We start from the raw sequence: 56,863 nt of genomic DNA on the forward strand, positions 1-56,863 counted from the left end.
GTGATGATCGCCGGGTTTATTGGCCTGACCACCGCCCACGTTATCGGGCTCAACGCCAGTACCTTCGGGCAGATGCAGTCCAGCTTAACGGCTGATGACGTCTCGAAAACGGCCGCCGTTTCATTGCCACAGCTCATCACATCGTTAATTCCAACCAACCTGTTCCTTGACCTGACCGGTGCAAGAAGCGTTTCGGTGATCGGGATTGTCATATTCACCCTGCTGGCAGGCGTTGCTCTACTGAAAGTGAAAAAAGAGGCACCAGAAGAAGGTGAAAAATTAAGCAGCGGGATTAACGCCATTCAATTCTGGGTAATGAAGATGGTGCGTATCGTTATTGCGCTCACGCCTTATGGCGTGCTGGCATTAATGGCAAAAGTGTTCTCCACCTATCAACTTGCGCAATTTACCAGCCTGCTCGGTTTTATTGTTGCCTGCTACCTGGCGGTGGCAATGATGTTTATTGTGCACGCTATTTTGCTGGTGCTGAGCGGTCATAATCCGCTGCGTTATTATAAAACCGTCTGGCCAGTGTTGACCTTTGCCTTTGTTTCCCGCAGCAGCGCGGCGGCCATTCCGCTGGCAATTACCGCGCAGGAGAAATTCGGCGTGCCGAGTACCATCGCCAATATCGCTGCTTCATTTGGTTCCAGCATGGGACAAAACGGCTGCGCGGGGATTTATCCGGCGATTATGGTTGCCATGATTGCGCCAACCCTGGGTATCGATCCGTTCTCCGTACATTTCTTATTGACCTTGCTACCTGCCATCGCGCTGGGTTCTATCGGCGTGGCAGGCGTTGGCGGCGGCGGAACGTTTGCCGCGCTGATTGTCCTCTCTACTCTTAATTTCCCGGTCGCGTTGGTCGGTATCTTTATTGCGATTGAACCGATTGTCGATATGGCACGTACGGCGCTGAACGTGAATGGTTCGATGATGTCTGGGGTTATTGCTACCCGAGTGTTGAATAAAAAAGAAACGGAGCAAGAAAAACCGATTTCCGTTAACTGATAAAACGCGCCTCAGTGCCCTGAACGCTGAGGCGCGTCAAACCGCTATTGATAAGCGACCGTTAATTTCATTTCTGCTGTTTTATCCGCGCGCATAAAATAGTGCGTCGTCAGTAGCAACCCAACCATGAACGGTATTTCATACAGTTCTTCCATCATATCGGCATAATGCAAATCGCGTACAAACAGCGGCGCCAGCAAGCGGTGATGTTCTACGGTATCCGATATTAAGAACGTGACCACCGTGACCGCCAGCAGCCAAAACGGTATCGATTGTTCCTTAACCCGTCGCTTAATTTCGCGGCGTAAGTGGCGTGAAAACAGCGACAGTAGCAGCGCGCCAATCAATATGACCGAGATAATTCTAAAAACGATATGCGGAGTCTGCGGAAAATAGACACGACCCCAACTGGTGCTTCGTCCCAGTAAAACCACCCACCACAGCGTGGCCCACAGCCAGAACTGCTTTTCGCCTTCGGGGCGCGAGAGCGGTCTGATATACCAGACGGTAAATACCGCACCAAACAATAGCCAGAGCGCCTGACCATTTTCAATCCAGGCCACCACTACACCGCCCAACAGCGGAACGTGCCAGTCCGCAGCAAAAGGAAATAGCACCGATAAACCAGCAAGCAATACGACGGAAACCGTCAAACGAGTATCAAATTTCATAACTAGTATTCATGAAAATAATGTAGAACTGATACTAATCAGAAATTTTTTCCCCTCGTTAGCATTGAATGCGATCTTCTTAAGGTTATCTTAATGTTCGCATAAAACGCGAAAAAAAGGCGGTTGAAAACAACCGCCCCATGCGCTCAACACGACACCTAGCGTAACAGCACTTTACCTATCAGGTACGTGGTGGCCTGCCCACCGATGTGAACGCGATCCCCCGCGAACTGACAACGTAACTCCCCGCCACGTTCAACTCCCTGATGCGCCAGCATGTGCGTTTTGCTGAGTTTTTCCGCCCAGTAGGGGATCAACATGCTATGCGCTGAACCTGTCACCGGATCTTCCGCAACGGCTTCGCCAGGACAGAAGAAACGGCTGACGAAATCGTAGGTTCCCTCACCTTTGGCGGTAACGCTGACCATTTTTCCCAGCGGGATCATGGCATGAATATCCGGACGCAGCGCCTCTACCTGCTGCTGATTTTCCAGCACAATCAGATAATCACGCGCTACGCGCGCTTCTTTGTAATCTGTTATCCCCAATGCTTCCAGTAATAACGCTGGGGGAACAACGGGTTCTGTTTTCCAGGCGGGAAAATCAAGCGTTAGCCATTCACCGTTGCGTGTCACCGTGAGTGGCCCGACAAATCGAGTATCGAAATGAATCGTCGCCTCGGGATAATCAAGATATTCAAAGATAACGTGCGCGGCGGCAAGGGTTGCATGCCCACAGAGATTTATCTCACCCTGAGTCGTAAACCAACGCAGCTCAAAACCATTATCATTGGTGACAAAATAGGCGGTTTCAGACTGGTTATGCTGCTTAGCCATGTTTAATAGCGTCTCATCCGGCAGCCATTCGGTAAGCGGGCAAACCGCAGCAGCATTGCCATCAAACGTAGCGGTAGCAAAGGCATCTACCATATAAAAATCAATTTGTTGCATAGCATTCACCTCAAATTTAGCGCGGGCATTTGTATCTTATCCAAACGAGGAACGACACAATTTCTTTTTTTTATGCACTCACCACCCTATCAGATCTCATTGTCGTCGCTCCAGACTTTCTCGCCTTTCAGTAAGTTATCTGATTTGATAGCACCAGGACTCTCCAACGTTAAAGGCTAACGCAGATGATTTTAAGCCACGCTTTCCAGGTGCCCTTTAGGGATGAAAATGTACGTCGGGCATTTGAGAAATGCTTATCAGGCAAAGCAAATTAGCGCAGCAATTTAGCCATCAGCTCAGGGAACATCGGCACATCAACGTGCAGCGAAAACGTCGAATTGATCGCCTTACGAGCAATTAAACCATCAATAAACGCAAACAGAATGATGGTCATTTCCTGCGGGTTAATGTCCGGTCGGAACTCGCCTGTGGCCATACCCTGCTCAATGATCGTCGCAAGACTTTGCCGCATGATGGTGTCGCTGGCGATAAAGGCTTCCTGTAGTTCAGCGTTGCGGGAGGATTCCGCCATAATTTCAACCCAGAGACGATGCGTCACTGGATAACCCACATCGCTGATACAGGACGCGACCTGTTGACAGAGACGGTCAAAATAGGTCCCCGGTGCGGCTTCTTTATGGGCAGACAGCGCGGAGTTTTGCTCCTCAAGAACGATAGCCCTTATCAGCTCATCCTTGCCTTTAAAGTAGGTGTACATTGCGCCCTGGCTGATACCTGCTCGGGTAGAAATCTCGCGCACGCTGGTCGCACTGAAGCCTTTTTCGGCAAAACAGGCTGCCGCGGCAGTAATCAGCTTATGGTACGTTTCGGTGTCCTTTGACATACATGACCTTTTGAATCACTCAATGGCCCAGACTTTACCGTCCTTTAAAGGTTGGAGCCAGCGTTAAGCACACCACGCTGGCTCTTGATCCTCCCCATTATTTCAGCAACGGTAAGCCGTTGAGCATGTTTTTAAGGTTCAGCATATCCCAGGGCATATGTTCGGCGAGCGTAAGCCCAACAGCCTCTGCTTTAGACGTCGCCAGATTAACGAGCATGAGTACTTCCTCAATGCTTAGCTTACCTTCAGCCACATCACCAAAGTCATGCGCACCGCGCCCCGGTTGAGCAAACAGAACGGAGCGGAAAAATGCGGGATCCAGAACGTCCAGATCGATATGAATCGCCAAATATTCGATTTTCTCTCGGTCTATCCATTCCAGCACCTCCTGTGCCCCATTTCTCACCGCTTCCGGGCTAGCGGTTGCGATATGATGTTGAGCCAGGTATTCGCTTTCGTAAGCCAGTGGATCATGAATACCAGCAATCATCACTTTTTCAGGAGAAAGCGTATTGGTGACGTGAGCCACTAAATCATTATCGCCCGTCCCCAATAGCGCTCCCAGCACATGCGCATGGGCATTAGGGTACTGCGCCGCCGTCTGGACGTCGGGATGAGAATCAATCCATAGCACGCCCAACTTATTGCCATATTGATTCAACAAATGCGCAAAAGGCGCGAGCGACACCAGACAATCGCCGCCCAATACCACAATGGCCTCAGGATTATGTTTTTCAATAAGCCCGGCAGCGTCATTCAGTTGACGGAGTATCTGCGCTTTCCCTCTGATACCATCAACTTCAGCCAGTGGAATACCATCAGGCAAAGCAACGGGCACTTCTTCAACCGGCCCGGTGGGTCTGGGGGCCAGGAAAGAGAGCAGAAGCGAGCCAAGATGGTAAGGCGGGTTGTTCCCTCCCTGCCATTGTGGGAATAACAGTCGAAGCGTTTTTCTGGACATTGTTTACCTACCGTTGGTATCGAGGATGGCGTCTGGTGACATTAACGCCACATAATGAATGAACGTTCATTCATTATGTGGCGAGTACAGAACAGATGCAAGCCAGAGAGCCTCCAGGATGAGACAGAAATGAGTTTGCGATTGTGTCCATGAGCATGCAGAAATGCGTTATACAGTGTACTCTGCCTGGATAACGCGCTTGTTGGCGATCGAATAGCATTTCTGAACCAGCGCATCGGCGGATATAACAGTGTCCTCCAGAGAAAGACGTATACTAGTTAACACATTGAACGTTCGGTGATTTTTCATGAAAAAACTGTTTGTGCAGTTTTACCTTTTACTGTTTGTCTGCTTTCTGGTCATGACCATGCTGGTTGGGCTGGTCTATAAGTTCACCGCCGAACGTGCTGGCCGCCAATCGCTCGACGATTTGATGAAAAGCTCTCTGTATCTGATGCGCAGCGAACTGCGAGAAATCCCGCCGCGCAACTGGAGCAAAACGCTAAACGAACTGGATCTCAATCTCTCGTTCGATTTGCGCATTGAGCCGCTCAGCAAGTTTCAGTTGGCTGAAAGCTCCATGCAGCATCTGCGGGCGGGCGATATTGTGGCGCTCGACGATCAGTACACCTTTATTCAGCGCATTCCGCGCAGCCACTACGTGCTGGCCGTCGGGCCGGTACCCTATCTGTACTTTATGCATGAAATGCGGCTGCTTGATATCGCTCTCATGGCGTTTATTGCTATTTCACTCGCCTTTCCTGTCCTTATCTGGATGCGTCCCCACTGGCAGGACATGCTACGACTAGAAAGTGCCGCCCAGCGCTTCGGTGAAGGTCATTTAGGCGAACGCATTCACTTTGACAGCATGTCCAGCTTCGAACGTCTTGGGGTCGCCTTTAACCAGATGGCTGATAACATCAATGCGCTCATTGCCAGCAAAAAGCAGCTGATTGACGGTATCGCCCACGAGCTACGTACACCGCTGGTGCGTCTGCGCTATCGCCTGGAGATGAGCGAAAACCTGACCGAGGCCGAATCGCTGGCGCTCAACCGCGATATCGGGCAGCTTGAAGCGCTGATCGAAGAGCTGCTGACCTACGCCCGCCTTGACCGCCCACAGACCGAACTCTCTCTGACATCGCCAGACCTGCCGCAGTGGATCACCGCGCACGTTGAAGATGTTCAGGCCGTCAACCCGCAGCGTGAAGTCACCGTTAATCAGATAACACCAGGGGATTACGGCGCGCTGGATATGCGCCTGATGGAGCGCGTGCTGGATAATTTGATTAATAACGCCATGCGCTACAGCCAGTCACAGATTCAGGTCAACCTGACGCGCAATGGCAGCCTGGCGTGTCTTCAGGTCGATGATGACGGCCCTGGCATTGCTGAAGGTGAGCGCGAGCGCGTATTTGAGCCGTTTGTTCGTCTCGACCCTAGCCGTGACCGGGCCACCGGCGGCTGTGGTTTAGGGCTGGCCATCGTTCACTCAATCGCCGTAGCTATGGGCGGACAGGCGCACTGCGACGTCAGCCCGTTGGGCGGCGCCCGATTCAGCCTGACGTGGCCTATCTACCACCACATTTCCCTGCCCGCGGCTAGCTGACCGCGGTTTGCACGGTGCCTGATTCTGGCTTATAGTTAGCGGCATGAATAGTATGTTGTAACTAATTAAGATGCGGAGAGCGAACCATGGCCAGCTACGACCTCGTGGAGCGGTTAACTGACACCTTTCGTCAGATAGAACGCCATCTGCTGGAGCTGCGCGATGAACTCTCCGACTGCCGCCTGCTCACCGCGCGAATATTTGAACTACCGGAAGTGAAAAAAACGGCCGAGCACGCCCCGCTCTCCCAGATTCAGGTCGTTCAGCATCTGGGGCAAACCGCCTTTGAAATGGCGCTGAAGCATTTTAACCATCTGTTTATTCAGCAGCAGTCTGAGAATCTCAGCAGCAAGGCGGCGGTGCGTCTTCCCGGCGCTATCTGTCTGCAGGCAACGACCGAACAGCATGAAGCGCTCATTGCTCGCGTACAGCACATCAATACGTTAAAGACGACGCTGGAACAGATAATCACCGTCGATTCCGGCCTGCCGCCAGTGGCGCGCTTTGAATGGGTGCACCGCTATATTCCCGGTTTGATTACCCTCAACGCCTACCGTTCACTCACCCTGCTCTCCGACCCAAGCACCATTCGTTTTGGCTGGGCGAACAAACATATCATCAAGAACTTAACTCGCGATGAGGTGCTGGCGCAGTTAGAAAAAAGCCTGAAATCTCCGCGCGCGGTACCGCCTTGGACGCGGGAACAATGGCAATCAAGGCTGGAGCGAGAATATCAGGATATTGCCGCGCTGCCGCAGCAGGCGAAGTTGAAAATTAAGCGTCCGGTGAAGGTGCAGCCGATTGCCCGCGTGTGGTACGCGGGTGAGCAAAAACAGGTGCAGTACGCCTGCCCCGGCCCGCTGATTGCGGTGATTTCCGGGCGTAACGGCGTCAGCGTGCCGGATCTTGGCGAACTGCTGAACTACGATGCCGATAACGTACAGCACCGGCACAAACCGGAAGCGCAGCCGCTTAAACTCATGATTGAGCGGCTGCACCTGTGGCTAGCGCCGGATTAAGCGCCGCTGACCTGACTGCCGACCATCTCTTCTGGCCGCACCCAGCGGTCAAACTCTTCGGCGCTGAGATAGCCTAAGGCCAGCGCCGCGTTCTTCAACGTCAGCCCCTCTTTATGCGCTTTCTTGGCAATCTCCGCCGCTTTGTCGTAGCCGATGTGGGTGTTCAGCGCCGTCACCAGCATTAGCGACTCATTAAGCAACTGATCGATACGTTCACGATTAGGCTCAATTCCCACCGCGCAGTGTTCGTTAAAGCTCTCCATGCCGTCAGCCAGCAGGCGCACGGACTGCAGCACGTTGTGGATAATCATCGGGCGATAAACGTTAAGCTCGAAGTTGCCGGACGCGCCGCCCATATTGACCGCCACATCGTTACCCATCACCTGGCAGCACAGCATCGTCATCGCTTCACACTGGGTCGGGTTTACTTTACCCGGCATGATGGAAGAACCCGGTTCGTTTTCCGGAATGGATAGCTCGCCGATGCCGCAGCGCGGGCCGGAAGCCAGCCAGCGCACGTCGTTGGCAATTTTCATCAGCGATGCCGCCAAGCTTTTCAGCGCGCCGTGCGTATGCACCAGCGCATCGCAGGTGGCTAATGCTTCAAATTTATTCGGCGCAGTGATAAATGGCTGCCCGGTCAACGATGCCAGTTCTTTGGCCACGCGAACCGCATATTCCGGGTGGGTATTTAACCCTGTTCCTACCGCGGTGCCGCCTAAGGCTAACTCGCTCAGGTGCGGCAGGCTGTGCTCAAGGTGGCGACGATTGTGCTCCAGCATCGCCACCCAGCCGGAAAACTCCTGGCCCAGCGTCAGCGGCGTGGCGTCCTGTAGGTGGGTGCGGCCAATTTTGACGATGTCACGGAAGCTTTCCGATTTCTGGCGCAGCGTCTCCTGCAATACCGCGAGCTGCGGCAGCAGATGCTCGCGCAACGCAATCATTGCCGCCACGTGCATCGCCGTGGGGAAGACGTCGTTCGAGCTTTGGCTTTTGTTCACGTCATCATTCGGGTGGATCTTACGCGACATGCCGCGCTCGCCGCCGAGCAGTTCGCTGGCGCGGTTAGCCAGCACCTCATTCATGTTCATATTGCTTTGGGTGCCGGAGCCGGTCTGCCAGATAGCCAGCGGAAACTCATCAGGATGCTGATCTTTCAGGACTTCATCGGCGGCCGCCATAATGGCATCGGCCTTTTCAGCCGCTAACAGACCTAAATCCAGGTTAACCTTAGCTGCCGCGCGCTTGGTCAGCGCCAGGGCATAAATCAGCGAAAGCGGCATTTTCTCGGTGGAGATACGAAAATGCTCCAGTGAGCGCTGGGTTTGCGCGCCCCACAGTTTGTCAGCGGGAACCTCAATCGGCCCCATAGAATCGCTTTCGCGGCGTGACGTTGTCATTACCTTCTCCTTGAATTCAAAGTGATTGTGAAGTGACATTGCTCTTGCGAAAAAGATAAGTATGGACGGAGAAACAAAAACCGCCCCGAAGGGCGGCAAAAGAGATTACTTCACGCAGCGGGCGCACTGCGACGCCTGAATCTGCTGGAAGAAGTCGTTGCCTTTGTCATCCACCAGGATAAACGCCGGGAAGTCTTCCACTTCAATTTTCCAGATGGCTTCCATACCCAGCTCCGGGTATTCCACGCATTCCAGACTCTTAATGCTGCTTTGCGCCAGTACCGCCGCCGGGCCTCCGATGCTGCCGAGGTAGAAGCCGCCGTGCTTGTGGCAGGCGTCGGTCACCTGCTGGCTACGGTTGCCTTTCGCCAGCATGATCATGCTACCGCCTTCCGACTGCAGCTGGTCGACGTAGGAGTCCATACGCCCCGCGGTGGTTGGGCCAAGGGAACCAGAGGCATAGCCTTCCGGCGTTTTCGCCGGGCCTGCGTAGTAGATCGGGTGATCTTTAATGTACTGCGGCAGCCCCTCGCCTTTGTCCATGCGCTCTTTCAGCTTGGCGTGCGCAATATCGCGACCCACGATGATAGTACCGCTCAACGACAGGCGCGTGGAGACCGGGTACTGGGACAGCTGCTTAAGGATGTCGCTCATCGGACGGTTCAGGTCAACCTTCACCGCTTCGCCTTCGCCCGCTTTACGCAGCGACTCCGGAATGTATTTGCCTGGGTTGTTTTCCAGTTTCTCAATCCAGATGCCGTGGCGGTTGATTTTGGCTTTGATGTTACGGTCAGCGGAGCAGGAAACGCCCATCCCGACCGGGCAGGACGCGCCGTGACGCGGCAGACGCACCACGCGGATATCGTGAGCGAAGTATTTGCCGCCGAACTGCGCGCCTAGCCCTAAATTCTGCGCTTCGACCAGCAGCTCTTTTTCAAGCTCAACGTCGCGGAATGCCTGGCCGTGCTCGTTACCTTCGGTTGGCAGACCGTCGTAGTACTTGGTCGACGCCAGCTTAACGGTTTTCAGCGTGGCTTCTGCCGAGGTACCGCCAATCACAAAGGCGATATGGTACGGTGGGCAAGCCGCGGTGCCAAGGGTACGCATCTTCTCAACCAGGTAATTTTTCAACTTAGCTGGGGTAATCAGCGCTTTGGTTTCCTGATAGAGGTAGGTTTTGTTCGCTGAGCCACCGCCTTTGGCGATGCACAGGAACTTATATTCGTCGCCATCGACGCTGTAGAGGTCAATCTGCGCAGGCAGGTTGGTGCCGGTGTTGACCTCTTTGTACATATCCAGCGGGGCGTTCTGCGAGTAGCGCAGGTTATCTTCGATAAACGTGTCGTAGACGCCGCGAGCCAGGGCCGCTTCATCGCCACCGCCGGTCCAGACGCGCTGGCCTTTTTTACCCATGATGATCGCGGTGCCGGTGTCCTGACAAGTTGGCAGGATACCTTTCGCCGCGATATCTGAGTTACGCAGGAACTGCAGCGCCACGTACTTGTCGTTTTCGCTGGCTTCCGGGTCGTTCAGAATATCGGCTACCTGCTGCTGGTGGGCGGGGCGAAGCATGAAGGAAGCATCGTGGAAGGCGTGTTTAGCAAGAAGCGTCAACGCTTGCGGGGCAACTTTGAGGACTTCCTGCCCTTCAAATTCTGCGACGGAAACGTAGTCTTTGCTTAACAGGTAATACTCGGTCTCATCCTTCTCTAACGGAAAAGGATCCTGATAATAGAAAGGTTTATTCGACATTGTACTCTCACTTACTGCTTTGATGATGTTATGAAGGGCAGTCTTTCCATTTGCCCAGGTTAAAAGCGAGTTACCCTATCGTACACAATTTTTTAACAAAAACTGAGACAAGTACGACTTTTTATTTCTACGGCATACGGCAGCGCATTTTTTTGCTTTAATACGACCCAAAGAATCCACATTGAAACAGGGCTTGATAATGCAAAAACTCATCAACTCAGTGCAAAACTATGCCTGGGGTAGCAAAACTGCGTTAACGGAACTCTACGGAATGGCCAATCCTGACGGTCTGCCAATGGCTGAACTCTGGATGGGCGCGCACCCGAAGAGCAGCTCAAAGATTACCGACAGCCACGGTGCCGTGCAGTCGCTACGCGACGTTATCGATGCCGATAAGACCGCGCTGCTGGGCGCTAACGTTGCCGCCCGTTTTGGCGAATTACCTTACCTGTTCAAGGTGCTTTGCGCCGCACAACCGCTCTCTATTCAGGTCCATCCGAGCAAAAAAGCAGCGGAAGTGGGTTTTGCAAAAGAAAACGCCGCCGGGATCCCGCTGGATGCTGCAGAGCGTAACTACAAAGATCCAAACCACAAGCCGGAGCTGGTGTTTGCGCTCACGCCGTTCCTGGCAATGAACGCTTTCCGCGAATTTGCGGAAATCGCTACGCTATTGCAGCCGGTTGTGGCTGCCAATCCGCTTATCGGTGAGTTTATCGCCCAGCCAAACGGCGAACGCCTGAGCGCGCTGTTCGCGGGCCTGCTGAATATGCAGGGTGATGAAAAAGCGCAGGCGCTGAAGGTGCTGCGCACAGCGCTGGAAACCCAGCAGGGTCTCGCCTGGGATGCCATTCGCCTGATTGCCGAATTCTATCCAGATGACAGCGGCCTCTTCTCTCCGCTGCTGCTCAACATCGTTCAACTCAACCCGGGTGATGCGATGTTCCTGTACGCCGAAACCCCGCACGCTTATCTGCGCGGTACCGGCCTTGAAGTGATGGCAAACTCCGATAACGTACTGCGTGCGGGTCTGACGCCGAAGTATATTGATATTCCGGAGCTGGTCGCTAACGTCAAATTCATCGCAAAACCGGCTAATGAGCTGCTGACCCAGCCTGAGCTGCGCGGCGATGAAATGGACTTCCCGATCCCGGTTGAAGATTTTGCTTTCTCCCTGCACGCTCTGGGCAACAACGCTGCAACGTTGACTCAGGACGGTGCCGCCATTCTGTTCTGCGTTGACGGCGAGTCTGTACTCAGTAAAAACGACCAGCGCCTGGTGCTGAAGCCCGGTGAGTCCGCGTTCGTCGCGGCGAATGAATCACCGATTCAAGTCAGCGGTAACGGTCGTTTAGCGCGTGTATATAATAAGTTAAAGTAAATACTGAAGTTTCAGGACAGGCTTGCTACTCTTTTGCATAGCCTTATGACTCAACCAGGCGGCTTTCCCGCCTGGTTTCATTTTTATGGATAAAATACTATGAAAAAAACGCTGGTTGCCGCAGGTATTATTGTCGCTTTAGGGGTGGTCTGGACAGGTGGAGCCTGGTACACGGGCAAACAACTGGAATCGCATATTGCGGATATGGTCTCTCAGGCGAACGCCCAGCTTAGGCTGAGCGCACCGGAAGCCGGTCTTGAGATTAGTTATCAGGACTACCAGCGTGGTGTTTTCAGCAGTCAACTGAAAATGGTGGTGAAGCCGCTGGCCGGCGCTGAAAATTCATGGTTAAAAGCAGGTCAGAGCGTGATTCTGGATGAGTCCGTTAGTCACGGTCCTATCCCACTGGCGTCGCTTAAATCCTTCAACCTTGCCCCGGCGATGGCAAGCGTGAACACCGTACTGGTTAACAATGAAGTGACTAAGCCGCTGTTCGACCTCGCCAAAGGGCAATCCCCGTTCGATATCAACACCCGCATCAGCTACAACGGCGACACAGAGTCCGCCATTGCGCTCAAACCGCTGGATTATGAAAAAGATGCCGAGAAGGTCACCTTTAGCGGCGGCGATTTCGTACTCTCTGCGGATAGCCAGGGCAGCCTGGTGTCGCTGACCGGTGAAGCCAAAAGCGGCCAGGTCAATGCGGTTAACGAATACAATCAGAAAGTTCAGTTCATCTTCAACGGCCTGAAAACCGACGGCTCCAGCAAGCTGACTTCATTTGATGAACGCATCGGCGATCAGACTCTCTCCCTGGAGCGCCTCGCGGTCTCTGTTGAAGGTAAAGATCTGGCCGAGTTAACCGGTATGCGTATTGCCGGGAAGTCTGCCCTGACGCCTGACGGAAAAAAAATTAACAGCCAGCTCGATTACACGCTGAATAACCTCAAGCTGCAGAATCAGGATTTCGGCAGCGGGCAGTTGACGCTGAAGGTTGACGGTATTGACGGCGTGGCAATGCATCAGTTCAGCCAGCAGTATCAGGCACAGACCCAGGCGCTGATGGCGCAGCCGGATCTGGCGCAAAACCCTGAGCTGTATCAGCAAAAAGCAGTCGACGCGCTGTTCAGCACTCTGCCACTTCTGCTGAAAGGCGAACCAGTTGTGACACTGTCACCGCTGAGCTGGAAAAATGCTAAAGGCGAAAGCTCTCTGAACCTCTCTCTGGCACTGAAAGACCCGGCACAGGCCACTGGTGAAGCCACCACGCTGGCGCAGCAGGTCGACCGCGGCGTGAAATCGCTGGATGCTAAACTGTCTATTCCAATGGATATGGCAACCGAGCTGATGAGTCAGGTCGCACGTCTGGAAGGCTATCAGCAGGAAGATGCCACTAAATTAGCTACGCAGCAGGTTCAGGGTCTGGCGGCGATGGGGCAGATGTTCCGTCTCACCACCACTCAGGACAACGCGATCAGCAGCAGCCTGCAGTACGCTGATGGGCAGGTGACGCTGAACGGGCAGAAAATGCCGCTGGAAGATTTTGTCGGGATGTTCGGTATGGCGGGCCTGGCCCAGCCGGAAGAACCCGCAACCATTCCTGCACCATAATCAAAAAAAGCGCCTTTTCAGGCGCTTTTTTATTACCGTAATCGGTGGTTTCATGCCCGACAGCGCTACGCTTATCAGGCATGACGTATAACGTAGCCCGGCCAAGCATCGCGACGCCGGGAACGTGCTCAGTACCCTATTTCCTCGCCACCAGCCGCGGCGGCATAATCAGGTTTCTGGCCGCCCCTTGCCCGGTATCAATGCGCTGTAAAATCCGCTCGGCAACGCTTTGCCCCATCTCGCGCGCAGGCGTGGTAACCCAGGTCAGCGGCACATCGTCCAGCGCCTTTTCCGGCACATCGGCAAAAGCCGCCAACGCCACGCGCTGTTCAAAATAGCTCTCAACGCTGTCTTCACCGCTCTGCTTACCAGCCCGCATCAGGCCAAACCACGCCCCCATGGCAATCACGCTGTTGTAGCACAGCACGGCGCTAATCGTCGGGTTGTGCCTCAGCAAGCCGGTAATCGCTTCCGACGCCTGCTTCTGGCTAGACTCACACTCCAGCACCCATTCACTATGGAACGGCAAACCATACTTGATGAGCGTAGAACAGTAGCCGCCGACTCGTTCCGCGCGGGTCAAGGATGAGCTTTGTCCACCGAGCCAGGCAATGCGCTGATGGCCCCGACGAATCAGATGTTCGGTCACCAGTTGCGCCGCCTGCATATTGTCCGGGCGAATAATATCAACTTCATCGAGGTAGCTCGCGCGAGAAGCGAACACCAATGGCGTTTCGGATTCTGCCGCCTTGGCCCGCAGTTCAGCGGCCTGGTCGACCGAACCGGCGATCACCACGCCATCAACGCCCTGCGACACCAACGCATCGAAACGTTGCAGCATCTGCTCGCCCCGCTTTCCGCCCTGGGTCAGAAACACCATTTTACCCTGAGACTCGAGAGCGGCGGTCATTCCCGCCGTTAGCTCGGCATAAAACGGCGACGAGAGATCGCCGACAATCAGGCCAATCACTCCCGTCTGCCCGCCGCGCAATGAGACGGCCTGACGGTTACGCACAAACCCCAGTTGGTCGATAGCCTGGTAAACGCGCTCACCCGTCGCGGAAGAGATTCGCCCCTTACCGCTGAGAACCAGCGAGACGGTACTCACGGACACGCCGGCCGCCAGTGCAACATCGTTAATGGTGACTTTTTTTGCAATCGCCATGGTTCCAGCGGGGCTCCTTTTGCTCAAGAGATAAAACGTTTTATCAATACATGTACTTTATAAACCTTATTATCACTTGCTTTTGTGATTTGTTTCTCACTAAAAAATGGTAAAACGTTTTATCTTCCTGTCCCAAGATTGTTACAAACCCTTTTTTCAGGATTAAGGAGTCGTTTCATGACGGCGAATACCACACCAAAAGTCACCCTCTGGGAATTTTTCCAGCAGCTTGGCAAAACCTTTATGCTGCCGGTTGCCCTGCTTTCCTTCTGCGGGATCATGCTCGGAATCGGCAGTTCGCTAAGCAGCCATGATGTCACCACGTTGCTGCCGTGGCTTGATACGCCGTTCCTGCAAGCCGTCTTTATCTGGATGAGCAAAGTCGGCTCCTTCGCGTTTAGCTTCCTGCCGGTGATGTTCTGTATCGCCATTCCACTGGGGCTGGCTCGCGATAATAAAGGCGTTGCGGCTTTTGCCGGTTTCGTGGGCTACGCGGTAATGAACCTGGCCGTTAACTTCTGGCTGACCGCCAAAGGTATCCTGCCAACCACCGACGCGGCGATTCTGAAAGCCAATAATATTCAGAATATTATCGGTATTCAGTCCATCGATACCGGTATCCTCGGCGCGGTTATCTGCGGGATTATCGTCTGGATGCTGCACGAGCGTTTCCACACTATCCGCCTGCCAGATGCGCTGGCTTTCTTCGGCGGCACCCGTTTTGTACCGATTATCACCACCGTCGTGCTGGGCCTGGTTGGTCTGGTGATCCCGCTGGTATGGCCGGTATTTGCTCTGGGGATTAAAGCGCTGGGTCAGGTTATTAACGGCGCTGGTGATTTCGGCCCGATGATCTTCGGTACCGGTGAACGTCTGCTCCTGCCATTTGGTCTACAGCATATTCTGGTGGCGCTGATTCGCTTTACCGAAGCGGGCGGCACCATGGACGTCTGCGGCCACGACGTCAGCGGCGCGCTGACCATCTTCCAGGCGCAGCTGAGCTGTCCAACCACCCACGGCTTTTCCGAAAGCGCAACTCGCTTCCTGTCTCAGGGCAAAATGCCGGCCTTCCTCGGCGGCCTGCCGGGTGCAGCATTGGCGATGTACCACTGTGCTCGCCCAGAAAACCGTCATAAAATTAAAGGCCTGCTGATTTCTGGCGTGATCGCCTGCGTCGTGGGCGGTACCACGGAACCACTGGAATTCCTGTTCCTGTTCGTTGCACCGGTGCTGTACGCTATCCATGCGCTGTTGACTGGCCTGGGCTTCACCATGATGGCGGTACTGGGCGTCACCATCGGTAACACCGACGGTAATATTATCGATTTCGTGGTGTTCGGTATCCTGCACGGTCTGTCGACCAAATGGTATCTGGTGCCAGTTGTCGCTGCGGTTTGGTTTGCGGTTTACTACGCCATTTTCCGCTTCGCTATCGTGCGCTTTAACATCAAAACGCCGGGCCGTGATGTAGATACCACGCCTACAGCAGAACAGACCACCAGCGGCGTGACCGGGAAGTCCGGCTACAATGTGCCGGTTATCCTGCAGGCCCTGGGTGGCGCAGAGAACATTTCCTCTCTTGATAACTGCATTACTCGTTTGCGTCTGTCCGTTAATGACATGGATAAAGTAGATGTCGATACGCTGAAAGCCAACCGCGCCATTGGGGTGGTAAAGCTGAACCAGCATAATCTCCAGGTGGTTATTGGCCCGCAGGTTCAGTCGGTAAAAGACGAATTGTCGGTACTGATGAACTCCGTGCAAGCGTAAAGCCCTTTGCCCCTGTGCATAACAGGGGCAAAATAGCCCAATCTTCCCTTCGTTAGGATCTCCACATGTTTGATTTTTCAACGGTGATTGACCGACACGGCACCTGGTGCACCCAATGGGACTATGTTGCCGACCGCTTTGGCGACGCCGACCTGCTGCCATTTACTATCTCTGATATGGACTTCGCTACCGCGCCCTGCATCCTGGACGCGTTGAGCAAACGGCTTTCCCACGGCGTGTTTGGCTATAGCCGCTGGAAAAACGATGAGTTTCTTCCTGCCATCGCCCACTGGTACGCCCACCGTTTTCACGCGGTGATTGATACCAACACGCTGGTTTACGGCCCATCGGTTATCTATATGGTGGCCGAGATGATTCGCCAATGGTCCGCTCCCGGAGACGGGATCGTGGTGCATACGCCTGCCTATGACGCGTTCTTTAAAACTATCGAAGGTAATCAACGCCGCGTGGTTGGCGTTCCGATGGATAAACAAGACGGTCAGTGGTTCTGCAATATGGACAAACTGGAAGCGGCACTTGCCGAACCGCAGAACACCGTGCTGCTACTGTGTAGCCCACAAAACCCGACCGGCAAAGTCTGGACCCGTGATGAACTCGAAACCATGGCGGCACTATGTGAAAAACATAACGTGCGCGTCATTAGCGATGAAATTCACATGGATATGACCTGGCAGGGCCACGCGCATATTCCGTGGAGCGAAGTAGCTCGCGGCGAGTGGGCGCTGTTCACCTCAGGGTCAAAGAGCTTCAATATTCCGGCATTCACCGGCGCATACGGCATGATTGTTGGGGACACGGCACGCGAAGCCTATCTTACGGCGCTAAAAAACCGTGATGGCCTCTCTTCACCTTCTGTACCCGCGCTGGTCGCTCATATTGCTGCCTACGAGCACGGGGAAACCTGGCTGGATGCACTGCGCGATTATTTGCAGGAAAATATGCGTTATATCGAGCAGACGCTGAATACCGCCTTCCCGGAATTAAAGTGGGCGATGCCACAAGCAACCTATCTGGCGTGGATTGATTTACGCCCGCTGAATATTGACGATCGTGAACTACAGGACGTGTTAATTAAACAGCAGAAGGTCGCCATTATGCCGGGTTATACCTACGGCGAAGAAGGCAACGGCTTTATTCGTCTGAATGCGGGATGCCCGCGCGTGAAGCTGGAACAAGGCGTCGAACGGCTGATTGCAGCTATTCGTACCCTGCGCTAACCGCCGTTGCGCAATGTTTCCAGGCATTGCGCAAGCTTTATCGACTAGTCATCAATTGTTAATATCAGATCAGGTCATTCACATTTCTTAGACATAGCACGATTACTCACTCTAAGATTATTCCCAACCTCTATTCTCCGCGCCGTTATTATCCCACCCCGAAAATTATTAATATTTAGCGAGTTTTAAAATGATTAACCGTCAAGCCACTGTATTAACGCTGACTGCGATTAGCATTTTATTTTCATCTGCTGCATTTGCAGATGATTCACAGTTGACGACATCTGCGGATATGCACGTCAAATTAACCGTCGAGAAATCTTGCCAGATAAGTGTTGCTGATATGGATTTCGGTTCACACGCCAGCGACTCCGGTGAAATTGACGTTTCTGCAGACGCCTCTGTGACCTGCACCAACGGCACCAGCTATAGCCTCACCAGCGAGAGCGGTCGCACTTATGCAATGAAAAACAAAGACGCTTCGGAAACGGTGGCCTACAACCTGTACGGTGACTCCGACAGAACAAGCGACCTCTCTACGACCGCGATTTCTGGCAGCGGTAACGGCTCCGCTCAGCTGATCCCAATTTACGGCAAAGTGGCTTCTGATGCGCTGGCGCAAGCGCCCGCAGGCGACTACGCCGATACCGTAACCCTCACTGTCACTTACTAATTTAACTCCGGGCTTAGCATATGAAACGCAAACTGGCTGGCATTATTCTTTCTACTTTAGGAGCGCTATTAGCCCTGCCTTCATATGCGGCCACCCTGCAGGTGTATCCGGTGAACGTCGGTTTTTGTGCCGGGGAAACCGCCCAGGCTATCTACGTGAAAAACGTCGGTAGCGCGGCTATCGGCGCACAAATTCGCGTTTACGCCTGGCACCAGCAAAACAACAAAGACTCCCTCAGCGACACCGAAGATTTGCTGGTTAGCCCGCCGATGACCAGCATTCCCGCGGCTCGCCAGCAGCTTATCCGCGTGATCCTCCCGGTGCCGCCAAGCGGCGATACCGAGCGGGCTTATCGCCTGGTAGTTGATGAACTGCCCGGCAGTAACAACATGGCAGAAAAAGATGGCGTGCGCTTTCTTCTACGCTACTCCATCCCGGTTTTTGTGAACTGCAAAGACCAGCAGCCGGATCTCAACCGCGTGACGTTCTCCTTCGACCGTCTCGCGCATCCGGTGATGCTTAAAGTCCGTAACAATGGCACACAGCACCTCAAGTTAAGCGACATCACGCTTCACGCCGGTGCACAAAGCGTGTCGATGAGTAAAGGGTTGCTCGGCTACGTACTGCCTCAAAGTGAAAAGGAATGGCCTTTACCGAAAGGAATGACTAATGCGTCATCTTTATCACTAAATCTGAACGATAATGAGAAACAACAGACCATCAATATTACTCCGTAATACCCTACCGCTCTGGTTTTTGGTCTGCACTCACGCATACGCTGCAGCAAATGCGACGCTTTACCTGACCGCAACGGTGAACGGGCGGGTGATTAAAGGCTTCGTGAAAGCCAAAAATAGGGATAATAAGCTCTATATTTCCGCCAACGATGCCAAAAAACTCGACATCGAAACGGCCTCTCTGCCTGAAAAACAGGGCTATCTCGATCTCAGCCCTCAGGATGGCCTGGACGTCACCTTTGATAATCTGAGTCAGAGCATCAACATTGTGGCCAGCAAAGAGTGGCTGGGTCGTGACAGCCGCCTGGTCAACCGCAATGGTTCGCACCTGGTTCATAACTCTCAGCTTTCGCCTGAAGTCCGTGGTCTGGCGTTGAACTACAACATCTTTACCAGTCACGAAAGCGGTGAGCAGGATACTTCACTCTTCAGCGAGTTTCGGACCTTTGGCCTGGGCTCCGGTTTTTTTAGCTCATCGTTTAACAGCAAAGACACTACCAACACAACCGACGCCGAACGCGGCACGCGTCGGTTAATGAGCAGTTGGGTGTATCAAAACGTCGACAAACTGTTCTCAATGACGCTGGGCGACAGTTTTACCACCAGCCAAAGCTGGAACAACAGCGTACGTTTTGGCGGCATCAATATTGCCCATAACTACGCCACACAGCCTAACTTCAGCACCTCATCGCAGGATATTCTGACCGATAGCGTCACCCTGCCATCAACCGTGGATTTGTACGTCCGCGGGGTGAAAGCGTCGTCGCAGCGCGTTGACCCCGGGCAATTTACCCTCAATACCGCGCCGATTTTCACTGGCAACGAAGGCGCGCAGGTGGTGATTACCGACATCAACGGCCAGCAGCGCGTGGTGAATCTCGATCTCTATGGCGCCACGCAATTACTCTCTGCAGGGCTAAATACCTGGGGCGTGAGCGCGGGCTGGGTACGAAAAGATTACACCTACCAATCAAATAGCTATGACAGCCAATTTGTCGGCGTCGGCGACTGGCGCTATGGATTCAGTAATAAATCGACGGTTGGGCTACATGCCGAGCAAAGCGCGCAGCTGCACAATGAAGGGATGGGCTGGGATTACCTGCTGTCACCGACGCTCGGCGTATTTCATCTTAACGCCTCAAACAGCCAGTATGATGATAATAGCGGCTCGCAGTGGGGTTCCGGCTGGCAGTGGAATAACCGCCGCTATAACGTCGCGCTCAACCATTCCCAGGCCAGCAACGGTTATCGGGACGTGTCATCCATTGCGGACAATACCCTGACGACCCGTGAAGATTCCGCGTTTGCCAGCGTGACTTTTGATGCTGCCGGCACTTTCGGGGTGAGCTGGGTGAACCAAACTTATCAGGATTCCTCATCGCAGTATGCAGGCGTGTCGTGGTCTAAAAGCTACGCCCATGGCATTACGCTTGCCACCAGCCTGACCCGTGAACTGGGCGACGAACGCAATACGACGGTTTTCCTGAACGTCAGCATGCCGCTGAACCAGCATAAAGATTACCTCTCGCTGCAAGACAGCCATGATAACGACGGCAACGCCATGCAGGCGAGCCTGGCACACTCGCTCGATGCGAATAAGCCGGGATGGGGCTGGAACATGTCGGCCCAAAATGGGGATAACGCCGCCGTCCACGCTACCGTCCAGCATCGTAATCACTGGAGCGATATGGCATTGGGCTTTAACCGCCAGGACAACGCCAACGATTATTATGGCTCTCTGTCTGGCGCGCTTGGTCTGTTTATGGGTCATCTGTATGCCACCCGCGTGTTGGGTAGCGCCTTTGCCATTGTTGATACCTCTAACGTACCCGATGTACCGGTTTATCTGGAACACCGTCCTGTCGGTCATACCGATAACAATGGGATGTTGTTCCTCAATAACCTCAATCCGTATCAGGAAAACCGTCTGGATATCGATGTGCTCCAGTTGGACGAAGAATACCGCGCACCTTATACCAGCGAGGTACTGATCCCGAAAACCGCCAGCGGCGCGCTGGCTAAATTCACCATTTATAAAACCCATGCGCTACTGATGACGGTGAAAACCGCTGACGGTAAAAACGTGCCTTTCTCGGCGCAGGTCAGCGTGAGTACGACGCAAGGTGAAGCGCCATCACACGGCACGCAACAAACCATCGCTGGCTACGATGGCAAAATATACCTTGAAGACCCACCGGCTAGCGGCAAAGTTAGCGTTCAATGGGCATCTTCATCCTGTCAGGTGACGCTGCCGCAGCAGCGTAGTCATTCCCATTCCGTAGAGGTCATCAACGCGCTATGTCAGTCACTCGCTCATTAGGGTTCATCAGCCTGCTTCTGGCGCTAATGGTGGTATTGTGCCCTGCCGCAAAAGCGGCAGACTGCTGGAACGGCAGCCCTCCCGGGCTCAATTTTGGCACCGTTACGCCAGGCGCAAGCAGTACCACCAGCACAAAGCTGTCGTTCACCTGCAATAACTACGATGGCAAGGCCGAGTATGTTCGCGCCTGCCTGAAGCTCATGGCAGATGATCCTATCCCCATGAGCCAGAATGAGCCTTCGACCACACCGCTCTATTTTTCGCTCTACTCCATTTACGATCTGCACCATCCCCTGAGTCAAAATGGTGACGTTTACGCGCAAATTGATATGGAACTGGGGAGTAGCCAAAGTAACGTCGAGCATGATATTCCGCTCATCGGCAAGATAAACGCTGGGCAGACAAATATCAGCGCCGGAACATATTACGACTACGCCACCAGCGTACAGATTCGCTACGCCTCAGCATCATCAATACAGTCGTTGCCCTCATGCAGCGGGCTCTTCGGGACGCTGGTTACTGACCAAATCAGCGCCACGGCGACGGTGAAAAATGGCTGTGAGATTGTCAGCACCGATGACATGGAATTTGGTAGCAAAACCCCCGCCGCGACGAATTTGTTGCAGGCAAGTTCAACCGCCAACATCAGCATTCAATGCCCAACGGGTACGTCGTATTCCGTCGGAATAGGCCATGGTCTGCACCCTGACGGCAATACGCGTTCGCTGTGCCATAACGACGAATGCGTCAGCTACGGCCTCTATCAGGACGCCGCACATTCCATTGCATGGTCACAAGACAACCAGGAGAAACAATACTCCAGCAGCGGACAGCCGCAGGAGCTGGTGGTCTACGGGAATATCCCCGCGCAGAAATGGCCCTCTCCCGGCGTTTATACCGATACGGTAGTGATTACGCTTACCTACTAGCAGCCAACAGCGCGTTTAACATCTGGCGTAGCTGTCCTGCGACCCGATCAACGGGATAGCCCATCTGCGCGTGCATGATAGCGCCGTCCAGCGCCATGACAACGGCGGCAAGCGCTGAATCATCCAGTGACCACCGTGACGCCAGCTCGGCGGCCACGGCGGCTTTATGGTCTCGAGTCAGTTGCTCAACCTCCGGCAGAACCTCACTCATCTCCGCCGTCGCATTCAAAAACGCACAGCCGCGAAATTCAGGATCGGTCCACCAGAGACACAGGGTGGACAGCAACGCTTCCACTGGGTCAGGCGTTGTGACTTCGTTCTGTTTTAGCGCATTGGAAAACCAGTCCATCCATAGGATATGGCGGTAATCCAGATAGGCGAGGATTAGCAAATTTTTGCTGGGAAAGTGGCGATAAAACGTCACTTTGGTGACGCCAGCATGATCGATAATTTTATCTATTCCCGTAGCGCGAATACCGTGGAGATAAAATAACGTGTGTGCGGATGTCAGGATTTTCTCTTTGGCACTCACGGCGTGCGGGCTGCTGTTTTCCCTGTTCATCGTCTTTTTTCTCCGTTGACAAACGCTGGTGGTCGGAATATTTTAGCACCAAGTAGACAGACCTGTCTACATCACTAACCCGGAGACTCCTATGAGCACTAGCCGCCCACCGCTTCCTCCCTTTACGCATGAAAGCGCCATTGAAAAAGTCCGCCTCGCAGAAGATGGCTGGAATAGCCGTGACCCGGCCAAAGTTGCTTTGGCCTATACGCTCGATACGCAATGGCGTAACCGTGCCGAGTTCGTCAATGGTCGCACTGAAGCGCAGACATTCCTGGCACGGAAATGGAAAAAGGAGTTTGAGTATCGGCTCATCAAAGAGCTTTGGGCGTTTGAAGGCAATCGCATTGCCGTACGCTATGCCTATGAGTGGCATGATGATTCCGGCAACTGGTATCGTTCATACGGTAATGAAAACTGGGAATTTAACGACGAAGGTCTGATGCAGCGCCGTTTTGCCTGCATCAACGACCTGCCCATCCGCGAGGATGAACGTCTGTTTCATTGGCCTCAGGGACGCCGCCCGGATGACCATCCGGGACTCAGCCAATTGGGGCTATAGCATCCGCGTAATTAGCTGACGGGTATGGCTTTTGAAGCCATACCCTAAACAACCCATGCTTTATTCTGCAACACCACCCGATAACCATCAGGATCAACGAATGTCCGGCCGCTCATAATTAAAACCGCCGAGAAATCTGGTCTTCAGACCAGAAATAACTATCGCTAGCCGTTCAGAACCACACTTTTAACTGGTTACTAACCTGTTGTATAATGGTTTGCACTTTAACTAAAAAAACGAGTGCGACCATGATTGATATCAACCTGCCTTTAACCGATGTCCACCGCCATCTTGACGGTAATATTCGTGCCCAGACCATTCTCGATCTTGGCCGTCAGTACAATCTCGCGCTCCCCGCTACTACGCTTGAAACCCTGCTACCACACGTGCAGGTCACCAGCAATGAACCCGATCTGGTCAGCTTCCTGAGCAAGCTTGACTGGGGGGTAAAGGTTCTGGCCTCTCTGGATGCCGTACGCCGCGTGGCTTATGAAAACATTGAAGATGCGGCCCGTAACGGCCTGCACTACGTTGAGCTTCGGTTTTCCCCGCGCTATATGGCGATGACGCACCAACTGCCGGTTGAGGGCGTGGTAGAAGCGGTTATCGCTGGGGTCAAAGAAGGCTGTCGCGTGTTTAACGTCGACGCACGCCTTATCGGCATTATGAGCCGTACCTTTGGTGAAGCGGCCTGTGAAGAAGAGTTGAACGCGCTGCTTGCGCACCGTGACGGTATTACCGCGCTCGATCTGGCGGGTGATGAGCTCGGCTTTCCTGGGCATCTGTTCCTTAACCATTTCAGCCGCGCGCGCGATGCGGGATGGCGCATTACCGTACACGCAGGCGAAGCCGCAGGCCCGGAAAGCATCTGGCAGGCGATTCGCGACCTCGGCGCTGAGCGCATTGGCCACGGTGTGAAGGCGGTACAGGATCCAGCGTTGATGGATTTCCTCGCGGAAAAAAGCATCGGCATCGAGTCCTGCCTGACTTCCAACATTCAGACCAGCACCGTGCCATCGCTGGCTCAGCATCCGCTGAAAACCTTCCTTGAGCACGGCGTATTGGCGAGCATTAACACCGATGATCCGGCAGTCCAGGGGATTGATATTCAGCACGAATACCATACCGCTGCTCCGGCTGCGGGTCTGAGCAAAGCGCAGATTCGCCAGGCACAAATCAACGGTCTGGAAATGGCATTCCTCACCGCCGCGGAAAAACAGGCGCTTATCGCGCGCGTCAAACAGGCATAAAAAAAACCGGCAGGACCAACCTGCCGGTTTTTCCATCTCTGGACACTTACACTAACGTCAGTGCTGCTCTGTGCTTCGCAGACTCAATACCCAGTTCAATCAGTTCCATAATCTGAATAGCCTGATTTGCCGGAACCGGATTCTCGCCAATGCCGTTCAGCGCATCGCGAATCGCCGCATAATAAGCAGGATAGTTGCCCGGCTGCGTCAACAACGTGGTTTCCAACCGCGTTTCACCTTCTACCGTGGTTAAGATGCCGTCGCGCATATCGTAACCCCAGTCCGACTGCGGTAAACGCTCGCCGTTTTTCAAGCGGTCTTCCTGCGGATCAAGACCAAATTTGACATAGCTTGCCTCGGTACCGTGCACGATATAGCGCGCCGTTTCCGCCGCCGCCAGCAGTGTGCCATGCAGCACCACGCGACGCTGCGGATACGTTAAGACCGCATGGAAGTAGTCCGTCGACTGCGCGCCCGGTCGCAGTTGACCAAGATCGACATACAGACTTTGCGGTAAACCAAACAGGCTGACGGCCTGATCGAGCAGATGCGGTCCTAAGTCGTACCAGATACCACTTCCCAACCCTGCCTGTTCACGCCAGCGTGCGCGCACCTGCGGACGATAGCGGTCAAAGTGTGATTCAAAGTGGACCACCTCACCCAGTTTGCCGTCGTTGATCAGCGCTTTCACCGTCAGGAAGTCGCTGTCCCAACGGCGGTTATGGAAGACAGAGAGCAGCTTACCTTGCTGTCTGGCAAGAGTATCTAATTCGCGAGCTTGTGACAGTGTCACGGTAAAAGGTTTATCGACCACCACGTTTTTCCCGGCTTCCAGCGCCGCTTTCGCCAGCGGGAAATGGGTATCGTTCGGCGTTGGGATAACAATCAAATCAATATCAGGGTTGTTAAACAACGCGCTTGGGTCTGAAACAACCTGCACCGTTGGCCAGTCGGCGTGGACCTTACTCGCATCGCTGCTGGAGACAACAGACAGCTCCATACCCGGCGTACCGCTGATAAGCGGCGCGTGAAATGTCTTACTGGCATAGCCATAACCCACTAGTCCAACACGGATTTGGTCACTCATGTGTCGCCTCACTTCTGTATTTAATGTGCTTGATTGTATTTTGTAATCGATTTCTTTATTTGAACTCATCTGCTAGTTTCATACAACAGTTTAATAACATTATGGCGTAGCAACCCGCCAACTGATGAAATAAACACCACCTGACGAAACGATTCGGCTGAAAACTTGCGTTGTGACGCCAGCACGCTAAGATCTTGCTCTGGCATTATTTTCTCAATGGACTGTTAGCTAAATTTCATGAATTCCGTATTGACTCGTATTGTTGAATTAATTGGTTGGATTATTCTGGGCTTCTCCGTTCTGCTATTGATTGTGGCCCACCACATTGATAATTATCAGCCGCCTGAGCCGGCTACCGCGACGCTACAAAAAACCATCACCCCTTCTACTTGAAAAAGTGATTCGGATCTCATCTATGGAACCGGTTTCTGAAACCGGTTGCACGCATTAACCTCACTCTTTACACTCGTGATATCACACAGGTAAGGAGTGTTTTATGTCCGCTTTTCCCCCAAATTTCCTCTGGGGTGCTGCTACCGCAGCGTACCAGGTTGAAGGTGCACACGATGAAGACGGTAAAGGCCCGTCTATTTGGGATATATTCTCCCACCAGCCAGGGACAACCTATCAGGGTACAAACGGCGACATTGCCGTCGATCACTACCATCGCGTAAAAGAAGACGTCCAGCTAATGGCTGAAATGGGGCTGCAAAGCTACCGTTTCTCTATCTCGTGGCCTCGCCTGCTGCCAAACGGGCGCGGCGAGATAAACGAAGCGGGCGTGAAGTTTTACAGCGATCTGATTGATGACCTGTTAGCACACAATATTGAGCCAATGATTACCCTTTATCATTGGGATCTCCCGCAGGCGTTGCAGGATGAAGGCGGCTGGGAAGCTCGTTCAACGGCGGAAGCCTTCGAAGAATATGCACGACTGTGCTATGCCCGCTTCGGGTCACGCGTCCAGAAATGGGCAACGTTTAATGAAACCATCGTCTTTATTGGTCACGGTTACATTACCGGAAGCCACCCGCCTTCAGTACGTAATCCGGCTCGCGCTATTCAGGCTTGCCACCACGTCTTTATTGCCCATGCGCTGGCGGTTAAAGCCTTCCGAGGGATGCAAATCAAAGGCGAAATTGGCTTTGTTAACGTGCTGCAACCGCATTCACCGTTGACCGATAGCCCAGAAGACAAAGCGGCGACGGCGCTGGCCGACGCCATCCATACTCATTGGCTCTACGATCCGGTGCTGAAAGGCCACTACCCTGACGAACTGCTGGCGCAATCTCAGGCGCTGTGGGGCGTGCCCCGCTTTGCGCCGGGCGATGACGAATTGCTGCGCAAAAATCGCTGTGATTTTATCGGCCTGAATTACTATCGTCGTGAAACCGTTTCTGCCACGCCGCCTGCTGAGAAAGTCAGCGGCGAGCAAGGGGTTGAAGGGCTGTTCTATTTCGTGCGCAATCCGCAGAGTGTTTACACGGAATGGGGCTGGGAAATCTGGCCGCAAGGGTTAACCGACGGCATTATGATGATCAAAGAGCGTTACGGTGATATTCCTATTTATATTACCGAGAACGGTCTGGGTGCCGTCGATCCTATCGTCGATGGCGAAGTGGTTGACACACCACGTATCGATTTCTTACGCGTGCACATAGAGGCGCTGGAAAAAGCCATTGCGCTGGGAGCCGATGTCCGTGGCTATTATCCGTGGTCGTTTATCGATCTGCTGAGCTGGCTGAACGGTTACAAAAAACAGTATGGCTTTGTCTACGTCGACCATAAGCAAAATCTGGCGCGCAAACGTAAGAAAAGCTTCTTCTGGTATAAAGATGTGATTGCCAGCCGCGGCGAAAATCGTTAATTTTCCGCGAAATCAGGGTGCGGCAACGCGCCCTGATTGCATAAAAAGTCGCTTTTTTTGGGTCAAAATCAATAAGCACATTTTCTGTTATTGTAATTCCCGCCTATAACCCAAATAATCCAGGCTATCCTGCTGAGGTTTAGTCATCTGCGCTGAACGCTCGATAAAAACGGATGTCGAACCACCTATTAGCAGTACAAACTCTATTAACCGCTTCGTGTTTCAGCCCTCCAGGCTGCTTTAAACACATTGTACGGTGAGCATTAACATTATAAATGGATACCCACAAATGACCGTTTTGGATTATTTATTAAAATTCCGCAAAGTCAGTTCATTGGATAATCTTGAAAAACTCTACGATCACCTTAACTATTCGCTGACCAACACTGAAGAACTTATCAATATGTACCGTGCCGCCGACCACCGTCGCGCAGAGCTGGTATCCGGCGGTCGACTGTATGATGTTGGCCAGGTGCCAAAATCCGTTTGGCGATTTGTGCAATAGTAGTTTTTTCCAGAGCGCCAGTTGCTTATACTCCTCGGCCTGTATTTTTTTCCTCTTCACTGGCGCTGATTTTCAGGAGACACAATGTCAGATAATTCTGCAGAACGTATTGGCGGATGGCTGCTTGGCCCGTTGGCCTGGCTTATCGTTCAGTTAATAAGCATCTGCCTGACGCTTATCAAATTTGGCTATGTGCTGCTGACACCACAAACGCTTGGGCTGGTTAAAGAGATGGGAGCGGCAAATATCACGCTGCTCGCCCTGTCCTTCTTGTCGTTTATTGCCATGTGTTATTACACGCTATGGCTGACCATCGCCTTCTTCAAGCGTCGCCACAACGTACCGAAACACTACATTATCTGGCTGATGATTGGCGTCCTGTTGGCGGTTAAAGCCTTCGCCTTTTCCCCGATTTCTGACGACCTTGCGGTACGTCAACTGCTGCTTCCGCTGCTGGCGGCTGCGCTGATTGTTCCTTATTTCAAGCGCTCGCAGCGGGTAAAACGCACCTTTACTCAGGCGTAATACCCCCACACTTAGCCTGTTGTCGCCAAAGTCACTTTGTCAGATAATAGGAAGCTTTTTTTGTAACAGGTCGAATGATGACTGACTATTTATTGCTCTTTATCGGTACCGTTCTGGTAAATAACTTCGTCCTGGTGAAATTCCTGGGGCTATGTCCGTTCATGGGGGTTTCCAAAAAACTGGAAACCGCGATGGGGATGGGCCTGGCGACCACCTTCGTGATGACGCTGGCCTCTATCTGTGCCTGGCTGATTGACACCTGGATACTGATCCCGCTGGATTTGGTTTACCTGCGCACGCTGGCGTTTATTCTGGTGATTGCCGTGGTGGTCCAGTTCACCGAAATGGTGGTGCGGAAAACCAGCCCAGCGCTCTATCGTCTGCTGGGTATCTTCCTGCCGCTCATCACCACTAACTGCGCCGTACTCGGCGTGGCGCTGCTGAACATCAACCTTGGCCACAATTTCCTGCAATCCGCGCTGTATGGTTTCTCTGCTGCCGTCGGGTTTTCGCTGGTTATGGTGCTGTTCGCTTCTATTCGCGAACGCCTGGTGGTCTCAGACGTCCCGGCCCCCTTCAAGGGTAACGCTATCGCGTTGATCACCGCAGGTTTAATGTCATTAGCCTTTATGGGCTTTAGCGGGCTGGTGAAGTTGTAATGATGACCTTCTGGATTGCTGTCGCTGCAATCAGCCTGTTGGGGCTGATTTTTGGCGTCATTCTGGGTTACGCCTCACGACGTTTTGCCGTTGAGGATGACCCGGTTGTTGAAAAAATTGATGAGTTGCTGCCCCAGAGCCAGTGCGGCCAGTGCGGCTATCCTGGCTGCCGTCCGTATGCGGAAGCGGTCAGCAACGGTGAAAAAATTAACTGCTGCGCGCCCGGCGGCGAAGCCGTGATGCTGAAAATCGCCACGCTGCTCAACGTTGATCCGCAGCCGATTGGTGGCGATGAAAATGCGGCTGAGCCCGCGCGTATGCTTGCCATTATTGATGAAAATAACTGTATCGGTTGTACCAAATGTATTCAGGCTTGCCCGGTAGACGCCATTGTTGGCGCGACGCGAGCCATGCACACCGTCGTAAGCGACCTGTGCACCGGCTGTAATCTGTGCGTGGCGCCGTGCCCGACGCAGTGTATTGAGTTACGTCCCGTTGAGACGACGACCGACAGCTGGAAATGGGATTTGCAAACTATCCCGGTACGAAATATTCCTGTGGAACACCATGCTTAAGCTATTCTCCGCCTTCAGAAAAGACAAAATCTGGGATTTCAACGGGGGTATTCACCCGCCCGAAATGAAAACCCAGTCGAACGGTACCCCGCTGCGCCAGGTTCCCCTCGCCCAGCGTTTTGTCATTCCGCTGAAACAACATATTGGTGCCGAAGGTGAACTCGCCGTTCAGCCTGGCGACCACGTTCTCCGCGGCCAGCCATTAACCCGTGGCTGGGGACGTATGCTGCCTGTTCATGCGCCGACATCCGGAACGGTTGTTGCCATTGAACCTCATGCCACAGCCCATCCTTCTGCACTGCCGGAGATGAGCGTCATTATTGACGCTGACGGCGAAGACCGCTGGATTACCCGTGACGGCTGGGCCGACTACAAAAATCACAGTCGCGAAGCCCTCATCGAACGTATTCACCAGTCCGGCGTGGCCGGTTTAGGCGGCGCGGGTTTCCCGACGGGTAACAAACTGCGCGGCGGTGGTGACAAAATCACCACGCTGATTATCAACGCTGCCGAGTGCGAACCATACATCACCGCCGACGATCGCCTGATGCAGGATTGCGCCGCGCAAATTGTCGAAGGCATTCAGATCCTCGCGCACATTCTTCAGCCGCAGCAGGTGCTAATCGGGATTGAAGACAATAAACCGCAGGCCATCTCAATGATGCGGGCTGTGCTGGCTGACTGCCACGGAATTAGTCTACGTGTTATCCCGACGAAATATCCTTCCGGCGGCGCAAAACAGCTAACACAAATTCTGACCGGTAAACAGGTTCCACACGGCGGGCGTTCATCGGACATCGGCGTACTGATGCAAAACGTCGGTACCGCTTACGCCGTAAAACGTGCGGTTATTGATGGCGAACCGCTGACCGAACGCGTGGTGACGCTGACCGGTGAGTCCGTCGGTAAGCCGGGGAACGTTTGGGCGCGTCTGGGTACACCGGTTCAGCATCTGCTCAAACACGCCGATTTTTGCCCGGCCAGCGATCAAATGGTGATTATGGGCGGCCCGCTGATGGGCTTTACTCTGCCCTGGCTTGATGTGCCGGTGGTGAAAATCACCAACTGTCTGCTGGCGCCTTCTGCCGCTGAAATGGGTGAACCTGAAGAAGAGAAAGGCTGCATTCGCTGTAGCGCCTGTGCCGATGCCTGCCCGGCGGATTTGCTGCCGCAGCAGCTTTACTGGTTCAGCAAAGGCCAGCAGCACGATAAAGCCACGGCGCACAACCTTTCCGACTGTATCGAATGCGGTGCCTGTGCGTGGGTCTGCCCAAGCAGCATTCCGCTGGTACAGTATTTCCGCCAGGAGAAGGCCGAAATCAGCGCCATCCGACAGGAAGAACAGCGTGCGGCAGAAGCTAAAGCGCGCTTTGAAGCACGTCAGCAGCGCCTGGAACGCGAGAAAATCGCCCGCGAAGCACGGCATAAAAAGGCTGCCGTACAGCCTGCGGCAAAAGATCAGGATGCCATCCACGCCGCGCTTGCTCGCGTTCGCGAAAAACAGCAGCAGGCTACTCAGCCGATTGTTATTCAGGCCGGAGCGCAGCCAGACAATAGTGCAGTTGCCGCCGCACGAGAAGCGCGTAAAGCACAGGCACGCGCAGCACAGGCCGAAAAACAGCAGGCAACGACAGAAACCGTTGACCCACGCAAAGCCGCGGTAGAAGCCGCTATTGCACGTGCTAAGGCTCGCAAAGCAGAACAACCCGCGGAAGTAGCAGCAGCGGCTGTAGATACCACTGTTGACCCGCGTAAAGCTGCTGTCGAAGCGGCGATTGCCCGTGCCAAAGCGCGTAAGGCAGCAGAGCAAGCAACCGTTGAGCCCGCAGCCTCCGAAGAAACCATCGACTCGCGTAAAGCCGCTGTCGAGGCGGCAATTGCGCGCGCCAAAGCACGCAAGGCAGCAGAGCAAGCAACCGTTGAGCCCGCTGCCGATGAAGAAGCCCTAGACCCGCGTAAAGCGGCCGTCGAAGCGGCAATTGCGCGTGCTAAAGCACGCAAGGCAGCCCAGCAGGATATCAGCGAACCTGCTGCCAACGACGACCCACGCAAAGCTGCCGTTGCCGCTGCTATTGCCCGTGTTCAAGCCAGGAAAGCCGCTCAGGCCGTTAACGAGGATTAAATGGTTTTCAAAATCGCAAGTTCCCCTTATACCCACAATCACCGCCAGACATCGCGGATTATGCTGCTGGTGGTTATCGCCACCCTGCCCGGCATTGTGGTCCAGAGCTGGTTTTTTGGCTGGGGAACCGTTATTCAACTGGTGGTGGCTATACTGGCCGCCTGGCTTGCGGAGTCCCTGGTGCTTCGTCTTCGCAAACAAAATATCGGCCAGACGCTTGCCGATAACTCAGCGTTGTTGACCGGTCTGCTATTGGCTATCAGTATTCCGCCGTTGGCGCCATGGTGGATGGTGGTATTGGGCACCGTATTTGCCGTGATTATCGCCAAGCAACTTTATGGGGGACTGGGGCAGAACCCGTTCAACCCAGCCATGATTGGCTATGTTGTTCTGCTGATCTCCTTCCCTGTGCAGATGACTTCGTGGTTACCACCGCACGATATCGCCGCCGCAGCGCCTGGCTTTATGGATGCTATCCACGTTATTTTCAGCGGCCATACGACGGCCGGTCAGGATATGAATGCCTTGAAGATGGGCGTTGATGGCATCAGCCAGGCCACGCCGCTCGATACCTTCAAAACGTCGCTTCATGCCGGACATCCGGTAGATGAGATCCTGAAATCGTCGATTTATCACGGTGCGCTTGCCGGTGCGGGATGGCAATGGGTCAACGTGGCCTACCTGGTCGGCGGCCTGTTCCTGCTGTGGCAAAAAGCGATTCGCTGGCATATCCCCGTGAGTTTCCTGCTGAGTCTTGCCGTCTGCTCAACGCTTGGCTGGCTGTTCCACCCGGAAAGCGTTGCCTCGCCGCAGATGCATCTGCTCTCCGGCGCCACCATGCTGGGCGCGTTCTTTATCCTCACCGACCCGGTCACCGCATCAACCACCAACCGTGGCCGTCTGATCTTTGGGGCGCTGGCAGGTCTTCTGGTGTGGTTAATCCGCAGCTTTGGCGGGTACCCGGACGGCGTGGCATTTGCCGTGCTGTTAGCCAACATCACCGTACCGCTGATTGATTACTACACGCGCCCGCGCGTTTACGGACACCGCTGAGGAATCACATGTTAAAGACCATGCGTAAACACGGTGTCACGCTGGCGCTGTTCGCAGCCGGTTCTACCGGGCTGACGGCGGCGATCAACCAGTTAACCAAGCACACCATCGACGACCAGGCCGAAAAGCAGCAGAACGCCCTGTTCCAACAGGTAATACCGGCAGGCAGCTATAATAATGACCTGCTGAAGAGCTGCTTTGTGGTCGAAGCCCCAGAGCTAGGCAAAGGCACACATAAGGTTTACATCGCCCGTCAGGACGATAAACCGATCGCCGCCATACTCGAAGCCACCGCACCAGACGGCTATTCTGGCGCCATTCAGCTGTTGGTCGGTGCCGATTTTAACGGTACCGTGCTCGGTACCCGCGTGACCGAGCACCATGAAACGCCGGGGTTAGGCGATAAAATTGAGCTTCGACTGTCTGACTGGATAACCTTCTTCGCCGGTAAAAAAATCGACGGCGCGAACGATAGCCAGTGGGCAGTGAAGAAAGACGGCGGCCAGTTCGACCAGTTCACCGGGGCAACCATCACCCCTCGTGCGGTGGTAAACGCGGTAAAACGCGCGGGACTGTATGCACAAACGCTGCCCGCGCAACTCTCACAACTGCAAGCCTGTGGAGAATAAACAATGAGCGAGGTTAAAGAGGTTATTGTCCAGGGGCTCTGGAAAAATAACTCCGCACTGGTTCAGCTTTTGGGGATGTGCCCGCTGTTAGCGGTCACCTCGACCGCAACCAACGCGCTGGGTTTGGGTCTTGCCACTACGTTGGTATTGACGCTCACAAACCTGGCTATCTCCAGCCTACGCCGCTGGACGCCAGCGGAAATCCGTATCCCTATTTACGTCATGATCATTGCCTCGGTGGTCAGCGCCGTTCAGATGCTGATTAACGCCTATGCATTTGGTCTGTACCAGTCGCTCGGGATCTTTATTCCGCTTATCGTCACCAACTGTATCGTGGTGGGACGTGCGGAAGCCTTCGCCGCGAAGAAAGGCCCGGCGCTATCAGCGCTGGATGGCTTTGCTATCGGGATGGGCGCAACCTGTACGATGTTCGTGCTGGGCTCCATTCGTGAGCTCCTTGGCAACGGGACGCTGTTCGACGGCGCTGACGGGCTGCTCGGCAGTTGGGCGAAAGCGCTACGAATCGAAGTCTTCCATACCGATACTCCTTTCCTGCTGGCAATGCTGCCACCGGGAGCTTTTATCGGTCTTGGAATGCTGTTGGCTATTAAATATCTTATCGATGAACGGACTAAGAAACGTCATGCTCAGCAGGTTATTGCTGCGGAAAGCGTGAATGTGGATGGGGCAGAGAAGGCCTGATGAACAAAACCAAGCGTCTGGAAATATTGACTCGGCTGCGGGACAACAACCCGCACCCGACCACTGAACTTAACTTTACTTCGCCGTTCGAGCTGCTGATTGCGGTTTTGCTCTCCGCACAGGCGACGGACGTTAGCGTCAACAAAGCGACCGCCAAACTCTACCCGGTGGCAAACACGCCGCAGGCGATGCTCGATTTGGGCGTCGATGGCGTGAAGGAGTACATCAAGACGATTGGCCTGTTCAACAGCAAAGCGGAAAACGTCATCAAGACCTGCCGCATGCTGCTGGAACTACACGGCGGTGAGGTTCCTGAAGACCGGGCGGCGCTGGAAGCTCTGCCTGGGGTCGGGCGCAAAACCGCTAACGTGGTGCTGAACACCGCATTTGGCTGGCCGACCATTGCCGTCGATACCCACATCTTCCGCGTCTGCAACCGTACGCAGTTTGCCCCGGGAAAGAACGTCGAACAGGTAGAAGAGAAGCTGCTGAAAGTGGTGCCCGCCGAATTTAAGGTCGACTGTCACCACTGGCTCATCTTACATGGGCGCTACACCTGCATCGCCCGTAAGCCTCGTTGTGGTTCTTGTATTATTGAAGATCTCTGTGAATTTAAAGAGAAAGTCGAGCTGTAGACCCTATATCGCGGTTTGGCAAGCCCGCCTGCCGCGTCCTTTTGAGTGACTAAACCGCGTTTAATCCCATCTATTTATTCATTATTTGGCATTTCTCACGCCTATATAACGCTTTTACAGATTAAACACGCCATCACTACCAAATTTTTCTATACAAAAACTGACCAGATCATCACCACAACACGATGTTGCATTTATGTTTCTTTACGGGCATTTTCCTTACATCATTAGGATGAATCCTCCGTAACGCACAATATGATCATCCAGTTATTTTTCAGAATACAGCCTATATCACTATATAAAAGCGCCATCAGCAGAAGATATCGTTGAATTGCCGTTTTTGCCCCTCCTTTTCAGAATAAAAAACCGCTTAAATTTAAAGCGTGAAATTTAACGCTAAATAACATTTATGTGTCTGGTTAATTATTCCACTCTTTTTATTTGTAACGGAGTATTACAAAGGTCTTGTCTGAAAGCGCAGGATAGTGAACATTACTTCCCGTTTCCCTCCAGAATAACTATAAGGTGGATGCCCATGAGCACTCCGCCCAGTACACCCCCCATTAGAATGGGATGTAAATAAGAGGTATATGTGTCTACTGCAAACAATAAACCAACTGAAAGCGTGAGTTTGAACGCTTTCAAACAACCTAAAGCGTTCTATCTCATCTTCTCTATCGAGTTATGGGAGCGTTTTGGTTTCTACGGCCTGCAAGGCATTATGGCCGTTTACCTGGTTAAACAACTGGGTATGTCAGAAGCTGACTCCATCACTCTGTTCTCTTCCTTTAGTGCCTTAGTGTACGGTCTGGTTGCTATCGGCGGCTGGCTGGGCGACAAAGTACTGGGTACGAAACGCGTGATTATGCTGGGTGCCGTGGTACTGGCCATCGGCTATGCGCTGGTCGCGTGGTCTGGTCACGATGCCGGTATCGTTTATATGGGTATGGCGGCAATCGCCGTGGGTAATGGCCTGTTTAAAGCCAACCCGTCTTCCCTGCTCTCTACCTGCTATGCAAAAGATGATCCGCGTCTGGACGGTGCATTTACCATGTACTACATGTCCGTCAACATCGGTTCATTCTTCTCTATGCTGGCAACCCCGTGGCTGGCCGCTAAATACGGCTGGAGCACAGCGTTCGCGCTGAGCGTTGTCGGTATGCTGATTACCGTTGTGAACTTCGCATTCTGTCAGCGTTGGGTTAAACAGTACGGTTCCAAGCCAGACTTCGAGCCGGTTAACTACCGTAACCTGCTGCTGACCATTGTCGGCGTGGTGATTCTGGTAGCCGTAGCGACCTGGCTGCTGCACAACCAGGGCATCGCACGTATGGTTCTGGGCGTGATTGCACTGGGTATCGTTATCATCTTTGGTAAAGAAACCTTCTCTATGACCGGTGCGCCGCGTCGTAAGATGATCGTGGCTTTCATTCTGATGCTGGAAGCGATTATCTTCTTCGTGCTGTACAGCCAGATGCCAACCTCTCTGAACTTCTTCGCGATTCGTAACGTTGAGCACTCCATTCTGGGTATCGCGTTCGAACCGGAACAGTATCAGGCGCTGAACCCATTCTGGATCATCATCGGTAGCCCAATTCTGGCCGCTATCTATAACAAGATGGGTGACAACCTGCCAATGCCGACCAAGTTCGCGATTGGTATGGTGCTGTGCTCTGGTGCCTTCCTGGTGCTGCCTCTGGGCGCGAAATTCGCTTCCGACGCGGGTATCGTCTCCGTTAACTGGCTGATCATCAGCTACGGCCTGCAGAGCATCGGTGAGCTGATGATCTCTGGTCTGGGTCTGGCGATGGTGGCACAGCTGGTTCCACAGCGTCTGATGGGCTTCATCATGGGTAGCTGGTTCCTGACGACTGCCGGTGCGAACATCATCGGTGGTTACGTTGCTGGCCGTATGGCGGTTCCGGAAAACGTGACCGACCCGCTGATGTCCCTGGACATTTATGGCCACGTATTCCTGCAGATTGGTGTGGCAACGGCCGTTATCGCCGTGCTGATGCTGCTGACCGCACCGAAACTGAACCGTATGACTCAGGACGACGCAAAACCTGCTGCTGACGGTAAAGTCGCTTCCGTATAACGTCATCGGGAAACGAATAAATATTTAGGCCGCTAACTTCTGTTAGCGGCTTTTTTTTTATCGCGTCAGGCACTAACATACCTCCATATCCCTCGGCTGCCCTTCGGCCACGGGAAAACAAAAATAACCAAGTCTGAAGGAGTTACCCATGAAATTGTTCTACAAACCCGGCGCCTGTTCCCTGGCATCGCACATCACACTGCGGGAGAGCGGAAAGGACTTCACGCTTATCGGCGTCGACCTGATGCACAAACGCACGGAAAACGGTGACGATTTCCTGAAGGTCAACCCAAAAGGCCAGGTTCCTACTCTGCTGCTGGACGACAACACCCTGCTGACCGAAGGCGTGGCTATCATGCAGTACATCGCCGATAGCGTTGCTGACCGCCAGCTGCTGGCACCGGTTGGCACTATCAATCGTTACAGAACGCTGGAATGGCTGAATTACATCGCGACAGAGCTGCACAAAGGCTTTACGCCGCTGTTCCGCCCTGACACTCCAGAAGATTACAAACCAACGGCGCGCGCGCTGCTGGATAAAAAGCTGGCCTACATTGATGAATCACTGGCGAACGCACAGTGGATCAGCGGCTCACGCTTTACTATTGCCGATGCCTATCTGTTTACCGTGCTGCGCTGGGCGTTTGCCGTGAAGCTGGAAATGGCGGGATACAAAAACATTGCGTCCTACATGGAACGCGTTGCGGCGCGTCCTGCGGTAGCGGCAGCCATGGCGGCTGAAGGTCTGAAATAATATCGGTGCGCTGACTCGGCGCTTCGCACCTCTGCCGGGCTACCACAAACGTTGTAGCCCGGCAGAGCTTCGCGACGCCGGGAACGGCGCCGAACGAAAAGTTTATAGCTGAGTCGCGCTAAAACAATGCACTGGCTTCGCAATACGATCCTGTGCCGCCACGACCTGCAACTCATACTCACCCATCTCTTTCGTCGTCACCATAATCTCGTACACCGCTGCAGTCACATGCTCCAGCGCATCGCGAAGCGTCGCCCCCTGCAACAGCTTAACCAGCAGCAGACCGCTGGTCACATCGCCCACGCCCACCGGATGACGAGCGCCAAAGTCGATCAGTGGACGGCTAATATGCCAGGCTTCATCCGCCGTCACCAGCAGCATCTCAAAGCGATCCTGACTGTAGCCCGCACGCGCCAGATGCTTCACCAGCACGATTTCCGGCCCCTGAGCAATTAGCTCACGCGCGGCCAGCACTGCATCAGCGACATCCTTCACGTCGCGACCGGCGAGAATTTCCAGCTCAATCAGGTTCGGCGCAATAATATCGCTGGCCGGCATGGCATAGCGTTTATGGAATTCCGCCACGCCCGGTGCCACGATACAGCCCTTTTCCGGGTGTCCCATCACCGGGTCGCAGAAAAACTTCGCCTGCGGGTTCGCGGCTTTCACCTGGCGCACAATGCCAAGAATATGTTCACCCTGCTCTGCAGAGCCCAGATAACCGCTCAGCACCGCGTCACAGCGCTTCACAGCGCTTCAGCTGGTCGATAGCCGCAATGCCCTGCACAATCTCCGTCAGGTGCGCTGGCGGCATCACGCAGCCCGTCCACTGACCATACTGAGTATGGTTGGAGAACTGTACCGTATTCAGCGGCCAGACGTTTGCACCAAGGCGGCGCATAGGAAACTCCGCGGCGCTATTGCCCGCATGCCCGAAAACGACGTGAGATTGAATGGCGAGGATGTTGTTCATTAGCTCTACTCAAACGACAAAAAAGAAGGGGGCGTAGTTTCCCACGCCCCCTCGTTTCGGAATATTACTTCCAGCAGATCAAACAGTAATTTTTCTTACCACGGCGTAACAGGGTGTAACGACCGAAGAGAATATCGCTATCCTGGAAGAAGTATTCCGGGTCAGCCTGTTTTTGACCGTTGATAGTGACCGCGTTAGAGGCGATGGTTTTACGCGCCTGGCCGCGAGACGGCTGCAGCTCGGAGTCTACCAGCGCCTGCATCAGGTCAGCACCTTTATCCATCTCAACCATCGGCACGCCGTCCTGCGCCAGCTGTTCGAAGTCCGCTTCGCTCAGCGCGCTCAGTGAACCGCTGAACAGGCTATCGGTGATGCGTTTTGCAGCCACCAGACCTTCTTCGCCATGCACCAGACGAGTAACCTGCTCTGCCAGTACGTACTGGGCACGAGGTGCTTTACCGCTGTTTTTGTCTTCTTCTTCCAGGGCATTGATCTCTTCAATGTCCATAAAGGTGAAGAACTTCAGGAAGCGATAAACGTCAGCATCCGCGGTGTTGATCCAGAACTGGTAGAATTTGTACGGGCTGGTTTTCTTCGGATCCAGCCAGACTGCGCCGCCTTCGGTCTTACCGAACTTGGTGCCATCTGCTTTAGTGATCAGTGGAACGGTCAGGCCGAACACCTGATTCTGGTGCAGACGACGGGTCAGGTCGATACCGGAGGTGATGTTACCCCACTGGTCGGAACCGCCAATCTGCAGCGCCACGCCGTGCAGTTTGTTCAGGCAGGCAAAGTCATAGCCCTGCAGCAGGTTGTAAGAAAACTCGGTGAAAGAGATGCCCTGATCGTCGCGATTCAGACGCTGCTTCACCGCTTCTTTGTTGATCATCTGGTTAACAGAGAAGTGTTTACCGATGTCACGCAGGAAGGTCAGCACGTTCATGCCGCCAAACCAATCATAGTTGTTGGCCGCGATAGCCGAGTTGTCGCCGCAGTCAAAATCGAGGAACGGTGCCACCTGTTTGCGGATTTTATCCACCCACTCCTGCACGGTATCTTCGGTATTCAGTTTACGCTCGGCCGCTTTAAAGCTTGGGTCGCCAATCAGACCGGTTGCGCCGCCAACCAGTGCAACAGGCTTATGCCCTGCCTCCTGGAAGCGTTTCAGGCATAACAAAGGAACAAGATGCCCCAAATGCAAGCTGTCAGCGGTAGGATCGAAGCCGCAATAGAGCGCGATCGGGCCTTGCGCCAGTCGCTCTGCTAACGCTACCTCGTCCGTTACCTGGGCGACTAGCCCCCGCTCTTGCAGTTGTTTAATCAAGTTACTGCTTGCCATCAAATTCTCCATCTATATCCGACTGCACCTTTGCCGGTACACGACTTTTCGCCAGACGCGAAAGCTCTATAGAATAAAGCGCTGGCGCATTCAGCGCTAGCGCTTAAAACAACAAATTTCGGGGTTTACGGTGCCAGACGGTCGATTTTCCAGGCATCCGCGTCACGCTGGTACAAAAAACGATCGTGCAGACGGTGCTCGCCGCCCTGCCAGAACTCCATCTGCTCAATGGAGACACGGAAACCACCCCAGAAGCTCGGTAGCGGAACTTCGCCCTGCTGGAATTTCTGTTTCAGTTCCATAAACTTGCTTTCGAGGATACCGCGCGCGGAGATACGACTGGATTGTTTGGATACCCAGGCGCCAATCTGGCTGTCGCGAGGACGGCTATGGAAGTATTTCACCACTTCCAGCGTCGACAGGCGTTCAGCTTTGCCGATAACCATCACCTGGCGCTCCAGCATATGCCACGGGAACAGCAGGCTGATACGCGGATTGTTCTCAAGCTGATGCGCCTTGCGGCTGCCGAGGTTGGTGTAAAAAACCAGCCCTTTCTCGTCGTAGTGCTTCAACAGAACGATACGCTGGTACGGCTGACCATTTTCATCAACCGTGGCAACCACCATCGCCGTAGGATCGGCAAGTCTGGCATCACAGGCCTGGCGTAACCAGCGTTCGAACAGGGGCAAAGGTTCAGCAGGAAGATCGTGGCGACGCAGGCCGCCACGGGTGTACTCACGGCGCAGATGCGCGATTTGTTGCAGATCGTCGTTATCAGACATGGCGTTTAAGAGAGTAGTCAACGGGTGGCGTTATTGTGCGCCGCCCGCCTGAAAATCTCAACGCTTGGGGTTTTGTAACTGGCAGTTATTCAACACGATGTGGTCGCGTTTGTAGACGGTCGCTTCGTTGCCTTTAGACCAGAACACGTAGATCCCGTCGGTATAGCGAGCGCCGGACGCGGAGATCCCTTGCTGAAGATTCAGCTGCTGGTTGTCATAGATAAAGCTCACCTGTTGGCGCTGATTGTTAAGGTGCACGGTCAGCGGTTTTTCTTCACACTGGTATTCCAGCGTGTCGGTCTGCATGCGTTCCATAAACTGATTGTACGCACTGCAGCCAGCGAGCATAAAAGGGAGAGCAACGATAAGTAGTTTTTTCATTGTTTTGGGCCTTTCGACATTCCTGGTCAAGGAGCGATTGTCACACTCCCGTTCAGCTTAAGTCTACCGGCCCAATGTAAAGGAAGATGTCAGTTAACTCTGATTATGCTGGGGATTTGCGGGAAAAATCGCCCCTAGTACGGTTGCTTGCGATGCGCCGGTTACCGAGGGTAGATTTCCCGGAAGCCCTGCTACAGTGCGCCAGGCAAGCCAGGCGAACGCCAGCGCTTCCATGTCGTCGCCGCTAATACCGTATTCGTCTGTCGTGGCCACTTCAGTGCCGGCCAGCAGCCCTGCCAGACGAGCCATAATCAGCGGGTTACGGCTTCCACCACCGCAGACCAATAGTCGCTCACAGCCACCGCTTAACATCACCTGCTCACTGATAGTGACCGCGGTAAGCTCGGTAAGCGTCGCCTGCACATCCTGCGGACGCAAACCCGGATAGCGCGCCAGATACTGCGCTAGCCAGCCATAGTTGAAGTATTCGCGTCCCGTGCTTTTAGGCGCAGGTGCCGCAAAATACGGGTCGCTCAGCATATCCTGCAGCATAGGCAGAATGACTTTCCCTTCGTTGGCCCACTCTGCATCTTTATCGTACGGCTTACCCAGGCTGCGCCAGATCCAGGCGTCCATCAGCATATTGCCAGGGCCCGTATCGAAGCCGCGCACCGGCATGCCCGGCACCAGTAAAGAGAGATTGGCAATACCGCCAATATTGAGGATCATTCGACGTTCATCCGGCCGCGCCAGCAAAGCCTGGTGGAATGCCGGAACCAGCGGAGCACCCTGCCCACCCAGCGCCATGTCGCGTCGGCGAAAATCACCAACCACGCTTACGCCCGTACGTGCAGCGATAATATTGTTGTCGCCTATTTGCATGGTATGCGGCGCTTCGCCCGTCGGTTCATGCCACACCGTTTGCCCATGGCAACCAATCGCAACAATATCGTGTGGCGCAAGACGGTCCTGATTCATTAGCGCCATGACTGCATCAGCAAACAAATTCCCTAACCGATTGTCGAGCTGACCCAGCTGTGAAAGCGTCAATGGCTGCCCCTGACAGATAGCAAGAACCGCCTCTTTAAGCACAACAGGAATGGGCCATGTGAGGCTGGCAAGCTGGGCAACCCTGCTTTCGTCAATCGCCGCCAGAACCACATCTACGCCATCGAGGCTGGTTCCTGACATCACGCCAATATATCGCCCGGATTTCATATGACATCCTTAGTCATCTATGTAAAGTCAACACTCCATCATAAAGTGACACTCAATGCTATTAACTAATAATACTTTTTAACAATATACGACATTCGCCCTTCTCAGTGTGATGAAGTGAGATTTTTCCTTGCGTTTAACGTTGGTTAAGCCATGATGGATTATTCTTTTTATTATTGAATGCGGAATATATGACCGCTCGAATCAAATACCATATAATTGCTTAGTACGGATGCTCTTAAGAGCAATTCTTATTGAACTGGAGATTCAAAAATGATGTTACGCGTATTGGCTGTTTCAATGATTGGTTTATCCCTGGCTGGGTGTGTCAGTAACAGTGGCCTGTCAGGCGATGTTTACTCTGCATCCGAAGCGAAACAGGTCCAGAACGTGACCTACGGTACCATCGTCCACGTACGTCCTGTACAAATTCAGGGCGGCGACGAAAACAACGTGATTGGTGCGATCGGCGGTGCGGTTCTCGGTGGTTTCCTGGGTAACACCGTTGGTGGTGGTACCGGTCGTTCTCTGGCAACCGCAGCGGGTGCCGTTGCCGGTGGCGTAGCTGGTCAGGGCGTCCAGGGTGCGATGAACAAAACCCAGGGCGTTGAACTGGAAATTCGTAAAGATGACGGCAACACGATCATGGTTGTGCAGAAACAGGGTGATACCCGCTTCTCCGCAGGCCAGCGTGTTGTTATGGCGAGCAACGGCAGCCAGGTTACCGTTTCTCCGCGTTAAACCCTACTCTAGGTACGTGGCCGCCTGGCCGCGTACCTTTCACCGCTCCGGTGAGCCTCGCATTATCACCTTCCTCACCAAACTTATTCATAACATGAATACATGGAAATCATTTAGCTTATGTATTGTTTGCGCGCGGACAATATTTCCTGACAGTTTATCTATTATACTTCCAGTATAAAGGGCCGGATGCCCGGCGCATACCACGCGTTGTGTACACAGGATGCATATATGCTGATAAAATTCCCGCTACAGCGATTTTTGATTTATCTGACCATCACCCTGATTGGGACACTTGTCCTGAACCACTTTTCGAACACCATTATTCGCCACGCCCCCGCTATTGCGCCGATATTGTTCCCGACATTAACCATGTTTCTGATGGTCTTCCATACGATGATCGCCGTATTTATGATCATGAAGTATTTGTGTGACAAACGCCGGCTTTACCTCATGCCAATCGCCTGCGCGTTTGCCAGCTCTGCACTGCTGATGCTGGGCACACTGAAGAGCTATCCCGATTGGTTTCTGTGCGGCGGTGTCACTAATACGAATTATAATGACGCGCTTATTTTTTACGTATTTCGCAACATTTTAATGGCAGTGCTTTTTATGAGTTCTGTCATTCTTTATATGTTTAAATTACGAGACATGCATACTCGTAAAATTCACGCTTTCATTCTTGGTGGGATAATTATATTTTGCGTCATTATAATAGAATTTGCCTGGTTATATTCCAGTAACAATCAATTACTGAGCGTCAATTTCATTGACAACTTAACGTTTAAATATACAAACATATGGAAAGATGTCATTAGTTGGATATTAATTGGCATTTGGGTTATTACCTTATTGAGTATTTTGCTGGTCACACAGTTGCGCAATATTTTCTGGTATAGCGGAGCCTTCTTCTGCGCCTGCTATATTTTTACCATGTTTGTGCTAATGACCGGGCAGGATACGGCCAGCTACAGTTGGTATCAGGCTCGGCTGTTTGAGACCATCTCAACGCTGTTCCTGATCTTTGTCCTTTTTTGCGATGTCTTCACGCTCTATCGCCAATCCAATGTGAAGTATCAGAACTCGTACCAAAACTCCATCCGCGATCCATTAACCCGGCTTTACAACCGCAGCTACTTCTACGACTCCTTTACCGCACTGCGGCCTACCATTGCCGATGGGCATCCGGTGTCGGTCATTGTCAGCGATCTGGACTACTTCAAACGCATCAACGACAAATATGGCCACCTGCAGGGTGATAAAGTGATTCAATTCGTGGCAAAAGTCCTTCAGGATTCAGTGCGGCAAAATGACGTTGCCGCCCGTATCGGTGGCGAAGAGTTTGCCCTGCTGCTGGTCAACACCACGCCAGAAGTCGCATACACAATTGCGGAACGTATTCGTATCGCTATCAGCCAGCATGATATTCACAGCAGTAATGCCCAGCTACCGGAGTCCATTACTATCAGCATGGGGGTGTTTACCGCCGTCGATCTTTCGGTGCCGGTTGAAGAGTGCGTAAGACGTGCTGATGAAGCGATGTATCGCGCAAAAGCCGCAGGAAGAAACCGGGTTGTCGTCTGGGAATCAGCCGAATAATTGAAAAACCCGCGAAGTTCGCGGGTTTTTTGAGTATCAATCGCGGGATTGTAGCTCGTTGATATTCTGCTCGAGTTTGCGGATGAGCATGGTCAACATCTCCAGCTCTTCAGCAGAAATCCCTGCCAGGATATCACCGCGCGTGTGGCTAATCACCGCTTCCATCTCCTGGATCAGCGGTTCCGCTTTCTCAGTTAACTTAATACGTTTAGCACGACGGTCGTTCGCACAGGTCTGGCGAGAAATAAGCCCTTTCTCTTCCAGTTGATCGAGCGTACGAACTAAAGATGGCTGCTCAATGCCGATCGCTTTAGCCAGTTGGATTTGCGACTGTTCGGGCGGTAGCTGATGAATATTATGCAGCGTGACCCAGTGAGTCTGCGTGAGTTCCAGAGGTTTGAGGCGATGGTCAATCAGAGCACGCCAAATGCGCACCAACCGTGCCAGATCAGAACCTAATGGCGATTCCAATTTCATCTCCTTATAATTAGCTTGCTAAGTTATTATACTGATTTTAGAATAGTGTGCAGTATTTAAATTAGCAAAACAAATGAATTGCCACGTGCACGCAAACCAGATCCTTGAGTTACACTGTTTCAAATAATGTGATTTTATGTCAAAACACGACACACTATCGAGCCATAACTCTTCAATTGCAAAGGATTTCTGCTTGTGAAGTCGATTTTCCACATCCCCGGAGTCCCGCTACAAGACCTTGTGGTCGGTGCTTCTATTTATTTTCCTCCTGTATTTAAAGCCGTGCTGCTCGGCTTCCTGTTTTGGCTCATTATTCACCGTTTATTGCGCGATTGGATGTATGCCGGTGACATCTGGCATCCGCTGTTAATGGATCTTTCTCTCTTTGCGCTAATGGTCTGTGCTGCGCTGATGGTTCTGGTTTGGTGGTGATGTAATCCAATGAAAAAATTAAAGTATTTCTCTACGCTGCTCATCGCTGCCCTGGCTATCATTGCCTGCTGGCTGGTCTGGAACTACTACATGCAGTCGCCATGGACGCGCGATGGCAAAATTCGTGCTGAACAGGTCGATATTACCCCGCAGGTCTCCGGTAGCATCCTCACGCTTAACGTGAAGGACAACCAGTTTGTCAAAGCGGGTGATGAACTGTTCCAGATAGACCCGACGCCATGGAAAATCGCCGTGATGAACGCCCAGGCGAAGCTCGCTAAAGCCCAGTCCGACCTCTCCCGCGCGAGCCATGAAGTTGAACGCCGCCGTGGGTTATCGCAGAATTTTATCTCTGCCGAAGACCTCGACACCGTCAATATCGCATTGAAAGTCGCACAGGCTAATTTTGATGCGGCAAAAGCAGAACTGGAACACGCGCGCTGGCAGCTTGCGCAAACGACGGTCAAGGCCCCGGTAGACGGTTGGATAACCAATCTGACGACCCGTATTGGCAACTACGCAACGGTCGGGCATCCCGTCTTTGCGCTGATCGATAGCCACTCCTTCTATGTCGTTGGTTATTTTGAAGAGACGAAGCTGCGCCATATTCGTGAAGGAGACCGTGCGGATGTTGTGCTGTACAGCGATGACAGAAAGTTACAGGGTCACGTCTCCAGCATCGGTCGCGCCATCCATGACCAAAGCCTGGCAACGGACGGTAAGCTGGTTGCCGACATCAAGCCTACTATTCCGTGGGTGCGCCTCGCCCAGCGCGTACCGGTTCGTATTGAATTAGACGCGCAGCCTGCGGATACCGTGCTGGTTGCAGGCACCACCTGCACCGTCTCTATCACGGGCGGGAAGCAATGACCCTACCCGCCTTGACATGGAAGTCACTGCCTTGGGTTAAAGCCACCGTACCGCAGTGGCGCTATGCCATGCGTAATGCCATCGCCATGTGCCTGGCGTTAAGCATTGCTTACTGGTTAAATCTGGATGAACCCTACTGGGCAATGACCTCCGCCGCCGTGGTCAGTTTCCCGACCGTCGGTGGCGTTATCAGTAAGAGCCTGGGACGTATTGCCGGCAGTATGCTCGGTGCCTGCGCCGCGCTGCTGATTGCCGGCCACACCCTGACTGACCCCTGGTTATTTCTCTTTGCTATGTCTGGCTGGCTGGCGTTTTGTACCTGGGCATGCGCGATGTATACCAACAACGTCGCCTATGCTTTCCAGCTTGCCGGCTATACCTGCGCCATCATTGCCTTTCCTATTATTAATGTGGTCGACGCCACCAAACTGTGGGAGATAGCGCAGGCGCGCGTATGCGAGGTGATTGTCGGTATTCTGTGCGGTGGCCTGATGATGATGATCCTGCCCAGCACCTCCGACGGCAGCGCCCTGCTGGCGGCGCTCAAAAATATGCATGCGCGATTGCTGGAGCACGCCAGTCTGCTGTGGCAACCGGTCACGACCGACGCTATCCGCACCGCACACCAAAGCGTTATTAGCCAGATCCTGACCATGAACCTGCTGCGTATTCAGGCGTTCTGGAGCCACTACCGCCTGCGTCGGCAAAACACGCTGCTTAACTATTTGCTCCACCAGCAGCTGCGTTTAACCAGCGTTATCTCAAGCCTCCGTCGCCTGATGCTGAACTGGCCGGATGCGCCGCAAACCATTCGCCCGGTGCTGGAAACGCTATTGCAAGCGCTGGCAAAACCCGACTGTGATGCCTACACCGTGGCACGGATTATCGCCCCGCTGGCGCCGAGCGACCCGCAGGACTATCGCCACCACGCGTTCTGGCATCGTTTACGCTATTTCTGTCGTCTCTACCTCACCACCAGCCATTGGCTACAGCGGCTGGAAAACGCCACGGCGGTAACGGAATTTACCGTGCCAGCCGCTCCGGCCTTGATGCGCCACACTGACCACGCCGAAGCGGCATGGAGCGGTATTCGTACTTTCTTTGCGCTGGTCAGCGTCGGTGCGCTAAGCATCAGCACGCAATGGGAATCAGGCGCGGCAGCGTTAACCCTTGCGGCCATCTGCTGCGTCCTCTATTCCAACGTTCCGTCACCGTTCAGCTCGCTGACGCTGCTGATGCGCACGCTTATTCTGCTGTCTATTTTCAGCTTTGGCGTGAAATTTGGCCTGATGGTGCAAATTAGCGACCTCTGGCAGTTCATGCTGTTCCTCTTCCCGCTGCTGCTCACCATGCAATTGCTCAAGCTGCAAATGCCGAAACAGGCGAGGCTCTGGGGTTCGCTTATTGTCTTTATGGGGTCATTTATCGCTGTCACGAATCCGCCGGTCTACAGCTTTGGTGATTTTCTTAACGATAACCTGGCCAAAATCATCGGCGTTGGCCTTGCCTGGCTGGCGTTTGCCGTACTGACGCCAGGGTCAGATGCGCGAAAGAGTCGACGTCATATTCGTGCGTTACGGCGTCACTTTGTTGACCAGTTGAGCCGCCACCCGGAGAACAGCGAACACGATTTTGAATCGCTGGTTTATCATCATGTTAGCCAGCTGAGCGCAAGCCAGGATGAACCCGCCCGCCGCTGGCTGCTACGCTGGGGTGTTGTTCTGCTTAACTGCTCTCATGTCGTGTGGCAGCTACGCGCCTGGGAAGCCCGTTCCGACCCGCTCTCCCAGGTTCGGGATATGTGTATCAGTCTGCTACGCGATGTTATGAGCGAACGCGGGGTTCAGCAACGACCGTTAGCCGCCACCCTTCAGGAACTACAGCGCATTTGCGACACGCTAGCGCACCATCATCAACCGGCAGCACGTGAGCTTGCCTCCATTTTGTGGCGGCTATACTGTTCGCTTTCGCAGTTAGAAACGGCACCGGCTCCCGGTACGCTGACCGAAAAAACGGCCTGAGTGAAAGGATGCAGGCGGGATTTCCGCCTGCATTTAAGACGTTACGGTACGTCGTAACCCAGTGCAGCTTTACGAATACGGAACCACTGCTGGCGAGTCATATCCAGCGACTGCGCGACGATGGCCGAGCGAACTCGCTCGATTTTACCGGAGCCAATCAGCGGCAGCGGTTGGGACGGTAAGCGCATCACCCACGCATAAACCACCTGTTCAATACTTCCCGCATTCAGCTCATTCGCCACCTTCGCCAGTTCATCGCGCAGCGGCTGGAACGCATCGTCATTAAACAGACGACCGCCGCCGAGGCAGGACCAGGCCATCGGGCGAATGCGTAGCTGCTGAAGCTGATCCAGCGTACCGTCCAGAATCGTCGGCTGATGAACCGGTGAGATTTCTACCTGGTTGGTGGCAAGAGTAAACGGCAGACGCGATTGCAGCAGCGTAAACTGCGCAGGGGTAAAGTTAGAGACGCCGAAATGGCGCACTTTGCCGCTCTGATGCAGCACAGAAAACGCTTCTGCCACTTCATCAGCATCCATCAGCGGGTCCGGGCGATGGATCAGCAACAGATCCAGCACATCGGTCGACAAATTGCGCAGTGATTGCTCGGCGCTATGAATAATATGATGGCGATCGGTAATATAATGCCCAAGGGCATGTTCCGGTTTCGCCGTCGTGGCAATACCGCACTTGGTGACAATTTCCATTCTTTCGCGCAGATGCGGCGCCAGCTTCAGCGCTTCACCAAACGCGGCCTCGCACGCATAGCCGCCGTAGATATCAGCGTGGTCAACGGTTGTCACCCCGAGATCCAGATGCTCTTCAATAAAACTCACCAGCTGGCGCGGCGTCATATTCCACTCCATCAAGCGCCAATAGCCCATGACGAAACGTGAAAATTCTGGCCCCTGCGGTGCCAGGGTAATACGTTGAACCATAACGACTTCCTCAACAAAAAATTTGAATTGAGTATACCCAGTTTGGCGCTTAAAACAGTGAGGGCTGCTGAGGTTCTTCAGTATTCGTCGCTTTACCCGCGCGTAATTTACGCAGCAGCCGCTGGCGACAAAGCCGCAGCACCTCCTGTTTTTGCGCATCGCTCATTTTTTGCCAGTTAAAGCGTTCATCGCGGCTACGAAAACAGCCACGGCAGAAACCGCGCTCATCCGACTGACAAATTCCCCGGCACGGACTTTGAACCGGGAAAAACTCCAGTTGCTCCGCCACGTTAGCCCCCTTTTACTTCGCCATACTCTCATTGAAGACGTTTAATCATCGCGACGCAACTTTTCTCCCACATCGTGCGGGCAAACCTTCGTTTTCAAAAATTCATTTGCATTAGACCAATCGGTCTATTACAGTGCCTCCCATGAGCAAATCAATTGAACATGATACCCGTGAACACATTCTGGCTACCGGCGAGCGTCTTTGCATGCACCGGGGGTTTACCGGAATGGGGCTTAGCGAACTCCTGAAAACGGCGGAAGTGCCGAAGGGATCGTTTTATCACTATTTCCGTTCAAAAGAGGCGTTTGGCGTCGCCATGCTGGAACGGCATTTTGCCGATTACCACCAGCGTCTGGTACAGCACTTTACCCAAGGTGCTGGAAACTACCGGGACCGCCTGCTGGACTATTACCAGCATACGCTCACCCAGTTTTGCCAGCAGGGACTTATCAGCGGTTGTCTGACCGTAAAACTCTCTGCGGAAGTGTGCGATCTTTCCGAAGATATGCGCACAGAAATGAATAAAGGTGCCAGCCAGATTATGGTTCTGCTGGCACAAGCGCTGGAAAATGGCCGCCGTGAAGGCTGCCTTAAATTCAGCGGTGAGGCCGAAACCACCGCACAGGTGCTCTACTCGCTGTGGTTAGGGGCCAATCTGCAGGCGAAAATGGCCCGCAGCTCAACGCCGCTTGAAAGCGCGCTGACGCACGTCAGGAATCTGATTGCCGCGCCGGACTGATCCCGGCGTTTTTATTTCGTTAATCACTAGACGACCGGTCTACTCAGGAGTCACTATGTCGCAAGAAAAACTGTTTACCCCACTGAAAGTGGGTGCGGTTACTGCCCCGAACCGCGTATTTATGGCCCCGCTGACGCGTCTGCGCAGCATTGTACCGGGTGACATCCCTACCCCGCTGATGGCCGAATACTATCGCCAACGCGCAAGCTCCGGTTTGATAATCACCGAAGCGACTCAGGTTTCTGCACAGGCAAAAGGCTACCAGGGTGCACCAGGCCTGCACAGCCCTGAGCAAATTGCGGCGTGGCAGAAAATCACCGCAGGCGTTCACGCTGAAGATGGCCGAATCGCCGTTCAACTGTGGCACACCGGGCGTATTTCCCACTCCAGCCTGCAGCCAAACGGTGCAGCACCGGTTGCGCCTTCAGCGCTGAGCGCCAATACTCGTACCTCTCTGCGTGATGAGAACGGTCATGCGATTCGTGTGGATACCTCTATGCCACGCGCGCTGGAAACCGAAGAGATCCCAGGCATCGTTAACGATTTCCGTCAGGCTATCGCCAACGCCCGTGAAGCCGGTTTTGACTTGGTTGAACTGCACTCTGCGCACGGTTACCTGCTGCACCAGTTCCTGTCGCCATCCTCTAACCATCGTACCGACCAGTACGGCGGCAGCGTCGAAAACCGCGCACGCCTGGTGCTGGAAGTGGTTGATGCCGGGATCAAAGAATGGGGAGCCGATCGTATCGGTATCCGCGTATCGCCAATTGGCACCTTCCAGAACGTCGATAACGGTCCAAACGAAGAAGCCGATGCGCTCTACTTAATTGAAGAGCTGGGCAAACGCGGCATTGCTTATCTGCACATGTCCGAGCCAGACTGGGCAGGTGGTCAACCTTACAGCGAAGCGTTCCGCGAAAAAGTCCGCGCGCGTTTCCACGGCCCAATCATCGGTGCTGGCGCCTATACGCCAGAAAAAGCGGAAGCGCTGATTGAGAAAGGGTTAATCGATGCCGTGGCCTTCGGTCGCGACTACATCGCCAACCCGGACCTGGTCGCTCGTCTGCAGCATAAAGCCGAGCTGAACCCGCAGCGCCCGGAAAGCTTCTATGGCGGCGGCGCGGAAGGTTACACCGACTACCCTTCGCTTTAATCCCGCGTTGATTGATAGCGGCGGGCTTCCGCCGCTATACTAGCTAGATTATTCATAAGTAAGGACGAGGGATAACATGCGTTTACTGCATACCATGCTGCGCGTCGGCGACCTGCAACGCTCCGTTGATTTCTACACTAAAGTGCTGGGCATGAAGCTGCTGCGCACCAGTGAAAATACGGAATACAAATACTCACTGGCCTTCGTCGGCTATGGCGAAGAAAGTGACGAAGCGGTAATTGAGCTGACCTACAACTGGGGCGTGGATAAATACGAGCTGGGCACCGCCTACGGCCACATTGCTCTGAGCGTGGATAACGCTGCTGAAGCCTGCGAGCGTATCCGTCGCAATGGCGGCAACGTAACTCGCGAAGCCGGTCCGGTAAAAGGTGGCACCACGGTGATTGCCTTCGTTGAAGATCCGGACGGTTATAAAATCGAACTGATCGAAGAGAAAGATGCCGGCAAAGGCCTTGGCAACTAACTCCTCCACGGGTGCTTAACGCGCCCGTTTTTTTCCCCGCCTTTCCAAGCCGCGGCAAAATTTGCCATAATGCGCGCTACTTTTTCTAAGTGATGAGATTCTGATGTCCGACAATGTGCAACTTAATGGTCTATGCGACCGTTTTCGTGGGTTTTATCCCGTGGTTATCGATGTAGAAACTGCTGGATTCAATGCCAAAACGGATGCCCTGCTCGAAATAGCGGCAATTACGTTGAAAATGGATGAGCAAGGCTGGCTGATGCCGGACAACACGTTACATTTCCACGTTGAACCTTTTGAGGGCGCGAACCTCGAGCCGGAAGCGCTGGCGTTCAATGGTATTGATCCAAACAACCCCCTGCGTGGCGCGGTCAGCGAGTACGATGCGCTGCATGCTATCTTCAAGATGGTCCGCAAGGGTATTAAAGACAGCGACTGCAATCGCGCGATTATGGTGGCGCATAATGCCACTTTCGACCACAGCTTTATGATGGCCGCGGCCGATCGCGCATCGCTCAAGCGAAATCCGTTCCACCCGTTTGTCACCTTCGACACCGCAGCACTTAGCGGGTTGGCACTGGGGCAAACCGTACTGTCAAAAGCCTGTGCCGCCGCGGGCATGGACTTTGACAGCAGTCAGGCGCACTCGGCGCTGTACGACACCGAACAGACCGCGATTCTGTTCTGCGAAATCGTCAACCGCTGGAAGCGCCTCGGCGGCTGGCCGCTGCCGATAGCGAGTGAAGAGTAGCAGCATAAAAAAAGCGACCGATGGTCGCTTTTTTGTTTCCGCATTCGGTGCAGATGGCCGGATAGCGCTTCGCTAATCCGGCCTACACCAACCCGGCAATTATTCTGCCTTCGGCTCTTCAGCGTATTTGGCTGCGGTCTCTTTAATCAGAGGCTGCAGTTCGCCGCGCTGGTACATTTCGATAATGATGTCACAGCCGCCAACCAGCTCACCATCAACCCACAGCTGTGGGAAAGTCGGCCAGTTTGCATACTTTGGCAGCTCAGCGCGGATGTCCGGATTCTGCAGGATGTCGACGTAAGCAAAGCGCTCGCCACAGGCGGACAGCGCCTGAACGGCTTGGGCAGAGAAACCGCAGCTTGGCAGTTTCGGGGAACCTTTCATGTACAGCAGGATTGGGTTTTCAGCGATCTGGCGCTGAATTTTTTCAATTGTCTCGCTCATTGTCTTGCTTCCTCAAACTTCTTTTTACGGCAGTAGTCTGACATTGTAACGTTTCAGACCCTGAACAGAAAATAACATTTTGTTCACGCTTTACTATTTTATCGTCTGACGCGGTAAGTTGCTTTATAAATATGAGTTTATCGGCAGGTGGATGAAAAGCTTGCTCATTATTTGACTCATTATGTATCAAATGATGTTTTTTTTTGCAGTTGCTAACGAAACAACGTTTTATCTATAAAAACACTATTAACATTTCGTGTTTTTATGGATTAGAATCGTTGGGTTTTGTAAACCATACCCAGGCAAGGACATTTAGCCTGCATCTTACTCAGAGGGTTGTTCAGTGGCGCAGATAAAAAAATGGTCGTTCACGCTCTGTGCATTGCTGTTTACATCGTTATCCTTCACGCCGTTGGCGCATGCTACAGGGCATGCCAAAACCCCAACGGCGCAAAAGTCGCTCCCTGTAAAAAGCAGTGAACGCAAGAAAAAGAACGCGGACAATAAATCTAACGCTAAGAAAAAATCGACTCCGGTTGCCGCTAAGAAGAAAACCACGCCAGCCGTCGCGAAGAAAGCGGCCCCAGTTTCCAGCAAATCAAAAACCGCCTCCGCTAAAACCCGCGTGAAAAGCAGCGCAGTGAAAACCGCCAGCGTCACTACGACCTGCAAGGTTCGCAAAGGTCACAAGAAGGTCTGCACCACCAGCCCTGTAGAGTCCAAACCAACTACCATTGCCGCCGCGCACAAAGTTCGCGTTCAGAAAGTACAGAAGACCGCAATGAATAAGCTGATGGGTCAGTTAGGGAAACCATACCGCTGGGGTGGCAACTCTCCGCGTACCGGTTTTGATTGCAGCGGTCTGGTCTATTACGCTTACAAAGATCTGGTCAACATCCGTATTCCACGCACTGCTAATGAAATGTATCACTTGCGCGATGCGCGTCCGGTTGAACGTGGTGAGCTGGAAAGTGGCGATCTGGTCTTCTTCCGCACTCAGGGCCGCGGCACCGCCGATCATGTAGGCGTGTATGTCGGTAACGGCAAATTTATTCAGTCCCCGCGTACCGGCCAGGACATCCAGATAACCTCGCTGAGCGAAGATTATTGGGTACGTCACTACGTCGGCGCACGCCGTGTTGTTACCCCTAAGACAATTCGTTAATCACTTACCCCGTTTGTTAATAAACGGGGTAAGCTTATCTTTTATCTCACCTTTTAATTTGCTACTCTATCCCTACTCAGTACATGGTTATTGAGTGTACAAATATAATAAGGAGAGAAGCAATGTCGTTCGAATTACCTGCATTACCGTATGCCAAAGACGCTCTGGTTCCACACATTTCCGTGGAAACGCTCGAGTATCACTATGGCAAACACCACCAGACCTATGTCACTAACCTGAACAACCTGATCAAAGGCACCGCGTTTGAAGGTAAAACGCTGGAAGAGATCGTGCGTTCATCTGAAGGCGGCGTGTTCAACAACGCTGCACAGGTCTGGAACCACACCTTCTACTGGAACTGCCTGGCACCAAACGCCGGTGGCGAACCAACCGGTGCAGTCGCTGAAGCCATTACCAAATCCTTCGGCAGCTTCGCTGAATTCAAAGCGCAGTTCACCGATGCCGCGGTTAAAAACTTCGGCGCTGGCTGGACCTGGCTTGTGAAGAAAGCTGACGGCTCCCTGGCTATCGTCTCTACGTCTAACGCAGCGACTCCGCTGACCACCGACGCGACGCCGCTGCTGACCGTTGACGTGTGGGAACACGCTTACTACATCGATTACCGCAACGCGCGTCCAAACTATCTGGAGCACTTCTGGGCTCTGGTTAACTGGGAATTCGTTGCTAAGAATCTGGCAGCCTAAGCAAAAATAACCCGGCATCGCAACGCTTCGCCGGGTTATCTCGTATCACGCAGAAGGGAGACCTTCTGCGTTTTTGTTTTTACTGACGAGCCAGGGCTTCTTCACCACGCGAACGTCCGCTCAGAAAAACCACCAACAGGGCCAGGGCTGCCACTATTGCCCCCATGACCGGTACAAAGCTATATCCCAGACCACCGGAAATAACCGCCCCACCCGCAACCGCACCCAGTGCGTTCCCCAGGTTGAACGCCCCGATATTCACCGAGGAAGAAAGGCCCGGCGCTTCGTGAGCCACGCGCATCACGCGCATTTGCAACGGTGGCACCACCGCGAAGGTTGCCGCACCCCAGACCACCATACTGAACGCCGCGCCAACCTGCGTTTGCGCAAGGAAAGGTATGGCCAGCATTATGACCATCAGCAGCCCCAGGAAGCCTTTCAGCGTCCCGCTCACCGAGCGGTCTGCAAATTTACCGCCGAGGAAGTTACCGATAGAAAAGCCCACGCCAATCAGCACCAGCATCAGGGTAATAAAGCCCGGGGTCGCGTGAGTGATGGTACGCAGCACCGGCGAAATATAGGTATAGAGTGTAAACATCGCGCCCGCGCCCAGCACGGTGGTTAACAGGGCTGAAAGCACCTGTGGACGCACCAGCACCGACAGTTCACGCTTCACGTCCGGTCTTTCGCCTGCCCCGCCCTTCGGCAGCGAGAACCACAGCCCCAGAATCGCGATAACGCCAAGCCCGGCGGTGGCCAGGAACGACATACGCCAGCCGATGGTTTCACCCAGCCACGTCGCGGCAGGTACACCACCGATATTCGCGATAGTCAGCCCCATAAACATAGTGGCTACTGCGCTCGCCTGTTTGTGCTTCGGCACGACGCTCGCCGCCACCACCGAACCCAGGCCAAAGAACGCGCCGTGATTAAGGCTGGTAATAATGCGCGACAACAGCAGCGTGGTGTAATCCGGCGCGATGGCAGAAAGCACGTTGCCGAGAGTAAAAATCGCCATTAAGAAAATCAGCGCATTTCGGCGAGCGCGATGCGAAAGCAGCAGCGTCATCAACGGCGCACCGACCATGACGCCGACCGCATAGGCACTGATCAGCATCCCGGCGGCAGGAATGGAAACGTCCACCCCTTTGGCGATGACCGGCAGAAGCCCCATCGGCGAGAACTCGGTGGTGCCGATACCAAAGGCACCGACGGCTAACGCCAGTAAGGGGAAGTTAATTTTCATGCTCAAGCTCCGAGTGGCCGCACAACAGACGCGGCATAAGGACATAATGCAAAAGCATGACATTAATCACAGAAAAACAGAAGTGTACAAAACTGCAAAAGATTATTGCGAATTCGGTAACAATCAGACAGGAGGGAGCGGACGCTCCCCCGCAGAGGAATTAATGCAGAACGGCAGTCAACGCGGCAGCGACGATCAGCGCCAGCGTAATAACGGTGGTAGAGAGCGACAGCTTAAGTTCGGTACTCATCAATTTTTTCTCCTTTTTATTTCCACAGCAAAACTGAGCTAACTCATTTTTGCACAGTATTGCGCAAAAATCTTCACAGTTTTAGCAGGATGTTGTTTTTTGCTCTTCCACTTTGCGCCAGGATAAGTCAGAATTCGACGCTTATTTATAAGCGTACCGGCCATTGACCCCCTCCTGTCGTCCTGTATCGTTTTCCCGGCGAATCGCAATCCATAAAATTGCGTCAGGGTGTGTGAAGGCAAAC

57 protein-coding genes and 1 pseudogene (1 of these 58 only partly in view) are annotated in these 56,863 nt (G+C 53.5%); 37 read left to right on the forward strand and 21 right to left on the reverse strand.

Annotated elements, in window-relative coordinates:
• Window positions 1–1,011, forward strand: the 3' portion of a protein-coding gene (locus MY052_RS12220; protein WP_248537055.1) for a cation:dicarboxylate symporter family transporter. The gene continues 333 nt to the left of window position 1, outside the view; only the last 1,011 of its 1,344 coding nucleotides appear in the window; its start codon lies off the left edge, out of view; the stop codon is at window positions 1,009–1,011.
• Between the two features lie 44 nt (window positions 1,012–1,055).
• Here MY052_RS12220 and MY052_RS12225 read toward each other — a convergent pair whose 3' ends face one another.
• From MY052_RS12225 to MY052_RS12240, 4 genes are all read right to left on the reverse strand, one after another.
• Window positions 1,056–1,682 (reverse strand): hypothetical protein, encoded by a 627-nt coding sequence (locus MY052_RS12225; RefSeq protein WP_248537056.1) that lies wholly within the window; start codon window positions 1,680–1,682, stop codon window positions 1,056–1,058.
• 158 nt (window positions 1,683–1,840) lie between these two features.
• Window positions 1,841–2,632 carry a PhzF family phenazine biosynthesis protein gene (locus tag MY052_RS12230; RefSeq protein ID WP_248537057.1) on the reverse strand — a complete coding sequence of 264 codons (792 nt, stop codon included), beginning with the start codon at window positions 2,630–2,632 and terminating at the stop codon, window positions 1,841–1,843.
• Between the two features lie 271 nt (window positions 2,633–2,903).
• Window positions 2,904–3,476 (reverse strand): TetR/AcrR family transcriptional regulator, encoded by a 573-nt coding sequence (locus MY052_RS12235; RefSeq protein ID WP_248537058.1) that lies wholly within the window; start codon window positions 3,474–3,476, stop codon window positions 2,904–2,906.
• A gap of 97 nt (window positions 3,477–3,573) precedes the next feature.
• Entirely contained in the window at window positions 3,574–4,437 is an 864-nt protein-coding gene (locus MY052_RS12240) for an arginase family protein (RefSeq protein ID WP_248537059.1), read from the reverse strand.
• Between the two features lie 307 nt (window positions 4,438–4,744).
• On the opposite strand from MY052_RS12240, the gene rstB reads away from it, so the two are divergent.
• Both rstB and tus read left to right on the forward strand, forming a co-directional pair.
• Window positions 4,745–6,046, forward strand: a complete 1,302-nt coding sequence (gene rstB, locus MY052_RS12245; RefSeq protein ID WP_202215765.1) for a two-component system sensor histidine kinase RstB — start codon at window positions 4,745–4,747, stop codon at window positions 6,044–6,046.
• Between the two features lie 86 nt (window positions 6,047–6,132).
• Complete coding sequence (tus, locus tag MY052_RS12250; protein ID WP_248537060.1) at window positions 6,133–7,065, forward strand: DNA replication terminus site-binding protein; 933 nt, start codon at window positions 6,133–6,135, stop codon at window positions 7,063–7,065.
• Here the strand turns inward: tus and fumC are convergent.
• Window positions 7,062–8,465, reverse strand: coding sequence for a class II fumarate hydratase (fumC, locus tag MY052_RS12255; RefSeq protein ID WP_248537061.1), 1,404 nt, complete (start codon window positions 8,463–8,465; stop codon window positions 7,062–7,064). The two genes, tus and fumC, sit on opposite strands and share 4 nt — an antisense overlap.
• 105 nt (window positions 8,466–8,570) lie before the next feature.
• Window positions 8,571–10,217, reverse strand: a complete 1,647-nt coding sequence (fumA, locus tag MY052_RS12260) for a class I fumarate hydratase FumA (RefSeq protein WP_248537062.1) — start codon at window positions 10,215–10,217, stop codon at window positions 8,571–8,573.
• Window positions 10,218–10,416: 199 nt separating this feature from the next.
• Here fumA and manA point away from each other — a divergent pair, with 199 nt between their 5' ends.
• A complete protein-coding gene (manA, locus tag MY052_RS12265; protein WP_202215768.1) occupies window positions 10,417–11,595 on the forward strand; it encodes a mannose-6-phosphate isomerase in 1,179 nt (392 codons plus the stop codon).
• Between the two features lie 99 nt (window positions 11,596–11,694).
• Window positions 11,695–13,206, forward strand: coding sequence for a YdgA family protein (locus MY052_RS12270; protein ID WP_248537063.1), 1,512 nt, complete (start codon window positions 11,695–11,697; stop codon window positions 13,204–13,206).
• A 136-nt stretch (window positions 13,207–13,342) separates the two neighbouring features.
• Here MY052_RS12270 and MY052_RS12275 read toward each other — a convergent pair whose 3' ends face one another.
• Window positions 13,343–14,371, reverse strand: a complete 1,029-nt coding sequence (locus MY052_RS12275) for a Mal regulon transcriptional regulator MalI (RefSeq protein WP_035897078.1) — start codon at window positions 14,369–14,371, stop codon at window positions 13,343–13,345.
• A gap of 177 nt (window positions 14,372–14,548) precedes the next feature.
• Between MY052_RS12275 and malX the strand changes: the two genes are divergently transcribed.
• The 6 genes from malX (at window position 14,549) to MY052_RS12305 (ending at window position 22,038) form a co-directional block, all read left to right on the forward strand.
• A complete protein-coding gene (gene malX / locus MY052_RS12280; RefSeq protein ID WP_248537064.1) occupies window positions 14,549–16,141 on the forward strand; it encodes a maltose/glucose-specific PTS transporter subunit IIBC in 1,593 nt (530 codons plus the stop codon).
• Window positions 16,142–16,206: 65 nt separating this feature from the next.
• Window positions 16,207–17,379: a MalY/PatB family protein gene (locus tag MY052_RS12285; RefSeq protein ID WP_248537065.1), complete on the forward strand. Its 1,173-nt coding sequence runs from the start codon at window positions 16,207–16,209 to the stop codon at window positions 17,377–17,379.
• A 292-nt stretch (window positions 17,380–17,671) separates the two neighbouring features.
• The gene (locus MY052_RS12290) at window positions 17,672–18,052 is read left to right on the forward strand and encodes a Csu type fimbrial protein (RefSeq protein WP_248537066.1); all 381 of its coding nucleotides are present in this window, start codon (window positions 17,672–17,674) and stop codon (window positions 18,050–18,052) included.
• Between the two features lie 20 nt (window positions 18,053–18,072).
• Entirely contained in the window at window positions 18,073–18,789 is a 717-nt protein-coding gene (locus MY052_RS12295; RefSeq protein WP_248537067.1) for a fimbrial biogenesis chaperone, read from the forward strand.
• Window positions 18,755–21,109, forward strand: a complete 2,355-nt coding sequence (locus MY052_RS12300; protein WP_248537068.1) for a fimbria/pilus outer membrane usher protein — start codon at window positions 18,755–18,757, stop codon at window positions 21,107–21,109. The genes MY052_RS12295 and MY052_RS12300 overlap by 35 nt, the downstream gene beginning before the upstream one ends.
• Window positions 21,088–22,038, forward strand: a complete 951-nt coding sequence (locus MY052_RS12305) for a Csu type fimbrial protein (RefSeq protein WP_248537069.1) — start codon at window positions 21,088–21,090, stop codon at window positions 22,036–22,038. The genes MY052_RS12300 and MY052_RS12305 overlap by 22 nt, the downstream gene beginning before the upstream one ends.
• Here the strand turns inward: MY052_RS12305 and MY052_RS12310 are convergent.
• Window positions 22,028–22,600 carry a TetR/AcrR family transcriptional regulator gene (locus MY052_RS12310; RefSeq protein ID WP_248537070.1) on the reverse strand — a complete coding sequence of 191 codons (573 nt, stop codon included), beginning with the start codon at window positions 22,598–22,600 and terminating at the stop codon, window positions 22,028–22,030. The genes MY052_RS12305 and MY052_RS12310 overlap by 11 nt on opposite strands.
• 91 nt (window positions 22,601–22,691) lie before the next feature.
• Between MY052_RS12310 and MY052_RS12315 the strand changes: the two genes are divergently transcribed.
• Window positions 22,692–23,162 (forward strand): nuclear transport factor 2 family protein, encoded by a 471-nt coding sequence (locus MY052_RS12315; RefSeq protein WP_248537071.1) that lies wholly within the window; start codon window positions 22,692–22,694, stop codon window positions 23,160–23,162.
• A 44-nt stretch (window positions 23,163–23,206) separates the two neighbouring features.
• Here the strand turns inward: MY052_RS12315 and MY052_RS24305 are convergent, their stop codons facing one another.
• Window positions 23,207–23,278: a hypothetical protein gene (locus MY052_RS24305; protein WP_373239673.1), complete on the reverse strand. Its 72-nt coding sequence runs from the start codon at window positions 23,276–23,278 to the stop codon at window positions 23,207–23,209.
• Between the two features lie 132 nt (window positions 23,279–23,410).
• On the opposite strand from MY052_RS24305, the gene add reads away from it, so the two are divergent.
• On the forward strand, window positions 23,411–24,412 hold the full coding sequence (add, locus tag MY052_RS12320; protein ID WP_248537072.1) for an adenosine deaminase: 1,002 nt from the start codon (window positions 23,411–23,413) through the stop codon (window positions 24,410–24,412).
• Window positions 24,413–24,458: 46 nt separating this feature from the next.
• Here the strand turns inward: add and MY052_RS12325 are convergent, their stop codons facing one another.
• The gene (locus MY052_RS12325; RefSeq protein WP_248537073.1) at window positions 24,459–25,499 is read right to left on the reverse strand and encodes an oxidoreductase; all 1,041 of its coding nucleotides are present in this window, start codon (window positions 25,497–25,499) and stop codon (window positions 24,459–24,461) included.
• Window positions 25,500–25,736: 237 nt separating this feature from the next.
• Between MY052_RS12325 and blr the strand changes: the two genes are divergently transcribed.
• From blr to gstA, 13 genes are all read left to right on the forward strand, one after another.
• Complete coding sequence (blr, locus tag MY052_RS12330) at window positions 25,737–25,892, forward strand: division septum protein Blr (RefSeq protein WP_035896777.1); 156 nt, start codon at window positions 25,737–25,739, stop codon at window positions 25,890–25,892.
• Between the two features lie 103 nt (window positions 25,893–25,995).
• On the forward strand, window positions 25,996–27,366 hold the full coding sequence (locus tag MY052_RS12335; protein ID WP_248537074.1) for a GH1 family beta-glucosidase: 1,371 nt from the start codon (window positions 25,996–25,998) through the stop codon (window positions 27,364–27,366).
• Window positions 27,367–27,655: 289 nt separating this feature from the next.
• Entirely contained in the window at window positions 27,656–27,871 is a 216-nt protein-coding gene (gene ydgT / locus MY052_RS12340) for a transcription modulator YdgT (protein WP_123650417.1), read from the forward strand.
• Between the two features lie 84 nt (window positions 27,872–27,955).
• On the forward strand, window positions 27,956–28,396 hold the full coding sequence (locus tag MY052_RS12345; RefSeq protein ID WP_035896784.1) for a DUF2569 domain-containing protein: 441 nt from the start codon (window positions 27,956–27,958) through the stop codon (window positions 28,394–28,396).
• A 77-nt stretch (window positions 28,397–28,473) separates the two neighbouring features.
• The gene (rsxA, locus tag MY052_RS12350; protein WP_035896786.1) at window positions 28,474–29,055 is read left to right on the forward strand and encodes an electron transport complex subunit RsxA; all 582 of its coding nucleotides are present in this window, start codon (window positions 28,474–28,476) and stop codon (window positions 29,053–29,055) included.
• Window positions 29,055–29,630 carry an electron transport complex subunit RsxB gene (gene rsxB, locus MY052_RS12355; protein WP_035896789.1) on the forward strand — a complete coding sequence of 192 codons (576 nt, stop codon included), beginning with the start codon at window positions 29,055–29,057 and terminating at the stop codon, window positions 29,628–29,630. Before rsxA ends, rsxB begins: the two co-directional genes overlap by 1 nt.
• A complete protein-coding gene (gene rsxC, locus MY052_RS12360; protein WP_248537075.1) occupies window positions 29,623–31,752 on the forward strand; it encodes an electron transport complex subunit RsxC in 2,130 nt (709 codons plus the stop codon). Before rsxB ends, rsxC begins: the two co-directional genes overlap by 8 nt.
• Window positions 31,753–32,805, forward strand: coding sequence for an electron transport complex subunit RsxD (rsxD, locus tag MY052_RS12365; protein ID WP_248537076.1), 1,053 nt, complete (start codon window positions 31,753–31,755; stop codon window positions 32,803–32,805). It begins immediately after the preceding gene.
• Window positions 32,806–32,813: 8 nt separating this feature from the next.
• Window positions 32,814–33,434 (forward strand): electron transport complex subunit RsxG, encoded by a 621-nt coding sequence (rsxG, locus tag MY052_RS12370; RefSeq protein WP_035897044.1) that lies wholly within the window; start codon window positions 32,814–32,816, stop codon window positions 33,432–33,434.
• 3 nt (window positions 33,435–33,437) lie between these two features.
• On the forward strand, window positions 33,438–34,136 hold the full coding sequence (locus MY052_RS12375) for an electron transport complex subunit E (RefSeq protein WP_035897046.1): 699 nt from the start codon (window positions 33,438–33,440) through the stop codon (window positions 34,134–34,136).
• On the forward strand, window positions 34,136–34,771 hold the full coding sequence (gene nth, locus MY052_RS12380; RefSeq protein WP_035897047.1) for an endonuclease III: 636 nt from the start codon (window positions 34,136–34,138) through the stop codon (window positions 34,769–34,771). The genes MY052_RS12375 and nth overlap by 1 nt, the downstream gene beginning before the upstream one ends.
• 592 nt (window positions 34,772–35,363) lie before the next feature.
• Window positions 35,364–36,869 (forward strand): dipeptide/tripeptide permease DtpA, encoded by a 1,506-nt coding sequence (gene dtpA, locus MY052_RS12385; protein ID WP_035897049.1) that lies wholly within the window; start codon window positions 35,364–35,366, stop codon window positions 36,867–36,869.
• A gap of 148 nt (window positions 36,870–37,017) precedes the next feature.
• Complete coding sequence (gene gstA, locus MY052_RS12390; protein WP_248537077.1) at window positions 37,018–37,623, forward strand: glutathione transferase GstA; 606 nt, start codon at window positions 37,018–37,020, stop codon at window positions 37,621–37,623.
• A 102-nt stretch (window positions 37,624–37,725) separates the two neighbouring features.
• Here gstA and pdxY read toward each other — a convergent pair.
• The 5 genes and pseudogenes from pdxY to anmK all read right to left on the reverse strand — a co-directional run bounded on the left by pdxY (window position 37,726) and on the right by anmK (window position 42,316).
• Window positions 37,726–38,596 (reverse strand): annotated as a pseudogene (gene pdxY, locus MY052_RS12395) (pyridoxal kinase PdxY).
• Window positions 38,597–38,660: 64 nt separating this feature from the next.
• Entirely contained in the window at window positions 38,661–39,935 is a 1,275-nt protein-coding gene (gene tyrS, locus MY052_RS12400) for a tyrosine--tRNA ligase (protein ID WP_035897053.1), read from the reverse strand.
• A 125-nt stretch (window positions 39,936–40,060) separates the two neighbouring features.
• Window positions 40,061–40,717 carry a pyridoxamine 5'-phosphate oxidase gene (gene pdxH / locus MY052_RS12405; protein WP_035897054.1) on the reverse strand — a complete coding sequence of 219 codons (657 nt, stop codon included), beginning with the start codon at window positions 40,715–40,717 and terminating at the stop codon, window positions 40,061–40,063.
• 57 nt (window positions 40,718–40,774) lie between these two features.
• Window positions 40,775–41,098, reverse strand: coding sequence for a C-type lysozyme inhibitor (gene mliC, locus MY052_RS12410; protein WP_035897056.1), 324 nt, complete (start codon window positions 41,096–41,098; stop codon window positions 40,775–40,777).
• A gap of 93 nt (window positions 41,099–41,191) precedes the next feature.
• Entirely contained in the window at window positions 41,192–42,316 is a 1,125-nt protein-coding gene (gene anmK, locus MY052_RS12415; RefSeq protein ID WP_248537078.1) for an anhydro-N-acetylmuramic acid kinase, read from the reverse strand.
• A gap of 273 nt (window positions 42,317–42,589) precedes the next feature.
• On the opposite strand from anmK, the gene slyB reads away from it, so the two are divergent.
• Together slyB and MY052_RS12425 are read left to right on the forward strand one after the other, a co-directional pair.
• The gene (slyB, locus tag MY052_RS12420) at window positions 42,590–43,057 is read left to right on the forward strand and encodes an outer membrane lipoprotein SlyB (protein ID WP_035896287.1); all 468 of its coding nucleotides are present in this window, start codon (window positions 42,590–42,592) and stop codon (window positions 43,055–43,057) included.
• A 231-nt stretch (window positions 43,058–43,288) separates the two neighbouring features.
• On the forward strand, window positions 43,289–44,656 hold the full coding sequence (locus tag MY052_RS12425) for a sensor domain-containing diguanylate cyclase (RefSeq protein WP_202215786.1): 1,368 nt from the start codon (window positions 43,289–43,291) through the stop codon (window positions 44,654–44,656).
• A gap of 36 nt (window positions 44,657–44,692) precedes the next feature.
• On the opposite strand, the gene slyA is transcribed toward MY052_RS12425, so the two are convergent.
• Window positions 44,693–45,133, reverse strand: a complete 441-nt coding sequence (gene slyA, locus MY052_RS12430) for a transcriptional regulator SlyA (protein WP_035896289.1) — start codon at window positions 45,131–45,133, stop codon at window positions 44,693–44,695.
• 195 nt (window positions 45,134–45,328) lie between these two features.
• Here slyA and MY052_RS12435 point away from each other — a divergent pair, with 195 nt between their 5' ends.
• Genes MY052_RS12435 through MY052_RS12445 form a run of 3 tightly spaced genes read left to right on the forward strand, consistent with a single transcriptional unit; the run spans window position 45,329 to window position 48,456 of the window.
• Window positions 45,329–45,565 (forward strand): DUF1656 domain-containing protein, encoded by a 237-nt coding sequence (locus MY052_RS12435; protein WP_035896290.1) that lies wholly within the window; start codon window positions 45,329–45,331, stop codon window positions 45,563–45,565.
• Between the two features lie 9 nt (window positions 45,566–45,574).
• Entirely contained in the window at window positions 45,575–46,435 is an 861-nt protein-coding gene (locus tag MY052_RS12440; RefSeq protein WP_202215787.1) for an efflux RND transporter periplasmic adaptor subunit, read from the forward strand.
• Entirely contained in the window at window positions 46,432–48,456 is a 2,025-nt protein-coding gene (locus tag MY052_RS12445) for an FUSC family protein (protein ID WP_248537079.1), read from the forward strand. Before MY052_RS12440 ends, MY052_RS12445 begins: the two co-directional genes overlap by 4 nt.
• 41 nt (window positions 48,457–48,497) lie before the next feature.
• On the opposite strand, the gene MY052_RS12450 is transcribed toward MY052_RS12445, so the two are convergent.
• Window positions 48,498–49,394 carry an aldo/keto reductase gene (locus MY052_RS12450; protein ID WP_035896293.1) on the reverse strand — a complete coding sequence of 299 codons (897 nt, stop codon included), beginning with the start codon at window positions 49,392–49,394 and terminating at the stop codon, window positions 48,498–48,500.
• Between the two features lie 49 nt (window positions 49,395–49,443).
• Complete coding sequence (locus tag MY052_RS12455; protein ID WP_123650426.1) at window positions 49,444–49,683, reverse strand: DUF1289 domain-containing protein; 240 nt, start codon at window positions 49,681–49,683, stop codon at window positions 49,444–49,446.
• Window positions 49,684–49,825: 142 nt separating this feature from the next.
• Between MY052_RS12455 and MY052_RS12460 the strand changes: the two genes are divergently transcribed.
• The 4 genes from MY052_RS12460 (at window position 49,826) to rnt (ending at window position 52,810) form a co-directional block, all read left to right on the forward strand.
• Window positions 49,826–50,422 (forward strand): TetR/AcrR family transcriptional regulator, encoded by a 597-nt coding sequence (locus tag MY052_RS12460; protein ID WP_035896295.1) that lies wholly within the window; start codon window positions 49,826–49,828, stop codon window positions 50,420–50,422.
• A 55-nt stretch (window positions 50,423–50,477) separates the two neighbouring features.
• Window positions 50,478–51,575, forward strand: coding sequence for an alkene reductase (gene nemA / locus MY052_RS12465; RefSeq protein ID WP_248537080.1), 1,098 nt, complete (start codon window positions 50,478–50,480; stop codon window positions 51,573–51,575).
• A gap of 76 nt (window positions 51,576–51,651) precedes the next feature.
• Window positions 51,652–52,059, forward strand: coding sequence for a lactoylglutathione lyase (gloA, locus tag MY052_RS12470; RefSeq protein WP_248537081.1), 408 nt, complete (start codon window positions 51,652–51,654; stop codon window positions 52,057–52,059).
• A gap of 103 nt (window positions 52,060–52,162) precedes the next feature.
• Window positions 52,163–52,810 (forward strand): ribonuclease T, encoded by a 648-nt coding sequence (rnt, locus tag MY052_RS12475; protein WP_035896298.1) that lies wholly within the window; start codon window positions 52,163–52,165, stop codon window positions 52,808–52,810.
• A 99-nt stretch (window positions 52,811–52,909) separates the two neighbouring features.
• Here rnt and MY052_RS12480 read toward each other — a convergent pair whose 3' ends face one another.
• Window positions 52,910–53,254 carry a Grx4 family monothiol glutaredoxin gene (locus MY052_RS12480; protein WP_035896299.1) on the reverse strand — a complete coding sequence of 115 codons (345 nt, stop codon included), beginning with the start codon at window positions 53,252–53,254 and terminating at the stop codon, window positions 52,910–52,912.
• Window positions 53,255–53,597: 343 nt separating this feature from the next.
• Between MY052_RS12480 and MY052_RS12485 the strand changes: the two genes are divergently transcribed.
• Together MY052_RS12485 and sodB are read left to right on the forward strand one after the other, a co-directional pair.
• Complete coding sequence (locus MY052_RS12485) at window positions 53,598–54,419, forward strand: C40 family peptidase (RefSeq protein WP_035896300.1); 822 nt, start codon at window positions 53,598–53,600, stop codon at window positions 54,417–54,419.
• Between the two features lie 122 nt (window positions 54,420–54,541).
• Entirely contained in the window at window positions 54,542–55,123 is a 582-nt protein-coding gene (gene sodB / locus MY052_RS12490; protein WP_035896301.1) for a superoxide dismutase [Fe], read from the forward strand.
• Between the two features lie 79 nt (window positions 55,124–55,202).
• Here the strand turns inward: sodB and MY052_RS12495 are convergent, their stop codons facing one another.
• A complete protein-coding gene (locus MY052_RS12495; RefSeq protein WP_123650428.1) occupies window positions 55,203–56,369 on the reverse strand; it encodes an MFS transporter in 1,167 nt (388 codons plus the stop codon).
• Window positions 56,370–56,529: 160 nt separating this feature from the next.
• The gene (gene cydH, locus MY052_RS12500; protein WP_115074450.1) at window positions 56,530–56,619 is read right to left on the reverse strand and encodes a cytochrome bd-I oxidase subunit CydH; all 90 of its coding nucleotides are present in this window, start codon (window positions 56,617–56,619) and stop codon (window positions 56,530–56,532) included.
• Between the last annotated feature and the right edge of the window lie 244 nt (window positions 56,620–56,863).

It is taken from the genome of Kluyvera ascorbata, assembly GCF_023195735.1.
GTDB classification, from domain to species: domain Bacteria; phylum Pseudomonadota; class Gammaproteobacteria; order Enterobacterales; family Enterobacteriaceae; genus Kluyvera; species Kluyvera ascorbata.

Bases quoted from the DNA above. Each gene is read 5' to 3' on its own strand.
- MY052_RS12225 (WP_248537056.1), bottom strand. From the start codon at position 1,682: ATGAAATTTGATACTCGTTTGACGGTTTCCGTCGTATTGCTTGCTGGT.
- MY052_RS12230 (WP_248537057.1), bottom strand. From the start codon at position 2,632: ATGCAACAAATTGATTTTTATATGGTAGATGCCTTTGCTACCGCTACG.
- MY052_RS12235 (WP_248537058.1), bottom strand. From the start codon at position 3,476: ATGTCAAAGGACACCGAAACGTACCATAAGCTGATTACTGCCGCGGCA.
- MY052_RS12240 (WP_248537059.1), bottom strand. From the start codon at position 4,437: ATGTCCAGAAAAACGCTTCGACTGTTATTCCCACAATGGCAGGGAGGG.
- rstB (WP_202215765.1), top strand. From the start codon at position 4,745: ATGAAAAAACTGTTTGTGCAGTTTTACCTTTTACTGTTTGTCTGCTTT.
- tus (WP_248537060.1), top strand. From the start codon at position 6,133: ATGGCCAGCTACGACCTCGTGGAGCGGTTAACTGACACCTTTCGTCAG.
- fumC (WP_248537061.1), bottom strand. From the start codon at position 8,465: ATGACAACGTCACGCCGCGAAAGCGATTCTATGGGGCCGATTGAGGTT.
- fumA (WP_248537062.1), bottom strand. From the start codon at position 10,217: ATGTCGAATAAACCTTTCTATTATCAGGATCCTTTTCCGTTAGAGAAG.
- manA (WP_202215768.1), top strand. From the start codon at position 10,417: ATGCAAAAACTCATCAACTCAGTGCAAAACTATGCCTGGGGTAGCAAA.
- MY052_RS12270 (WP_248537063.1), top strand. From the start codon at position 11,695: ATGAAAAAAACGCTGGTTGCCGCAGGTATTATTGTCGCTTTAGGGGTG.
- MY052_RS12275 (WP_035897078.1), bottom strand. From the start codon at position 14,371: ATGGCGATTGCAAAAAAAGTCACCATTAACGATGTTGCACTGGCGGCC.
- malX (WP_248537064.1), top strand. From the start codon at position 14,549: ATGACGGCGAATACCACACCAAAAGTCACCCTCTGGGAATTTTTCCAG.
- MY052_RS12285 (WP_248537065.1), top strand. From the start codon at position 16,207: ATGTTTGATTTTTCAACGGTGATTGACCGACACGGCACCTGGTGCACC.
- MY052_RS12290 (WP_248537066.1), top strand. From the start codon at position 17,672: ATGCACGTCAAATTAACCGTCGAGAAATCTTGCCAGATAAGTGTTGCT.
- MY052_RS12295 (WP_248537067.1), top strand. From the start codon at position 18,073: ATGAAACGCAAACTGGCTGGCATTATTCTTTCTACTTTAGGAGCGCTA.
- MY052_RS12300 (WP_248537068.1), top strand. From the start codon at position 18,755: ATGAGAAACAACAGACCATCAATATTACTCCGTAATACCCTACCGCTC.
- MY052_RS12305 (WP_248537069.1), top strand. From the start codon at position 21,088: ATGTCAGTCACTCGCTCATTAGGGTTCATCAGCCTGCTTCTGGCGCTA.
- MY052_RS12310 (WP_248537070.1), bottom strand. From the start codon at position 22,600: ATGAACAGGGAAAACAGCAGCCCGCACGCCGTGAGTGCCAAAGAGAAA.
- MY052_RS12315 (WP_248537071.1), top strand. From the start codon at position 22,692: ATGAGCACTAGCCGCCCACCGCTTCCTCCCTTTACGCATGAAAGCGCC.
- add (WP_248537072.1), top strand. From the start codon at position 23,411: ATGATTGATATCAACCTGCCTTTAACCGATGTCCACCGCCATCTTGAC.
- MY052_RS12325 (WP_248537073.1), bottom strand. From the start codon at position 25,499: ATGAGTGACCAAATCCGTGTTGGACTAGTGGGTTATGGCTATGCCAGT.
- blr (WP_035896777.1), top strand. From the start codon at position 25,737: ATGAATTCCGTATTGACTCGTATTGTTGAATTAATTGGTTGGATTATT.
- MY052_RS12335 (WP_248537074.1), top strand. From the start codon at position 25,996: ATGTCCGCTTTTCCCCCAAATTTCCTCTGGGGTGCTGCTACCGCAGCG.
- ydgT (WP_123650417.1), top strand. From the start codon at position 27,656: ATGACCGTTTTGGATTATTTATTAAAATTCCGCAAAGTCAGTTCATTG.
- MY052_RS12345 (WP_035896784.1), top strand. From the start codon at position 27,956: ATGTCAGATAATTCTGCAGAACGTATTGGCGGATGGCTGCTTGGCCCG.
- rsxA (WP_035896786.1), top strand. From the start codon at position 28,474: ATGACTGACTATTTATTGCTCTTTATCGGTACCGTTCTGGTAAATAAC.
- rsxB (WP_035896789.1), top strand. From the start codon at position 29,055: ATGATGACCTTCTGGATTGCTGTCGCTGCAATCAGCCTGTTGGGGCTG.
- rsxC (WP_248537075.1), top strand. From the start codon at position 29,623: ATGCTTAAGCTATTCTCCGCCTTCAGAAAAGACAAAATCTGGGATTTC.
- rsxD (WP_248537076.1), top strand. From the start codon at position 31,753: ATGGTTTTCAAAATCGCAAGTTCCCCTTATACCCACAATCACCGCCAG.
- rsxG (WP_035897044.1), top strand. From the start codon at position 32,814: ATGTTAAAGACCATGCGTAAACACGGTGTCACGCTGGCGCTGTTCGCA.
- MY052_RS12375 (WP_035897046.1), top strand. From the start codon at position 33,438: ATGAGCGAGGTTAAAGAGGTTATTGTCCAGGGGCTCTGGAAAAATAAC.
- nth (WP_035897047.1), top strand. From the start codon at position 34,136: ATGAACAAAACCAAGCGTCTGGAAATATTGACTCGGCTGCGGGACAAC.
- gstA (WP_248537077.1), top strand. From the start codon at position 37,018: ATGAAATTGTTCTACAAACCCGGCGCCTGTTCCCTGGCATCGCACATC.
- tyrS (WP_035897053.1), bottom strand. From the start codon at position 39,935: ATGGCAAGCAGTAACTTGATTAAACAACTGCAAGAGCGGGGGCTAGTC.
- pdxH (WP_035897054.1), bottom strand. From the start codon at position 40,717: ATGTCTGATAACGACGATCTGCAACAAATCGCGCATCTGCGCCGTGAG.
- mliC (WP_035897056.1), bottom strand. From the start codon at position 41,098: ATGAAAAAACTACTTATCGTTGCTCTCCCTTTTATGCTCGCTGGCTGC.
- anmK (WP_248537078.1), bottom strand. From the start codon at position 42,316: ATGAAATCCGGGCGATATATTGGCGTGATGTCAGGAACCAGCCTCGAT.
- slyB (WP_035896287.1), top strand. From the start codon at position 42,590: ATGATGTTACGCGTATTGGCTGTTTCAATGATTGGTTTATCCCTGGCT.
- MY052_RS12425 (WP_202215786.1), top strand. From the start codon at position 43,289: ATGCTGATAAAATTCCCGCTACAGCGATTTTTGATTTATCTGACCATC.
- slyA (WP_035896289.1), bottom strand. From the start codon at position 45,133: ATGAAATTGGAATCGCCATTAGGTTCTGATCTGGCACGGTTGGTGCGC.
- MY052_RS12440 (WP_202215787.1), top strand. From the start codon at position 45,575: ATGAAAAAATTAAAGTATTTCTCTACGCTGCTCATCGCTGCCCTGGCT.
- MY052_RS12445 (WP_248537079.1), top strand. From the start codon at position 46,432: ATGACCCTACCCGCCTTGACATGGAAGTCACTGCCTTGGGTTAAAGCC.
- MY052_RS12450 (WP_035896293.1), bottom strand. From the start codon at position 49,394: ATGGTTCAACGTATTACCCTGGCACCGCAGGGGCCAGAATTTTCACGT.
- MY052_RS12460 (WP_035896295.1), top strand. From the start codon at position 49,826: ATGAGCAAATCAATTGAACATGATACCCGTGAACACATTCTGGCTACC.
- nemA (WP_248537080.1), top strand. From the start codon at position 50,478: ATGTCGCAAGAAAAACTGTTTACCCCACTGAAAGTGGGTGCGGTTACT.
- gloA (WP_248537081.1), top strand. From the start codon at position 51,652: ATGCGTTTACTGCATACCATGCTGCGCGTCGGCGACCTGCAACGCTCC.
- rnt (WP_035896298.1), top strand. From the start codon at position 52,163: ATGTCCGACAATGTGCAACTTAATGGTCTATGCGACCGTTTTCGTGGG.
- MY052_RS12480 (WP_035896299.1), bottom strand. From the start codon at position 53,254: ATGAGCGAGACAATTGAAAAAATTCAGCGCCAGATCGCTGAAAACCCA.
- sodB (WP_035896301.1), top strand. From the start codon at position 54,542: ATGTCGTTCGAATTACCTGCATTACCGTATGCCAAAGACGCTCTGGTT.
- MY052_RS12495 (WP_123650428.1), bottom strand. From the start codon at position 56,369: ATGAAAATTAACTTCCCCTTACTGGCGTTAGCCGTCGGTGCCTTTGGT.
- cydH (WP_115074450.1), bottom strand. From the start codon at position 56,619: ATGAGTACCGAACTTAAGCTGTCGCTCTCTACCACCGTTATTACGCTG.